This is a genomic window from uncultured Arcobacter sp., assembly GCF_937982575.1.
Lineage (GTDB): Bacteria > Campylobacterota > Campylobacteria > Campylobacterales > Arcobacteraceae > Arcobacter.
In genome coordinates this window covers 1-57671 of the sequence record NZ_CALJLR010000006.1, presented here as the reverse complement: position 1 = coordinate 57671, position 57671 = coordinate 1, and the positions used below count along the sequence as shown (strand labels likewise).

55 protein-coding genes and 8 tRNA genes (1 of these 63 running past the window's edge) are annotated in these 57671 nt (G+C 29.5%); 10 read left to right on the top strand and 53 right to left on the bottom strand.

Going from position 1 to position 57671, the window contains the following annotated elements; translation table 11 throughout:
* Positions 1–113, bottom strand: the 5' end (the start) of a protein-coding gene (locus tag Q0617_RS05390; RefSeq protein ID WP_298751306.1) for a YbfB/YjiJ family MFS transporter. Its footprint begins 1072 nt before the window's first position; 113 of the gene's 1185 nt are visible here — the first part of the coding sequence; it begins with the start codon at positions 111–113; its stop codon lies off the left edge, out of view.
* Positions 114–203: 90 nt separating this feature from the next.
* Here Q0617_RS05390 and Q0617_RS05385 point away from each other — a divergent pair, with 90 nt between their 5' ends.
* Positions 204–1031: a LysR substrate-binding domain-containing protein gene (locus tag Q0617_RS05385; protein ID WP_298751303.1), complete on the top strand. Its 828-nt coding sequence runs from the start codon at positions 204–206 to the stop codon at positions 1029–1031.
* Between the two features lie 21 nt (positions 1032–1052).
* Here the strand turns inward: Q0617_RS05385 and Q0617_RS05380 are convergent, their stop codons facing one another.
* Positions 1053–2165 (bottom strand): glycosyltransferase, encoded by a 1113-nt coding sequence (locus tag Q0617_RS05380; protein WP_298751301.1) that lies wholly within the window; start codon positions 2163–2165, stop codon positions 1053–1055.
* Between the two features lie 137 nt (positions 2166–2302).
* On the opposite strand from Q0617_RS05380, the gene Q0617_RS05375 reads away from it, so the two are divergent.
* Positions 2303–2677 carry a hotdog domain-containing protein gene (locus Q0617_RS05375; RefSeq protein ID WP_298751299.1) on the top strand — a complete coding sequence of 125 codons (375 nt, stop codon included), beginning with the start codon at positions 2303–2305 and terminating at the stop codon, positions 2675–2677.
* A 6-nt stretch (positions 2678–2683) separates the two neighbouring features.
* On the opposite strand, the gene Q0617_RS05370 is transcribed toward Q0617_RS05375, so the two are convergent.
* From Q0617_RS05370 to Q0617_RS05335, 8 genes are all read right to left on the bottom strand, one after another.
* Positions 2684–3118, bottom strand: a complete 435-nt coding sequence (locus Q0617_RS05370) for a hypothetical protein (protein WP_298751297.1) — start codon at positions 3116–3118, stop codon at positions 2684–2686.
* Between the two features lie 84 nt (positions 3119–3202).
* Positions 3203–5314 (bottom strand): Tex-like N-terminal domain-containing protein, encoded by a 2112-nt coding sequence (locus Q0617_RS05365; RefSeq protein WP_298751295.1) that lies wholly within the window; start codon positions 5312–5314, stop codon positions 3203–3205.
* Positions 5307–6041 carry a phytanoyl-CoA dioxygenase family protein gene (locus Q0617_RS05360; protein ID WP_298751293.1) on the bottom strand — a complete coding sequence of 245 codons (735 nt, stop codon included), beginning with the start codon at positions 6039–6041 and terminating at the stop codon, positions 5307–5309. The genes Q0617_RS05365 and Q0617_RS05360 overlap by 8 nt, the downstream gene beginning before the upstream one ends.
* Positions 6042–6050: 9 nt before the next feature.
* Positions 6051–6923, bottom strand: a complete 873-nt coding sequence (gene sucD, locus Q0617_RS05355; RefSeq protein WP_298751290.1) for a succinate--CoA ligase subunit alpha — start codon at positions 6921–6923, stop codon at positions 6051–6053.
* The gene (sucC, locus tag Q0617_RS05350) at positions 6923–8095 is read right to left on the bottom strand and encodes an ADP-forming succinate--CoA ligase subunit beta (protein WP_298751289.1); all 1173 of its coding nucleotides are present in this window, start codon (positions 8093–8095) and stop codon (positions 6923–6925) included. The genes sucD and sucC overlap by 1 nt, the downstream gene beginning before the upstream one ends.
* 117 nt (positions 8096–8212) lie before the next feature.
* On the bottom strand, positions 8213–10675 hold the full coding sequence (locus tag Q0617_RS05345) for a PAS domain-containing protein (protein WP_298751287.1): 2463 nt from the start codon (positions 10673–10675) through the stop codon (positions 8213–8215).
* A gap of 4 nt (positions 10676–10679) precedes the next feature.
* Complete coding sequence (locus Q0617_RS05340; RefSeq protein ID WP_298751285.1) at positions 10680–11462, bottom strand: ABC transporter substrate-binding protein; 783 nt, start codon at positions 11460–11462, stop codon at positions 10680–10682.
* Between the two features lies 1 nt (position 11463).
* The gene (locus Q0617_RS05335) at positions 11464–13401 is read right to left on the bottom strand and encodes a cache domain-containing protein (RefSeq protein ID WP_298751283.1); all 1938 of its coding nucleotides are present in this window, start codon (positions 13399–13401) and stop codon (positions 11464–11466) included.
* Between the two features lie 157 nt (positions 13402–13558).
* On the opposite strand from Q0617_RS05335, the gene Q0617_RS05330 reads away from it, so the two are divergent.
* From Q0617_RS05330 to Q0617_RS05320, 3 genes are read left to right on the top strand one after another with little or no spacing between them, the layout of a single operon-like run.
* Complete coding sequence (locus Q0617_RS05330; protein WP_298751281.1) at positions 13559–14002, top strand: hypothetical protein; 444 nt, start codon at positions 13559–13561, stop codon at positions 14000–14002.
* A complete protein-coding gene (locus tag Q0617_RS05325; RefSeq protein ID WP_298751279.1) occupies positions 13974–14474 on the top strand; it encodes a flavodoxin in 501 nt (166 codons plus the stop codon). Before Q0617_RS05330 ends, Q0617_RS05325 begins: the two co-directional genes overlap by 29 nt.
* A gap of 9 nt (positions 14475–14483) precedes the next feature.
* On the top strand, positions 14484–14606 hold the full coding sequence (locus Q0617_RS05320) for a hypothetical protein (protein ID WP_298751277.1): 123 nt from the start codon (positions 14484–14486) through the stop codon (positions 14604–14606).
* A 4-nt stretch (positions 14607–14610) separates the two neighbouring features.
* On the opposite strand, the gene Q0617_RS05315 is transcribed toward Q0617_RS05320, so the two are convergent.
* From Q0617_RS05315 to Q0617_RS05275, 9 genes are all read right to left on the bottom strand, one after another.
* On the bottom strand, positions 14611–14838 hold the full coding sequence (locus tag Q0617_RS05315; protein WP_298751274.1) for a hypothetical protein: 228 nt from the start codon (positions 14836–14838) through the stop codon (positions 14611–14613).
* Between the two features lie 178 nt (positions 14839–15016).
* Complete coding sequence (locus Q0617_RS05310) at positions 15017–17116, bottom strand: heavy metal translocating P-type ATPase (RefSeq protein ID WP_298751272.1); 2100 nt, start codon at positions 17114–17116, stop codon at positions 15017–15019.
* A 5-nt stretch (positions 17117–17121) separates the two neighbouring features.
* Complete coding sequence (locus tag Q0617_RS05305; protein ID WP_298751270.1) at positions 17122–17457, bottom strand: YtxH domain-containing protein; 336 nt, start codon at positions 17455–17457, stop codon at positions 17122–17124.
* Complete coding sequence (locus Q0617_RS05300) at positions 17450–17821, bottom strand: hypothetical protein (protein ID WP_298751268.1); 372 nt, start codon at positions 17819–17821, stop codon at positions 17450–17452. Before Q0617_RS05300 ends, Q0617_RS05305 begins: the two co-directional genes overlap by 8 nt.
* Positions 17809–18045 (bottom strand): hypothetical protein, encoded by a 237-nt coding sequence (locus tag Q0617_RS05295; protein WP_298751266.1) that lies wholly within the window; start codon positions 18043–18045, stop codon positions 17809–17811. The genes Q0617_RS05300 and Q0617_RS05295 overlap by 13 nt, the downstream gene beginning before the upstream one ends.
* Before the next feature lie 3 nt (positions 18046–18048).
* On the bottom strand, positions 18049–18726 hold the full coding sequence (locus Q0617_RS05290) for a DUF2202 domain-containing protein (RefSeq protein ID WP_298751264.1): 678 nt from the start codon (positions 18724–18726) through the stop codon (positions 18049–18051).
* The gene (locus tag Q0617_RS05285) at positions 18727–19041 is read right to left on the bottom strand and encodes an HMA2 domain-containing protein (protein ID WP_298751262.1); all 315 of its coding nucleotides are present in this window, start codon (positions 19039–19041) and stop codon (positions 18727–18729) included. It abuts the gene before it with no gap.
* An 82-nt stretch (positions 19042–19123) separates the two neighbouring features.
* Positions 19124–19576, bottom strand: coding sequence for a transcriptional repressor (locus Q0617_RS05280; RefSeq protein WP_298751258.1), 453 nt, complete (start codon positions 19574–19576; stop codon positions 19124–19126).
* Positions 19569–19718: a hypothetical protein gene (locus Q0617_RS05275; RefSeq protein WP_298751256.1), complete on the bottom strand. Its 150-nt coding sequence runs from the start codon at positions 19716–19718 to the stop codon at positions 19569–19571. Before Q0617_RS05275 ends, Q0617_RS05280 begins: the two co-directional genes overlap by 8 nt.
* Positions 19719–19849: 131 nt before the next feature.
* Here Q0617_RS05275 and Q0617_RS05270 point away from each other — a divergent pair, with 131 nt between their 5' ends.
* The gene (locus tag Q0617_RS05270) at positions 19850–20239 is read left to right on the top strand and encodes a hypothetical protein (RefSeq protein ID WP_298751255.1); all 390 of its coding nucleotides are present in this window, start codon (positions 19850–19852) and stop codon (positions 20237–20239) included.
* On the opposite strand, the gene Q0617_RS05265 is transcribed toward Q0617_RS05270, so the two are convergent.
* From Q0617_RS05265 to Q0617_RS05120, 30 genes are all read right to left on the bottom strand, one after another.
* The gene (locus Q0617_RS05265) at positions 20234–20590 is read right to left on the bottom strand and encodes a S24 family peptidase (RefSeq protein WP_298751253.1); all 357 of its coding nucleotides are present in this window, start codon (positions 20588–20590) and stop codon (positions 20234–20236) included. The genes Q0617_RS05270 and Q0617_RS05265 overlap by 6 nt on opposite strands.
* A complete protein-coding gene (locus tag Q0617_RS05260) occupies positions 20590–22053 on the bottom strand; it encodes a GGDEF domain-containing protein (protein WP_298751251.1) in 1464 nt (487 codons plus the stop codon). The genes Q0617_RS05265 and Q0617_RS05260 overlap by 1 nt, the downstream gene beginning before the upstream one ends.
* Positions 22054–22173: 120 nt before the next feature.
* A tRNA-Ser gene (locus Q0617_RS05255) sits at positions 22174–22262 on the bottom strand.
* A 32-nt stretch (positions 22263–22294) separates the two neighbouring features.
* A tRNA-Thr gene (locus Q0617_RS05250) sits at positions 22295–22371 on the bottom strand.
* Between the two features lie 12 nt (positions 22372–22383).
* Positions 22384–22460 (bottom strand) — tRNA-Met (locus tag Q0617_RS05245).
* A gap of 15 nt (positions 22461–22475) precedes the next feature.
* Positions 22476–22552 (bottom strand) — tRNA-Met (locus Q0617_RS05240).
* 17 nt (positions 22553–22569) lie between these two features.
* Positions 22570–22645: transfer RNA gene (locus Q0617_RS05235), tRNA-Lys, on the bottom strand.
* A 13-nt stretch (positions 22646–22658) separates the two neighbouring features.
* Positions 22659–22735, bottom strand: a tRNA-Gly gene (locus Q0617_RS05230).
* Between the two features lie 7 nt (positions 22736–22742).
* Positions 22743–22829: transfer RNA gene (locus tag Q0617_RS05225), tRNA-Leu, on the bottom strand.
* 17 nt (positions 22830–22846) lie between these two features.
* A tRNA-Gln gene (locus Q0617_RS05220) sits at positions 22847–22921 on the bottom strand.
* Between the two features lie 95 nt (positions 22922–23016).
* Entirely contained in the window at positions 23017–25032 is a 2016-nt protein-coding gene (locus Q0617_RS05215) for a dynamin family protein (RefSeq protein ID WP_298751249.1), read from the bottom strand.
* Entirely contained in the window at positions 25029–27365 is a 2337-nt protein-coding gene (locus Q0617_RS05210) for a dynamin family protein (RefSeq protein WP_298751247.1), read from the bottom strand. Before Q0617_RS05210 ends, Q0617_RS05215 begins: the two co-directional genes overlap by 4 nt.
* Positions 27366–27520: 155 nt before the next feature.
* Positions 27521–28252 carry a fumarate reductase iron-sulfur subunit gene (locus Q0617_RS05205; protein WP_298751244.1) on the bottom strand — a complete coding sequence of 244 codons (732 nt, stop codon included), beginning with the start codon at positions 28250–28252 and terminating at the stop codon, positions 27521–27523.
* Complete coding sequence (locus Q0617_RS05200) at positions 28252–30237, bottom strand: fumarate reductase flavoprotein subunit (protein ID WP_298751242.1); 1986 nt, start codon at positions 30235–30237, stop codon at positions 28252–28254. The genes Q0617_RS05205 and Q0617_RS05200 overlap by 1 nt, the downstream gene beginning before the upstream one ends.
* Entirely contained in the window at positions 30237–31022 is a 786-nt protein-coding gene (locus tag Q0617_RS05195) for a fumarate reductase cytochrome b subunit (protein ID WP_298751240.1), read from the bottom strand. Before Q0617_RS05195 ends, Q0617_RS05200 begins: the two co-directional genes overlap by 1 nt.
* Before the next feature lie 241 nt (positions 31023–31263).
* Positions 31264–32766, bottom strand: coding sequence for an NADH-quinone oxidoreductase subunit N (locus Q0617_RS05190; RefSeq protein WP_298751239.1), 1503 nt, complete (start codon positions 32764–32766; stop codon positions 31264–31266).
* Positions 32766–34247, bottom strand: coding sequence for an NADH-quinone oxidoreductase subunit M (locus Q0617_RS05185; RefSeq protein ID WP_298751237.1), 1482 nt, complete (start codon positions 34245–34247; stop codon positions 32766–32768). The genes Q0617_RS05190 and Q0617_RS05185 overlap by 1 nt, the downstream gene beginning before the upstream one ends.
* A gap of 1 nt (position 34248) precedes the next feature.
* Positions 34249–36138 carry an NADH-quinone oxidoreductase subunit L gene (gene nuoL / locus Q0617_RS05180; protein ID WP_298751235.1) on the bottom strand — a complete coding sequence of 630 codons (1890 nt, stop codon included), beginning with the start codon at positions 36136–36138 and terminating at the stop codon, positions 34249–34251.
* Positions 36138–36449, bottom strand: coding sequence for an NADH-quinone oxidoreductase subunit NuoK (gene nuoK / locus Q0617_RS05175; RefSeq protein WP_298751233.1), 312 nt, complete (start codon positions 36447–36449; stop codon positions 36138–36140). The genes nuoL and nuoK overlap by 1 nt, the downstream gene beginning before the upstream one ends.
* Positions 36446–36961 (bottom strand): NADH-quinone oxidoreductase subunit J, encoded by a 516-nt coding sequence (locus Q0617_RS05170; RefSeq protein WP_298751231.1) that lies wholly within the window; start codon positions 36959–36961, stop codon positions 36446–36448. Before Q0617_RS05170 ends, nuoK begins: the two co-directional genes overlap by 4 nt.
* Positions 36954–37466: an NADH-quinone oxidoreductase subunit I gene (locus Q0617_RS05165; protein WP_298751229.1), complete on the bottom strand. Its 513-nt coding sequence runs from the start codon at positions 37464–37466 to the stop codon at positions 36954–36956. Before Q0617_RS05165 ends, Q0617_RS05170 begins: the two co-directional genes overlap by 8 nt.
* 1 nt (position 37467) lies before the next feature.
* Positions 37468–38751: a complex I subunit 1 family protein gene (locus Q0617_RS05160; RefSeq protein WP_298751226.1), complete on the bottom strand. Its 1284-nt coding sequence runs from the start codon at positions 38749–38751 to the stop codon at positions 37468–37470.
* Positions 38748–40184, bottom strand: a complete 1437-nt coding sequence (locus Q0617_RS05155) for a 2Fe-2S iron-sulfur cluster-binding protein (protein WP_298751224.1) — start codon at positions 40182–40184, stop codon at positions 38748–38750. Before Q0617_RS05155 ends, Q0617_RS05160 begins: the two co-directional genes overlap by 4 nt.
* A 34-nt stretch (positions 40185–40218) precedes the next feature.
* A complete protein-coding gene (locus Q0617_RS05150) occupies positions 40219–41505 on the bottom strand; it encodes a citrate synthase (RefSeq protein WP_298751222.1) in 1287 nt (428 codons plus the stop codon).
* Between the two features lie 17 nt (positions 41506–41522).
* Positions 41523–42785 carry an NADH-quinone oxidoreductase subunit NuoF gene (nuoF, locus tag Q0617_RS05145; protein ID WP_366517900.1) on the bottom strand — a complete coding sequence of 421 codons (1263 nt, stop codon included), beginning with the start codon at positions 42783–42785 and terminating at the stop codon, positions 41523–41525.
* A 14-nt stretch (positions 42786–42799) separates the two neighbouring features.
* Positions 42800–43276 (bottom strand): NAD(P)H-dependent oxidoreductase subunit E, encoded by a 477-nt coding sequence (locus Q0617_RS05140; RefSeq protein ID WP_298751218.1) that lies wholly within the window; start codon positions 43274–43276, stop codon positions 42800–42802.
* Positions 43276–44910 (bottom strand): NADH-quinone oxidoreductase subunit D, encoded by a 1635-nt coding sequence (locus Q0617_RS05135; protein ID WP_298751216.1) that lies wholly within the window; start codon positions 44908–44910, stop codon positions 43276–43278. Before Q0617_RS05135 ends, Q0617_RS05140 begins: the two co-directional genes overlap by 1 nt.
* Positions 44903–45418 (bottom strand): NADH-quinone oxidoreductase subunit NuoB, encoded by a 516-nt coding sequence (nuoB, locus tag Q0617_RS05130; RefSeq protein ID WP_298751214.1) that lies wholly within the window; start codon positions 45416–45418, stop codon positions 44903–44905. Before nuoB ends, Q0617_RS05135 begins: the two co-directional genes overlap by 8 nt.
* A complete protein-coding gene (locus tag Q0617_RS05125; RefSeq protein WP_298751211.1) occupies positions 45409–45771 on the bottom strand; it encodes an NADH-quinone oxidoreductase subunit A in 363 nt (120 codons plus the stop codon). The genes nuoB and Q0617_RS05125 overlap by 10 nt, the downstream gene beginning before the upstream one ends.
* A 134-nt stretch (positions 45772–45905) precedes the next feature.
* Positions 45906–47054: a PatB family C-S lyase gene (locus tag Q0617_RS05120; RefSeq protein WP_298751209.1), complete on the bottom strand. Its 1149-nt coding sequence runs from the start codon at positions 47052–47054 to the stop codon at positions 45906–45908.
* A gap of 85 nt (positions 47055–47139) precedes the next feature.
* Between Q0617_RS05120 and Q0617_RS05115 the strand changes: the two genes are divergently transcribed.
* A complete protein-coding gene (locus tag Q0617_RS05115) occupies positions 47140–48951 on the top strand; it encodes a menaquinone biosynthesis decarboxylase (RefSeq protein ID WP_298751207.1) in 1812 nt (603 codons plus the stop codon).
* Positions 48952–48961: 10 nt separating this feature from the next.
* Here the strand turns inward: Q0617_RS05115 and Q0617_RS05110 are convergent, their stop codons facing one another.
* The 4 genes from Q0617_RS05110 to Q0617_RS05095 form a co-directional block, all read right to left on the bottom strand.
* Positions 48962–51220, bottom strand: coding sequence for a diguanylate cyclase (locus Q0617_RS05110; protein ID WP_298751205.1), 2259 nt, complete (start codon positions 51218–51220; stop codon positions 48962–48964).
* Positions 51221–51289: 69 nt separating this feature from the next.
* Positions 51290–52276: an ABC transporter ATP-binding protein gene (locus tag Q0617_RS05105; RefSeq protein ID WP_298751203.1), complete on the bottom strand. Its 987-nt coding sequence runs from the start codon at positions 52274–52276 to the stop codon at positions 51290–51292.
* 11 nt (positions 52277–52287) lie between these two features.
* Positions 52288–53865: an iron ABC transporter permease gene (locus Q0617_RS05100; RefSeq protein WP_298751200.1), complete on the bottom strand. Its 1578-nt coding sequence runs from the start codon at positions 53863–53865 to the stop codon at positions 52288–52290.
* 20 nt (positions 53866–53885) lie between these two features.
* Positions 53886–54893 (bottom strand): Fe(3+) ABC transporter substrate-binding protein, encoded by a 1008-nt coding sequence (locus Q0617_RS05095; RefSeq protein WP_298751198.1) that lies wholly within the window; start codon positions 54891–54893, stop codon positions 53886–53888.
* 275 nt (positions 54894–55168) lie between these two features.
* On the opposite strand from Q0617_RS05095, the gene Q0617_RS05090 reads away from it, so the two are divergent.
* From Q0617_RS05090 to Q0617_RS05080, 3 genes are read left to right on the top strand one after another with little or no spacing between them, the layout of a single operon-like run.
* Positions 55169–55738 (top strand): aminodeoxychorismate/anthranilate synthase component II, encoded by a 570-nt coding sequence (locus tag Q0617_RS05090; protein WP_298751195.1) that lies wholly within the window; start codon positions 55169–55171, stop codon positions 55736–55738.
* Positions 55735–56937 (top strand): glycosyltransferase family 39 protein, encoded by a 1203-nt coding sequence (locus tag Q0617_RS05085; protein ID WP_298751193.1) that lies wholly within the window; start codon positions 55735–55737, stop codon positions 56935–56937. Before Q0617_RS05090 ends, Q0617_RS05085 begins: the two co-directional genes overlap by 4 nt.
* Complete coding sequence (locus Q0617_RS05080; RefSeq protein ID WP_298751191.1) at positions 56915–57553, top strand: type II secretion system protein; 639 nt, start codon at positions 56915–56917, stop codon at positions 57551–57553. Before Q0617_RS05085 ends, Q0617_RS05080 begins: the two co-directional genes overlap by 23 nt.
* Positions 57554–57671: the final 118 nt, after the last annotated feature.

Below are 57671 nucleotides of genomic sequence, written 5' to 3'. Positions count from 1 at the left end.
AGAAGTGAAGTAAATACAAACCTAGCAACTCCTACTCCAATAATAAGTGCAAGAATTCCAGCTAATATAATAGAGGCATTTGAATCTTTGTCTAGTAAGTTTATATTTTTCAAAGTTAATCCAATTGTTTTTTGACATAATATCACTATAAATGATATTATGTCAAATATCTAATCATGATTAGTGATATAAGGAATAGTGATATGGATTTTAATCTTTTAAAAATATTCTTGGAAGTAAGTAAACAAAAAAGTATATCAAAGGCTGCAAACACTTTAAAGTTTGCTCAATCAAATGTAACCTCAAGAATAAAACAACTTGAAAAGGATTTGGGTTATAAACTCTTTCATAGGGTACCTAAAGGTGTTATTTTGACAAATGAAGGGGATAGATTATTACCCCATGCCCTTGAAATAGTAAATAAAGTTGAATTGGCAACTTTGGATATGAAAAATATGGTAAATCAAGAGCAACTAATAGTTGCTTCAACTGAATCAAATGCAGTTACACGAATAGTTGATTTTTTACTAAAACTCCATAAAGACTACTCAAATATGCAGTTAGAACTTATAACAAACACTACAAAAGATGTAACAAAGATGCTTTTAGATTATCAAGTTGATATTGCCTTTATAAGTGGAGTACCAAAACATGATGAACTTTTAGTTCTTAATAAAGTTGATGAAAAATTAGTTATAGTTGAACCTAAAGATAGCTTTGTACCAGAGGTGTTTTTGAGCTTTAAAAAGGGCTGTGCATACAATGAATTTGGACAGAATTATCTGTTTGAAACTACAGGAATTGAACACAAAAAATTAGAGTTTGGAAGTTATGAAACTATACTTGGCTGTGTAAAAGCTGGAATGGGAAAATCAATACTGCCAATTAGTATTGTAAAAAGACTAAGATATGAAGATGAACTTAAGATTACTAATTTGCCAAATGAGATAGCAAATATGCCCACTTGTTTAGTATGTAGAAAAGATTATATTCCTAAGATTGCCTCTTATTTAAAAAGTGTGAAGTTATAAAAATATGCAAAATGCATATTTTTATAAGACATTTAGTTGGTGTGCTAAATCATCAGCTATTCTTTTATAATTTCTTATATCTAAAAGCCTATGTTGTCCATTATCACCTACAAGTGCTACTTCATCTTTTGAAAGTTTGATTATCTCATCAAGTTTTTCTTTAATAGAATCTTTGTCAAAATCACAAAGCCAAGCTGTTTTGTTATCATCAAAGATTGATTGATTGTTGTCATTTTTTGACATTAGACAAGGAACTGCAGAGGCATAATAATCCATAATTTTAACAGGAGTAGAAGTGTTAAATAGGGTAATATCAGGTAGGATTGATAAACCAATATCAGCTTTTGCAATAAGCTTTAATAACTCCTCTTTTGTTGTTGCATTGTATAGTTCAATGTTTTCTCTTAAGTTAGGATATTTAGCCAATAAATCTTGTGCATACTCAGGATCTTTTGTAGAAATCATAATCTTAAAGCTTCCACTTGAAAGAAGAGCAAAAGCATCTAAAACTGTTTCAAACTCTCTTAGTTTATCTAACGTTCCAGCATAAAAAAATCTTTTTTCTTCACCTTCATGTTGAATATTATCATGTAAAACTTCTGGGTCAATAGCCGATGGAATAACAAATGTTCTTGTTTTTACATCTTTTAAATAGTTGTCTCTCATTTTTCTAGTTGTTGGAAGAAAAATATCACATTCATTTATTAAAGAGGTTTCTTGGTGGAGTTGGATTTTGTTTGATATTATATCAAAATAGCTTTTTTTGTTGTTTGCTTCATCAATTTGAAGTTTGGCAATTCTTTTTGGAAAAGATAATCTAAATGCCACTTTAAAGCCATAGATATTTTTTCTTTTGATTACCTCTTTTAAGATTTTTGTATCATTTCTAACTGCTACATATTCGTAGTCTTTTAGATTAATGCCATTGCTTTCTAAAACTTCTAAAACATTTAGTTTATCAGCTAGTGGAATGATGATTTTATTTTCATCTTTTTTTTCAAGAGTTCCTTTAAACTTAGAGAAGTAGATGATATCTATATCATAATGTTTGGTTAAATATTTTTCAAATAAAGGGCCAATAAAACTATTATCGCTATACTCATTCTGGTCAGTTATATATAAAAATTTCTGCATGAATAACTCCTTTTTATTTTGGAGTATACTTTTTTTGTATAGCATTTAAAAAGCATTTTGAAATATGTAGGGGTTTTACTCTTTGTTTAATCAAGATTTTATAAAAAATAGTTAAAAATAAGAAAAAAGGTTTTGAATTGGAATATACTACTCAACGTATGGTAATGTACCCACACTTAAGTTCTGCAGGAATCTTAAGTGGAGGAATGGCTCTTTCATGGATTGACGCGGATGCTACTGTTTTTGCTGCAAATTTGCTTGATACTAGTAGAATCGCAACTGCAAAAGTATCAGAAGTTGTGTTTAATAGTGCAGCAAATATTGGTGATATTCTTATTACTGGCGTAGAATTAGTACGTGTTGGTAAAACTTCAATAACTGTAAAATGTGAACTAAGAAACAAAACTACAAACAAAGTAATTGTTCAAGTTGAAGAGGTAGTTTTAGTGACAATTGATTTTAATAAAAAACCAACTCCACATAAACTTTATAAACAAAGCACAGCTCAATAGCTGTGCTTATACTACAAACATCAATTTAGCCAATATAACAATTGCAATTGAAAGGATCAGTGCATATAGATGAAATCTTTGCATAAAAGCTACGGATTCTTTTTTTGTAAGTTTACAATACATAGTATATATAACACCAAGAACGATTAAAAGTACAAGTAGTAATTTAAGTAAAAGTATCCATTGTAAAGAAGTGTTAAATACCCCTAACTCGCTATTGATATATTTTGTAAACATATATCCACCACTTGCTATTAGGATTAAAACAATTGGAGGATATATTTTAAGACCACGACTTACTATTGCATTTATAGTATTTGTGTATGTCTCTTCGCCTAATTTATTTTTTATGACAGGGAAAATAACAACATCTGCAAAAATAAAACCAATGAATATGATTGCGCATAATAGATGAATAATTTGAACTAATGTATATTCCATAATAAATACCTTGAGTTAATTTTTGATAATTGTAATCAATATTAAGGTATTTATCATTGATTGTGGTCAAGTTGTTTGAGATTTTTACTGTTTTAAACTAAGTCCTACTTTGTTTTTCTCTAAATCAATAGATATGATTTTTATCTTTTTAAGTTGTTGGTTTATACTTAGTATTTCACTTGGGTGTGAAACTCTTTTTTCACTCATTTGTGAGATGTGTATCATGCCATCATTTTTAAGCCCAATATCTACAAAAGCTCCAAAATCCGTGATATTTCGTACTATTCCTGAGACAAAAAAACCTTCTTTTAAATCTTCGATTGTTTTTATATCATCTGAAAACTCTATTTCATCAAATTCACTTCTTACATCATAGCCTGGTTTTTGTAACTCATTTATAATATCTTCTAAAAGAAGTTTTGAGGTGTTTAGTTCTTTTGAGATAGTCTCTATATCACTTGTTTTTATATCTTCTACTTTGTATTTTTTCTCTAAAGTGTTTACAAGTGCGTAGTTTTCTGGATGAATTGCAGTGTTATCCAAAATAGAGCTTCCATTTTTTATTCTTAAAAATCCCACCCCTTGTTCATAGGCTTTTGCTCCTATTCCTTTTACATCAAGTAGTTCTTTTTTTGATTTAAATTTTTTGATTTTTTCTCTGTGAGCTATGATGTTTTTTGCCATAGTTTCACTAAAACCTGAGACAAAAGATAGAAGCTTATATGAAGCAGAGTTTATATCAACTCCTACTTTATTTACTAAGTCTATTGTTACATTTTCTAGTTTTGAAGCTAAGTCTTTTTGGTTTACATCGTGTTGATATTGTCCAATACCAAGTGACTTTGGGTCTATTTTAACTAAGGCTGCCATTGGGTCTCGAAGCCTACTTGCTATTGAAATAGCACCTCTGATTGTAACATCAAGTTGGGGATACTCTTCATTGGCTATTTTAGAAGCAGAATAAACACTTGCACCTATTTCACTTACAACTGCAAACTTCACATCTAAAGAGTTCTCTTTTATAAAGTTTGATACAAAGGTTGCAGTTTCATTTGAAGCTGTTCCATTTCCTATGGCTATAGAGTTTACATTATGTTTTTTTATTAAAGATAATAATGTTTTAGCAGAGTTTACAAAATCCTCTTTTGGTTTTGTGGGATATATAACTGCGCTATCTAAAAAAAGTCCATCATCACTTATAACAGCTACTTTACAACCAGTTCTAAATCCAGGGTCTAGTCCTAAAATAGTTTGATTTACAAGTGGAGGAGTTAAAAGTAACTCTTTTAGATTTTTACCAAAAAGATTTATGGCTTCATATGAAGCTTTTTCTTTTAAAATAGTTATGGCTTCCCTTTTTAAACTAGGAAGAAGAAGTCTTTTAAGTCCATCTTTATAGGCTTCAAATACGAGTTCACTTGAACTATTTGCCCATGTTGGGATTTTGTATTTTTTTATATTTTCACAAATAAAGTCTTCATCAACTTCTATTTTAAAAGTTAGCTCTTTTTCATTTGTAGCTCTATTTATAGCTAAAAATCTATATGATTTTATATATTTTATTTTTTCATTTACTTCTGATAAGTTTTTATATAGACCATTTTTATCAAATGTTTTTGTGGGCTTTGTTTGTAGTGTCCCATGATTTAAAATATTGTTTCTAACTACTTCTTTTGATTTAAAATCATCTGCATATCTTTGGGCAATGATATCACTTGCACCTTTTAGTGCATCATTTACACTTGTAAATTCTTTATTTAAAAAACTCTTTGCTTTTTCTTCACACTCTTTTTTACTATATTTTAAACACTGTATGAAGTTCGCTAAGGGCTCTAAGCCATTTTCTATAGCAATTGTAGTTCTTGATGATTTTTTGTCTTTAAAGGGTGTGTATATATCTTCTAAGCCTTGAAGTGTTGTGGCACTATTTATATTTGCTTTGATTTTTTCATCTAAGAAGTTTTTCTCTTGTAGAAGATTTAAAATCTCTTCTTTTCTTTTTAAGAGTTTTAGTGAGTAGTTATAAATCTCTTCAAATACTCTTAGCTCTTCATCACTTGCATTTGAGGTTTGCTCTTTTCTATATCTTGCAATAAAAGGAATAGTACAACCCTCATCAAGAAGTTGTAAAATATTTTTGATAACGCTTTTAGAAAAAGAGGTTTTCTCTTCTAAAAGTATTATTAGTTTATCCAAGAAGTACTTCTTCTACATCACTTCTTGTGTTTTTTAGAGGTTTGTTACTACTAGCTCTTGTTGTATATACAAAAGAGATTTTTGCTTTGTCTGTTATGTTTTTTCCTGCATGGTGCAAAGTTTTACAATGAAACAGAACTATATCTCCTCTTTTAAGATTTGTATGAACTCTATTTTTGATTATCTCTACATTTTTAGGGTGCTCATCTAAGAAGTTAGATTTTTCATCAAATTGCTCTTTTTCAAGACTTAGTTTATGACTTCCTGGAATAAATTCTAAAAGACCATTTTCTATAAACTCATCATCAAGACTAAGCCAAATAGAGATTAAATCATTGTTTTCAAAGTGCCAATATCTTCTATCTTGGTGCCATGAAGTTCTAGAAGAGTCTTTTGGCATCTTTGTCATGATAGAGTTGTGATGAGCTAAAGTTAAAACAACTTCTTCATTAAATAGTTGTTTTAGCATTGGAAGAGTCTCTTCATAAGTCATCCACTCTTTAAATACATCTTCCCTTTGATAAACCTGTCTTAGCCGTCTTACTGTATTTGTTTCATCATTAGCTTCTAAGTACTCAGATTCTGTTTCTAGTGGAGTGATTTTTCTATCAAGATGGTATTGTGCTTTTTCTAAGATTTTTTCACATAAATCATGTGGTGCAAAATCTTTGATAAGTAAAAAGCCATCTTGATTAAATTGTTCAATTTGTTCTTGTGATAATTTCATTTATTCTTCTTATTTAGGATGGACTTCTTTTAAAGCAGCACCAATAGCTGTAATAGTTCTAACTGTTCTAACACCTGCTTTTTCTAAAGCTAAGTATTTCTCTTCAGCTGTTCCTTTACCTCCATCAATAATAGCACCTGCATGACCCATTCTTTTGCCCTTTGGAGCTGTAACTCCTGCAATATAACAAACTACAGGTTTAGTGATATTTGATTTTATATATTCAGCAGCAGCTTCTTCTTTTGCCCCACCAATTTCACCAATCATTACGATGGCTTTTGTATGAGGGTCTTCTTCAAACATCTTTAAAATATCTATAAAATCACTTCCTGGAACTGGATCTCCACCAATACCTACACAAGTACTTTGACCAAAACCTGCAAGAGTTGATTGATTTACTGCTTCATAAGTCAATGTTCCAGAACGAGATACAATACCAACACTTCCTGCCATATGAATGCTTTCAGGCATAATTCCCATCTTACATTGGTCTGGTGTTATTATTCCTGGACAATTTGGACCAATAAGTCTTGAACCATTTAAATCAACAACAGCTTTTATATCTAGCATATCAATTGTAGGAATACCTTCTGTTATACATACGATTGTTTCTATACCATTTTCACTAGCTTCAATAATAGCATCTTTACAAAAAGGTGCAGGAACATAGATAATTGAAGCATTTGCTCCTGTTAATCTTTTAGCACACTCAACTGTATTGTAAATAGGAATATCAAGATGTCTTTGTCCACGTTTTCCAGGAACTACACCTGAAACTACATTTGTACCGTATGCAAGAGCTCTTTGTGTATGAAAGCTAGCTTGTGCACCTGTTAAACCTTGAACTAATACTTTTGTGTTTTTATCAATTAAAATAGCCATTATTTAGCTCCTTTATTTGATAGTTCAATGATTTTTTGAGTAGCCTTATCCAAGTCTGCCTCTTCATAAACTGTAACATTTGAATTTTTTATCAATTCAAGTCCTTCTTTTGCATTTGTACCTTCAAGTCTTACTACGATTGGAATACTAATTTCCATCTTTTTAACTGCTCCAATGATACCTGATGCTATAACATCACATCTTACAATTCCACCAAAAATATTGACTAATATACCAGTTACTTTTGTATCTGAAAGAATAATTTCAAAGGCTTCTACCACTCTTTTTTCATTGACACTTCCGCCAACATCAAGGAAGTTTGCAGGTTCTCCTCCATGGGTTTTAATCAAATCCATAGTTGCCATTGCTAAACCTGCACCATTTACCATACAAGCAATATTTCCATCTAAACTTACATAATTTAAGTCTAGTTTTTCAGCTTTTAATTCTCTCTCATCTTCTTGTGAATCATCTCTGATTTCATTCATTTTAGCTTGTCTATATAAGGCTGAGTTATCAACTACAACTTTACCATCTAAGCAGATTAGTTTATTGTCTTTTGTTACAACTAAAGGATTTATTTCAACCAATGATAAATCTTTTTGCTCAAACATTTTATACATATTTTTCATCAAGTCTATCATTTGGATACTTAGCTCTTTGTCAAAACCTAAGTCTTCACAAATCTGTCTAGATTGGGCTGGCATAATTCCAACAATTGGATTAATAGGATTTCTTAGTATTTTTTCAGGAAATTTATCTGCAACTTCCTCAATATCCATTCCACCTTCACTAGATGTAATTATCATAATTCTTTGACTTGTTCTATCAACTATAAAAGCTAAATATATTTCATCTTTTATATCACAAGGCTCTTCAATATATATAGAGTTTACAGGTTGACCTTGCGCAGTTGTTTGGTGAGTTATTAGAGTACTTCCAAGTAATCTTCTAACCTCTTCGTTGGCTTCTTGTTTTGAATTAACTAAAACAACTCCTCCAACTTTTCCTCTTCCCCCAGCATGAACTTGTGCTTTTATAACCCATCTATCTTTTCCAACGTTTCTCAAAATATCGTCAAGTTGTGAAGGATGTGTTAAAAGTTTTCCTTTTGTAGTAGGAATATCATATTTTCTATACAAGTTTTTAGCTTGATATTCATGTAGATTCATAATTTCTCCGGATTTTATTCACAGTAAATTTTCTTACTTCTAATTGCACATTTATATCTAAATAGACATAGAAAGTCGCTTAATAATAAAACTGTAAGGGATATAAAAATGTAAGTTTTATTTACTTAAAGGAATAGTGATTTTAAACATTGCACCGCTATATTCTTTTGATTGATAAGTATAGTTAGTGTTTGTACAAGAAATTGTACCTTCCATGTGGTTTTTTATAATTTCTTCACTCATATAAAGTCCAATACCAGTACCTTGACTTTTATGTTTTGTAGTAAAATATGGTTCAAATACTCTATTTATAATCTCTTCATTTATTCCACCTGCATTATCTTTTATTAAAATAATCGCATCTGCATTTTCTACAAAAGCATCAATAAAAATCATCTTCTTTTCAATATTTTTATCTTCTAAAGCATCTTTTGAATTACTAATAATATTCATAATAACTTGAAGTAACTCATTCTCAATACCTAAAACTTCAATGTTTTCTAAATTTTCTATGATATCAATATCTCTATTTTTAAGTTTTGAGCTTAATAAATCTAAAGCTTTTTTGATAGTGCTTTCTATTTGTATATTTGCTTTTATATTATCAGTTTTTAGGAAATTTCTAAAATCATCAATTGTTTTAGATAGATATTGGGCAGATTTATTTATTAAAACTAAATTTTTGATTTCATCTTCTGGGTTATTATTTATATTTAACTCTTTTTGAAGTTGCATACCTGTAACTGCTGAAGATATTATAGATAGAGGTTGTCTCCATTGGTGGGCGATATTCTCTATCATTTCACCCATTGCAGCTAGTTTTGATTGTTGGTAAAGTATTTGTTCTTGTTCTTTTAGTGCTTTTTCTTGTTGTTTTTGTTTTGTTATATCAGAAAATATACCTATGAAGTTTTTGATTTCTTGATTTTCATCATAAACAGTATTGATAGTCAATCTTTCATTATATAGGGAATTATCTTTTCTTTTATTGATTAATTCTCCTTCCCAAAAACCTTTTGTTAAAATTGAATTCCACATATTTGTATAGAATTTTTTATCATGAATTCCAGAGTTAAGAATTTTTGGGTTTTGTTCTACTATTTCTTCAAGATTATATCCAGTAGAGTTTGCAAAGGATTTATTTACAGTTATTATTTTTCCACTTTTGTCCGTGATTACAATTCCATCATGGGCATTTTGAAAAACTATATATGCGTGTTGTAGCTTTTCTTCTTTTTCTATTTTTTGAGTTACATCAATAGCTAAGGCAACAAGTTCTATAGTTTCTGATAATTCTATTGAAGTTAATTTAAAGTCAAAAACCTTGATTTGATTCTTATTATTTTTTGGATATAAGATTTTTTCTAGTTTTTTGTTTTTTTCATATGACAAAATCTCTTTTTCAAGCCACTTCTTATCTTCTATATTCCAACAAGGCAGTTCCCAGATTTTTTTATTGAATATCTCATCTTTATTCATATTTAAAAAGTGTAGTACTAGATTATTTATCTCACTTATTCTTCCATCAGATTTTAGTGTTATTGCTAAAAATATATCTTGTTCAAATAGAATTTGAAATCTTCTTTTGTCTGCTAACTGATTTTTTTGAAATGCAATTTCACGCTCTTTTTCTAAATTATTTTTATATATCAAGGCAAGCACAAGTATTACACATAGAGAGATTAATGTTGAGATGATAAGTATTATATTTTTTCTTTTTTTCTCCCATTCAACAAGTGTTTTTTTAAAATCCAATTGTATATCAATGTTTAGTGGATAAATATTTGTAGGATGGTAAGCACTCATATATTTTATATTATCTACTATTTCAATACCTGAGGCTTTATCTTTTTTGATTGATTCATCAAAGAGTAGAGTACTTTTTATTTTACTTCCTATTTTATTAGGGGTTTTTGATGAAAAAAGTAAAATACCATCTAGTCTGTATAGATTGAAATTTAAGGCATGGTTTTTAAGAATTTGTTGATTTTTATTTAGAAAATATGAGGTGTTTATATTTATCAATACAAAATAGCTCTTCTCTTTTATATCTATCATTTTTAATATGGGTAAAAAAGATGATTCATTTCCTTTTAAAGATTGAGATTTTGTTACATCTGTTGCATTAATTAAGTCTCTTCCTAGCCATGGATTTCCAAATCTTAATATAGATTTATTGAATAGAGGTTTTGGGTAAAAATCATTATCATTTAAAGTAAGGTTTGTATTTAAATAGTTTGAACTATAGATAACATTTTTATCTTTGTTTAAAATATTAATAGAACGAATATATGGAGTACTTTTTAATATATTGTTAAATTGCATTTTTAGACGGGTTTCATCATTATTTATTTTCAAAGAGTCTTTTAAGTTTGATATTATGAACTCTACACTGTCAAAGGTTTGTGAAACTTGAGCTGATAAGGTATTTGCTTCAATTTGTGCAATTTTAAGGTGGGTCTTTATAGCCTCATCTTTTAATATAGATAAGGATGAAACTATACTCCAAATAACAATCCCAATCATTGAAATAGCAATAATAAGTATTTTGGTAAAGCCTTTTATATTCTGTTTATTCATACTTTTAATTTAATTTAGCTATTGCTTCCAGTCCATTATTTTTTGATAGTTTTAATAATCTACCATCTTTTTTAATATCGCTGATAAATTTTTCAACTCTTTCATAAAATTTGTCATTTCCATATGCCATTGCCCAAGCATAAGGAGTTTTGTAATATTCCTTTTGTGGAATAATAAGTTTAGCCCAATCAGTTTTTGCTAACATTCTTTTTCCAAAAGGATAATCTGTCATAAATGCATCAGCTCTTCCTGATAAAACTTCTTGTTCTCTTGCTTTAAAGCCATTTACTACTAAAAGTTCTGCATTTTCTAACTTCTCTTTCATAATTGGTTCATGATATGTGCCTTTTGCAACGGCAAGGATATTTCCTTTTTTATCTAGATCATCCCAAGTTTGAATTTTATTATTTGATTTTGTAGTAATTGCATATATATCACTAGATAAGTGAGGTGTAGTAAATCTTATTTTTTCTCTTCTTGATGGGGTGTTTCCAATAGCAAACATAGCTATATCACACTTATTTTCATCTATATCTTTGATTAGTGTTGCAAAAGAGCTTTGTACATACTCTAAATCAACTTTTAAATCTTTTGCTAGCTCTTTTGCTAAATCACTATCTATTCCTGCAAGTTCTTGAGTTCTTGGGTCTAAATATGATATTCCATAATATCCTGGCCAAATGCAAACTTTAAGTCTATTTTCTTTCATTATTGTTTCAAGTTTGTCCCCATGCATACTACTTACAAGTGTAAGTAATACAAAAATACTCCCTAAAAATCTCTTCATATTAATGTTCCTTATGCAAGTTTATATTATCTAGTGGGAGTGAAATTCTAAATACAGCTCCGTAGTACTCACAGTTTTGGTGTGAAAATGTACTATTATATGCTTTAATGTCACCTTTCATATTTTTATTAATAATCTCTCTACTCATAAATAAACCAATACCCGTACCTTGCTTTTTGTGTTTAGTTGTAAAGTATGGTTCAAAAATTCTATCTAGTATATCAGGCGGTACTCCTTGTGCATTATCTTTTATTTCAATAATTACATTCTCTTTTAATATTTGTGTATTTATAAGAATTAGTTTTTTAGAATTTTTATCTTTTTTTACAAGTTCATCCCTTGAATTATTTAATATATTTATTAGCACTTGGATAAGTTCATTTTGAAAATTAGTTATTTTTACATCTTCTATATCTTCTATGATTTCTATATCATGATTTTTAAATTGTGCACTTACTAAAGAAATAGACTTTTTAAGAACATCTTTGATACTAAAGGTTGCTTTTTCCTTATTGACTTTGAAGAAATTTCTAAAATCATCTATAGTTGAAGATAAAAACTGAGCTGCAGCATTTATATCCTCAAGACTTTTTACTAAGAATTTATCATCAAGCATATTTAGCTCTTTTTGAAGTTTTAGTCCAGTAGAGGTTGTAGAAATAGCTGATAGTGGCTGTCTCCATTGGTGGGCAATATTTCCAATCATTTCACCCATTGCAGCCATTTTTGATTGATATGCCAACATGTTTTGTTGTTTGTTATTAGTTTTTATATGATGTTCTATATCTTTTGTGTATTTCTCAAATATATTTTGTAAAACTTTAGAAAAATAGATTGAAAAAAGAAGTAAGATAAAAACAAGTAATACCTCTATTTGGATTGTTTGAACTAGACGTTCTTTGAAATCTTGGTCAAGATATTCTTTTCTATCTTGGATAGACTTTTCCATATCATCTTGGTAAAAACCTGTTCCTATCATCCATGACCAATCATTTAAACCTTTCACATAACTAGTTTTATTGATAGGTTTTTCGATTCCTGGTTTTTTATTTTGAGTGTAGGTATAGTATCCTTGCCCATTTTTTGATATGTTTATTAAATCTGCGATTACTTTTTTAATCTCTTTTGTATCATTGTTTGTTACTGCATTTTGACCAATAAACTCTTTTCTTATGTGACTTAAGTAGATTGAATCATAATTTATAATAAAAATATAACCACTTTTACCAAATCTTATATCTCGGATATGTTTTAAAATTCTATTTTGCACATCTTCTTCAAAATCTTCTACATACTCTCCTGTTCCTATAAACCAATCAAAGGGTTCAAAGTTTTTCACAAGTCCTATTTTTCTTTTTTGAACATCAGGATTTAGGGGATTATACCAATGCCACTGACAAAAACTTTCATCTTTTGTTTTTAAAACCTCAATCATTTGTCTAACAATTGGTACGCCTTTTGCATCTTCATGATTCCAAAAACTTTTTCCTTCAAGTTCTTTGTTATATGGTAAAAGATGATTGATACCTTTTTTATCATAGATAAAATAATAGCCTCTACCTTCATTGAACCTAATATCTCTAAGAGCTTCTATGATTAATTTTTTCACAAATTTGGGATCTTTATCTTTGTTATTTCTGTAGATTGATTGTGCAATTGCATGGGCATTTTGAATTGCAAGACTTAAAGAGTCTTTTAAATTTTCTTCAGTGGATTTTCTCTCATTTTGAATATAAGTATAGACTTCATTTACACGATCTTTGATTAACTCTTTATTTCTATCTAAATATTCATTTTGTATTTTTACTTTTTCTTTTTGAAAAGTATTATTTTTTTCTATGAATTGTATAGTTAATACAATCATTGAGACAATTAGAATAAAAACTGATGGCGTATATTTTATAATCTTTAAGATTTTTTTTTCATTTTCAAATATCATTCATTCTCTTCTTTAAAGCTAAAAGATTTTACCCAAATTATTATTAATTTTATAAGTATAGCAAACTTTAAGAATTATATTGATATCTATTATCAAAATAAGCCTCTTTTAAGAGTTGTTTATATATGATACTGATTATCAATATAAAGGTTTAGATATGAGTTTCAATGAATGTGAAAATTTAGTAAGTACTATTTTAAATACAAGAAGTGTAGAAGAAAACTTTTTTGAGTACGTATATAAAAAAATATCAAGAAATACTAAAAATAGATTTGTAGAAAAAAATGAACAGAGCATTGATATTATATTATCAAATCACCCTTCAATAAAAGTAGTTCCTGTGTTTACAAATATGAATAAGAATAAATTATCAATTGACAATGAAGTTAAAATTGCTTGTGATGTGGTTCTTAATAGTGAATTTAAATATGTATATTTTGTTTATCCTAAGAATAAAGAGTTCAATAAACACATTCAGGTAAAAATTCCAATATTGGAAGATACCTGTAATGATTATGTGATAAAACTAATCCCATATTCATTAAATGATATTTTAAAAAAAAGGAGTTGCAGTGACAACAGCAATATTTTATGCAAGTAGTACGGGAAATACTTCTAACATAGCAAATATTATTGCAGGTGAACTAGCCATAGATGAAATATATGACATCGCAGATATAAGTTTAGAAAAAATAAATGAGTATAGCAATGTAATACTTGGAGTTTCAACTTGGGGAGATGGTGATTTGCAAGATGACTGGGATGATAATTTTGAAGAGTTAAAAAAAGTAGATTTTTCATCTAAAACAGTTGCTTTTTTTGGCTTAGGAGATCAAGATGGGTATCCTGATACATATTTAGATGCAATGGGCATACTTTACGAACAAATAAAAAGTATGGGTGCAAAAATTATTGGTGAGTGGGAGATTGATGAGTCATACAGTTTTGATGAATCAAAAGCTCTTATTGACAATAGATTTGTTGGCTTAGCCTTAGATGAGGATACACAAGATACTCTAACAAACAAAAGAGTAAAAGAGTGGACCACTTTATTAAAGAAAAATTTTAATTAGGAGAAAATAATGGAAAATAAAGAGATAGATATAGAAAGGTTATTAAGAAAAATTCAAATATTAAAAGAAGAGGTGGGACTAACTCACAAAAAGATAAAAAAAGGTAGAGTTTTAAGAAAGCCTAAGGAGTAAATCCTTAAGCTTTTTGCAAAGATATAGGTTTTTTTGGTTTGTTTTTTGGTTGATATAACATATGATGCCACAATGCAAATCCACAAAAGGCAACACCAGCTACTACATGAACTTTTTTGGCAACTTTATTTTTCATAAACATAGAAGTTACAACAGTAGCCCCTAAAGTTGCTGTCATTCCAATTTTGGCTGCTTCTTTTTGAATCTCTAAATCAATTGGTAGTTCTTTCATTTCTTTTTTTCCTTTTATCTATTACTTTAGCAGTTTTGTGTACAGTTTTTACTGTTAAAACTGCTGTTAAAGCTGTTGCAAGTGGTAATAAAAATGGCATATTAATCCTTTTGATAATAATTATCAATATTTTATCTAAAAAAACTTAAATAAAAATAATAACTATTATCAATTACTACTACTTAACACCCCTTATTGAATTAAGCAATAATCCAATGGTTGTTCCATTATGTAAAACAGCTGTTACAATTGGAGAAAATAGACCAAATGTAGCACCTGCAAGTATACAAGAGTTGATTCCAACTGTTGCATTGAAATTGTTATTAATCAAATTCATTGTTTTATTAGCATACTCTTTTGCTTCTACAACGCAGGCAATATCATCTTTTAAAAGACTAATGTCAGCAGTTGCTTTTGCAATATCGGCACCTCTACTCATAGATATTCCAACATGTGCAGATATAAGTGCAGGTGCATCATTTATTCCATCACCTATAAATGCCACTTTTTTACCTTCACTCATAAGCTCTTTTACTATTTTTGCTTTGTCTTGAGGAAGTAATTCAGCTCTTACTTCATCAATACCAATCTCATCGGCAATTAGTTTTGCTTTTTCTTTTGTATCACCTGTTAGCATAATGATGTTTTTTACACCAAGATTTTTAAGTTTTGCAATTGATTCTTTTGTATTTTCTCTTAATTCATCGGATAGTCCAATAGTTCCTAAAAGTTTCCCATCGTATCCAATATAAAGTAGGGTTTTACCATTTTTAAGTGAATTGTTAATTTTATCTTTGTGTTCAGAAAAATCAATTTTTTCATCATCTTCCACAAAGTGTCTACTTCCTATTACTACTGATTTTCCTTTTACTTCTGTTTTAACTCCATGTGCAACTATGAACTCAACTTCTTCATGGTGCATATGTACAAAACCTCTCTCTTTTGCTGCTTTTACAACGGCTTCTGCAACAGGGTGGAAATAGTGCTCTTCTGTTGAAGCAGTTAGATTAAGGACTTCTTCTTCTGTCCAATCATCACTATACGATTCTACTGAGATTACTTCAAGCTCTCCACAAGTTAAAGTTCCAGTTTTGTCAAATACAAAGGTATCTGCATTGCTAAGTGCTTCAATAGATTTTGCACCTTTTATCATAATTCCATTATGCCCAGCTTTTGAAATAGTTGATTTAAAGGCAACTGGGGTTGCCAGTTTTAAGGCACAAGAGTAGTCAGCTTGTAAAATAGAAGCTACTCTTTCAAAATCTTTTGCGAAGATATATGAAACTCCTGCTAGTCCTAGTGTTACAGGTACTAGCTTGTTTGCTAGTTTATTTGCTTTTAGTTGAACAGATGATTTTTCATTTAGTGAATTTTCTATGTAGTGACGGATTCTTTGAGTAGCCGTATTTGAGCCCACATGTTCAGCCCAAATCCTAAATCTTCCTTCTTCTATGATAGTTCCAGAGATAACTCTATCTCCTCTATACTTTACAATTGGTTCTGCTTCTCCTGTCATAGATACTTGATTTACACTACCTGTACCTTCTAAGATATGTCCATCAACTGGTATTGTATTTCCAATACCAACTACCACGATATCTCCAACTTCAACCTCAGAACTTTTGATTAAGATTTCAGTTGTTTTTCCATCTACTACTTTTTCAACCCAAGCTTCTTCCACATTTGGTTTGGCTAACTCTTTTAATAAATCATCACTTTTATGAACAGTCGTCTCTTCAATATATTCGCCAAGTTCAAGCATTACATTTGTAGAGTTTGCAGCAAGATAATCTTTTCTATAAATAGAAATAGCAACGGCAGCACTCTCTAAAACTTTTGAAGTTAAGCCTTGGGATAAAAGTTCTTTAGACCCATCAATTAATAAAGGTATTGAAGCAGCAGTTGTTATACCAGCCTTTAACATATTATTTCTAACAAGTCTTTCAGAGATTAAAGCACTTGAGGCATTAAGCATTCCTTTTATTGAAGGTTCTTCCTCACTGACGCAAGAAACACAAACTGCTTCATTTTCACAATTACTTAGTAACTCATCTAGGGTTAGCTTAGTTAAGATTTCTTCTAGTTTTTCTGTAATATCTTTTTGTATTTCAAATATGATTGAAAAGGCTTTTTTATTTATTCGTACATCAATTACATAATCAATTCTTTTAAGATGATTTTTTAAAATATTTTCATCTATGAATTTTTCTTTAAGTAAAAAATATTTATATCTAACTCTTGTAGATGTTTGATGTACTTTAATAAAGTTATTTTTCATTAATGCTATTCTTTATTTGCTTGTATTTGAGCTTTTACATCTTCATATCGCTCTTTTAACTCTTCTATACCAGCTTGGAAAAGTTCACTTCCTTTTCCAAATGCCTTAAATGCATTTTCTTGTGCAGTTTTATTTGTAAGTAAGTAGGTAACTGCTGCACCAATAAGTGCACCTTTTACAAAGTCACCCGTATTAAAACCACCTGCAGAGTTGTTTTGTTGTGAAGTATTTGCTGCGGGATTAAAGTTTTGATTTATATATGGGTTTTGATTAATATTTGCATTTACTTTTGCATTATTTGGTCGTGTATTTTCAATATTTATATCGTATTGATTATTCATTTGTTTCCTCTTCTAAAAGATAGTTTTCATTTGTTAGATATTTTTGATCAAGTTTTTCTTCAATCATTTCAACAGCATAAATCCCCATAGCTCCAATTGAAAGAGCAGTAACAGCTTTTAGTAAACCACCTTTTTCTCCTAAGTAATTAGCAGTTGCAATTGCTGCACCTGTTGCAATTGCACCTTGAGAAGTTTTTTTAATAGTATCTTTAATAGCTGCTTTTTTTTCTATTTCTTGGGTTTTTACTTTTTTATAGTTTATAGCTCCTGAAACTACAGCAGAGGCAATTGCTCCACTTATTACATGTCCTAATACATTTCTAGGAGTTCCTGTATCTATTGTAAGGTCATTTATTCCTCGCATTTTTCTTCCTTGCTTTTTGCTGTTTTTGTTTTAGTCTCTTTTTTTGAACATATATTTTCTTTTATTTCATCCATGTTCTTTTTTGTTTTTTCAAAAGTTTCATTTGCAAATTCTTTTGATTTATCAACAAATTTATCTGTGTTGCTTTTTATTTTTTCTGATTTATTATAAGCAATTACTGCACCAGCTCCAATTACTAATCCTGCTATAAATGGTAAAGGCATTTTCTACTCCTTGTTTTGTTTGTTTGAAATATAACTATTCATAAGTGCTATAATTGCACCACCAAAAACGGCTCCACTTGTCATTGATAAATTCAATTTAGAAAATATTTTTGTAATAGAGTCTTCATCTATATTTCCTGACATAATATCATCTAATATACCTTGGTATTCACCTAACTTTTCCATCATATCTTCTTGATTAAAAGTCTGGTTTTCACTGCTATTATAATGCATAAGTACACAGTTTCTAAATGCTGGAAGATGATTATTGTAAGATGCAGCTTGAAGTTGATAAAGCACATTTTTAATATCATCTTGTGTCACATGACTTAACAAATTATTATACATAGCGATATTATTAATTTCTGCGGCAACTCCCATTTCACAGCACTCTATTAAGGTATTTGGAATTTCAATTTTAGAATACCAATCATTTGTAGGTATTTCAACCCCATATTTTTCCATTAGTTTTATAAGTACTCCATAATGGATGGCTTCTGCCTCTTTAATATTTACAAAAGGTTGTACTAATCCAAAATACTCAATTATCTTAGTATATGTTTCATAAGCTTTAAACTCATCATAAACAGCAATTCTAAGAATTTGTGTAGTTATGGGAATTTCACTATTAATATCTACTCTTGCAGATGTTAATAGTTCTTGATCAAGGTTTGTTTCCAATTATATAACCTCCTTTGCTAATTTATTTATTAAAATAGATATTTCATCAATATTTCTATTATTAACTAAATCTTCCCAAATAGTTGGACTAAACACATTTGGATCATATGTAATTGTTACAGATGCAATTATTTTATTAATCTTGATATTTGTTATTCCATCTATTTTTTTTGGTAAATTTTCAATATCTTCTAAGGATAAGTTTCCTTCTATATTTTTAATTTCTGGATTTACTCTTACTCTAAGTCTTCCAGGAGTATGTGCAATTATTGTAAAAAAACTAGCTATATTAACAATATCTTGTGTAGTAATCAAATTATTTCCTTTGTTTATATTTTATAGATTTTGTCTTAATAATTACTTATTATAAATTTGTAATCATTATCAATAAATAATATTATGTTTGACATTTTTGACAGTATCCATATATTGTCATAACCTGATTAGTTAAAGTAAAAGCATGAGTATTTGCTATTTTTAATTGTATATTATCTATTGAGTTGTCTTTAAACTCAATTATTGAATGACAAACTGTACATATTAAATGTCCGTGGGGTAAGTTTGAGTTCAATTCATAACACTTTGCACTCTCTAAAACTTCAAGAGAAGAAATAATATTGAGTTTTTCTAAAAGTTTTAAAGCTTTGTAAACAGTTGTTGTTGATATGTTTATATTGTATTTTAGTAGTAGTTCAGCCTCAATTTCATCAGCTGTCAGATGTTTTTTTGAATAATATAGTACTTTTAAAATGTAATCTTTTTGAATAGTATTTTTTAAATTCAAATTTGTAATATGTTGTCTAAAATTTTTTAATGCAATATCAAAGCTAGTAACTTCTTTTTTATGCATTAATAAAATCTTTTATAAAGAGCATACAAACAGTAAGTAGAAGTGTAGACCAATAGACTATCCATAGATTGTTATGAATCTTTACACTTTTTTGATGAAGAGATTTCTTTTCATCATTTTGATTACAAGATATATTTTTCATATATTAACCTTAATTATGATTATCAAAATTATACATTTTAAAAACTTAAGTATATATTAATGATACTTATTATCATTATAATAAAGTATTAAGTTTTTAATTCATATAATCAAAAAAATGAAAGGATTTGCATGTTAAATTTGACATTATTTACTTCACTTGCAAAAAGTGCTCTTGTAGGAGCTGTGGCTTCTAAAGTAGTAGATACACTTATTTCTACAAAAATTAACAATAAAATGGAACAAAATAGGTGGATAAGAAATACAAAATTAGAACTGTTTTCAAAATTAACTGAAGATATATTATCGCTTGAATCATCAAATATAGATAAACAAATAAGAGAGATAAATAAAACATCAGCAAAAATTATTCTTTTAGTCAAGGATAAAAAGTTAACAGATAAGTTAGAACATTATATTAATTCAATAATCAAAATTAAAGCAAGTGAAAAGTCACTTCAAGGATTGGCATTTATAAATAAAGATATGATAATTTATTTACAAAGAAATATTAGATTATAAATTTGTAAAAGTAAGTAAGACTTTTGCTACTATATGAATCTCTTCTTTTTTATAAATAAGATGGGAAAAAGCGGGATTGATGGAAAAGAAGGTATCCTTTTCTATATTATATCTTTTAATCCACATTTTATTATTGTAATAAACTAAATATATCCCATCATTTTTTAAAGTTTTATTTGATAAGTCAGCAACTACAATTGCCCTATCATTTATAAGAGGTTCCATTGATTTGCCATCTACTAAAATGGCAAAAAGTGATTTCTCATTATATGGGTGTTTTATTAGATTCTTTGAAAATTGTAATTTTTCTATTGTTTTATTAAATACATCACTATATTCTAACTCTATCATTATGATTTCTTGTTTTTGTAATTATCTGCAATTTTTGAATCATATTTTACAATTGTATTTCTTCCATTCTCTTTTGCTTGATATAAAGCTAAATCAGATTTTTCTAGGAGTTCGTCTACTGTATTTTCACTTATTAGTTGAACAATACCCATACTTACAGTAAATTGTACAGTTTTATCTTCATATTTAAGGCTTGTACTTTCAACTTTTTTTCTTATTTTTTCAGATACTATCAAAGTATCTTCAATAGTGGTATTTTGAAGAAGTATTGAAAACTCTTCTCCTCCTATACGCCCAAAAAGATCACTTTTTCTCATAAATAAATCTACTATTTTAGTAAACTCTATTAAGACCATATCTCCCACTTTATGTCCATAGGTATCATTGATAGCTTTAAATTTATCTAAATCTAGTGAAATAATACACAACTTTGTATTATTACGTTTTGATATTTCAAAGTACTTTTTACTTATATCAAAAAAATGTCTTCTATTAAATATATTTGTCAAATAATCTATTCTTGCTAATTTTTTTAATTCTTCATTGGCTTCTTCTAATTTTGTAGTACGTATATCTAACTCTTGTTTTAGTCCTTTTTCGGTAATTAGCCATTTTTTTCTAATACCATAAAATATAATTAATGACATAATTCCCATTATAATAAGGGTTACAATAACTACCAAATAAAAAATTTGTTCATAAGAGAACTCAAAATTTTTCTCTTTTTCAAACCATTTTTTATATATTACGGCATATCTTCTATTCTCTTTTATCTTTGATATTGATTGATTAATTTTATCTACTAATTCAATATTATGAGATATAACCCCCATAGACCTTTTTATCTCAAAAAGATTTTCACTCAATGGTATAATTTTGTCATCTAAGTTTAGTTTTCTTAATGAATAATTAGTTAAAGGTCTTGGATAACAAATCCCATCAACTTCACCTGAAAGTAGTGCATAAAATGCATCAAATCTATTGTCAAATACTTTTGTTTTAATTTGAGGGTATCTTTTCATTACACTTACCCCAACATTTTTATTAACAACAGCTACAGTTTTATTATAAAAATCATTAATTTGTTTTAACTTTTTAGCAGTAGCTCTTTTGTATATAGTTATCTCAAAAGTATTTGTAGGATCAGAAAAGAGTAAAGATTTTTTTCTATTTTTTGTAGCACTTATATCCGGTATTATATCAACTTTACCACTATCAACTAAGGGCCAAAAATCATTCCAATTTTCAACAATTATATACGTATATTTTATACCTATATCTTTTGCTATTTCTTCAAAAATATCAACTGCAAATCCACTTGGTTTTTGTTTGTTATTAACAGAATAATATGGCATCCAGTTTTTAAATACAGCAACATTATAAATTTTGTCTTTTTGAATATTTGCAAATAATATAGTAGAAAAAGTTATTGTTATTAAAAATATTCTTAAAAAACAATTCAACATTTATCCTTAATATGAAATTTTTATGGAAATATAGCATAAATTAATTTATATTACTATTTATTTTTATTAAGTTAATTTTTATTATTAAGTTAAGTTCTATTTGTATATAGAAAATAGTGGCAGAGAGCAAGGGATTCGAACCCTCGGAGGCGTGAACCTCGCCGGTTTTCAAAACCGGTCCATTCGACCAACTCTGGCAACTCTCTATTTTTGTTATTAGGTGTGTAATTTGTATTAATGGAGCTGGTGAAGGGAGTTGAACCCCCGACCTGCTGATTACAAATCAGCTGCTCTAGCCAACTGAGCTACACCAGCGTGTGTTAGAAATGGTGTCAAGAGGGAGACTTGAACTCCCGACCTCCGGCTTATGAGACCAGCGCTCTAGCCAGCTGAGCTACCTTGACACTATGGCTAAATTTTGGTTGCGGAAGCAGGATTTGAACCTACGACCTTCGGGTTATGAGCCCGACGAGCTACCGGACTGCTCTATTCCGCGGTATAAAATAATTGTAATGGTGACCCGTAATGGATTCGAACCATTGGCCACCTCCTTAAAAGGGAGATGCTCTACCAGCTGAGCTAACGGGTCATTACATATAAAGTGGAGCGGGAGACGAGACTCGAACTCGCGACAATCTGCTTGGAAGGCAGAAGCTCTAGCCAACTGAGCTACTCCCGCTCTTTTATGGTGCGAATGGTGAGAATCGAACTCACACTCCGAAACCGGAATGGGATTTTAAGTCCCACGCGTCTACCTATTCCGCCACACTCGCACATAAAAAAAACATAATGGATGGGGTAGCAGGATTCGAACCTGCGAATATCGGCACCAAAAGCCGAGGCCTTACCGCTTGGCGATACCCCAATCAAAATGGACTGAAATAATATAAAAAAAACTCTATATTGTCAATAGTATTTTGCTTAAACTTATCTAAATTCTGAAATTTAAGTCTAAATCTATTAAATTTCCTCTTTTATCTCTTTCAAATCTTCTATTTTGCTTATATATTCACCTTTTTTTGACTCAACAAATTCGATTCTTTGTTTATTTATTTCCAAATATTGCTCTTTTGAGTATTTGATAATCTTAAATAAGTAGTTTCTTTTTGAGGTTAAAAAGTCTTCGATTTTTTCAAATCCAAAGTTTGCTTTTAATTTTGTAAGAATCTCATCTTCTCTTGGATGATACACTGAAAATTTTGTTGGTTCTTTTTCGTATAAAAGTACTGATTCTGCAATTTGTTGTTCAAAGTGAGCAATAGTTGCTTGTGTTGTTTGAATATAACTATATGAAAGCGCACCATTAAAGTAAGCAAACTTTTTTCGTAAGGCTGATATATTTTCTAAGATTGCTCTATGGTAAGATATTAATACATTTTCATAAACTTTTGCAGCAAAGTGTCTTGTTGTAGAAAACTCAGCATCAGATGCTACATCTCTATTTTTCTTGATTAGTTCATATGGTTCTTGCCATCTGTGAACATTGCTTTTTATGATTCTATAAACATCTCTAAAAGATTCATCTGCATTTAGTTCTATTTGTTTTAGGTTTTTAATAGACTTTTTAAACATCTTATCTATAGTTTGGTCATCATAGAATAGATTTTTGTAGACATTGTCACTATCTATCCAATAGGTGTTATATTCTATTTTTGCATAGTTTTCTTTATTTAAAAAGCCAGTTTTATTTTCATATCTATGGGTTTTTACTGTTTTTATATTTTTATATGTTTCATGTGCCATTTTTTCCATAATAGTTTCAAGTGAATTATAGATATTAAATAACTCTTTTGAGTATTTTTTGTGTATTGCATCTAAGGCATTTAAGATTTCATTCTCTGATGAGCTTAGTATCTCTATAAGGCTATCATATACACTAAGTATATTTTGATATTCACTTACTAAAATGTCACAAATACCCAAAAGGTCCCTTTTAATTGCGAACTCTTTTGATTCAAGGGCTTGTGGTCTAATGGTATTGTTTATAAAATCAATTACTAATTGAATATTTGATTCATCAAGAAGTTTTGCATTATCTTTTGAATCTTCCAAATTTATTTTTGATAATGTATTTTTGTACTCTTTAAATTTGTTTTCAAAGAATTCTAATGATTCAACATCATTATTTTTTAAATCACTTTTAAACTCAGATATAAATTTTTCATACTCATCTTGAATAAGAACATCTTTATGATGAGCTCTTGATTCAAGTGCCATTTTTGCAGAGATTGGAGTTACTTGAGAAAAATACTTTGAGAACTTTTTTCTTACATAATTAGTAGTTGTTTCAATTTGTTCTTGGGTAAATTTATCTTTTTGATTAAGTACACAAAGAGATTTATTTTTAAATTGCTCCATATACTCTTCAAGAACTTCTGCTTCTGATTGTTTACCAGCATTATCTATAAGTGTTAGCCAAATAATACCACCAACATCCCTTAGAACTTTTCTTGTAGTATCTGTATCACTTTGGCTTTGGGAATTAAGACCTGGAGTATCTACAAAAGAGATATCTTTTAGTATGTCCATTGGAGCATAGAGTGTAAGATATTTGATATCTTTCATATCATCTTTACGCTGATCTGTAAAATCAGAGATTGCATCAATAGGAGCAAACTCTTGAGCACCTGAATAATAAGTGATTTTAAGTTTATACTCTTCTCCATAATTTAAAAAGTTTACTTTTGAAGTTACGGGAGTGATTCCCGTTGGTAAAATATTTTTAGAGAGTAGGGCATTTAAAAATGTTGATTTTCCTGAAGAAAACTGCCCTGTAATTGCTACTTCCATAGGGTATCTTGCCCGTCTTAGTTGTTTATCTAATATTGACCTTAGTTGAAAAGATGGTAAAAACTTGTCATCTAAAAGTCTTGCTCTTACTTTCTTGATATCACCTACTAAACCAGTTTCAAAAACTTCCTCTTTTTCAAAGAATTTGTCAGCATACTCTTTTACAAAACTATTTAAGATACTCATGATTTAAGTTCCTTGTTTATAGATTCAAGTTTTTTAACTTTTTTGTGAATTTCAATTGTTAATTCATCTTTTTTTGAATCATTTTCTTCAAAAGAAGAGATTCTATCTTCTAAGGTTTTTTCATCTTTTATGAGTTTTTTCTCAAAAACTTTTAATGGTTCTGAAATTTGTTTAAAGAAGTTATCTATTAATATTTTAGAAACATTCTCTGCTTTTTGTTTTATGTTTTTTTCTATTGGATCAAACTCATCTTTTATATATGTTTGAATAGCTCTATCTAGTTCTGATAGTTTACTCTCTTTACTTTTTGCAACTTCATTTATTATTTTGTTTATTAAAACTTCATTTGAGGAGGTTAAAAACCCTTTTTTAAAGTCATTTTGAAAAAATCCTCTTGCATCAAAACTCTCATTTTTATGTCCTATAGAAAATCCCATTTCTTGGTACTTTTGTCCAAAAACTTCACCAATACTTTGAGACTTTTTGATAAATTTATATCTATAATCTCTAATTACATCAACGATTCCATCTTTTATTGCAGTTTCAACAATAGCTTTTATTCTTTTTGATTCTGGACGTTTTTTTGTCTTCTCAAAAGAGTATTTTACATCTGAAAAAACTCTTTGTCTGATTATTCCTTGTAGGTCTAATAGTTCATTTTCTAAAAATGTTTCTAGGGTAAGAATATAACTTTTTGCATCATTTTTATAAACAGCTATATCTTCTTCCATAGCTTCAAAGATAGATTCATTTGTGGATTTTTTCTTAGCAAACTCTTTTAAGTCAGCTTGTAGTTCCTCTTTTGATTTACTTAATAAAATCAAGTCATAGTTGAAAGATTTAATCTCTTTTTCTACTGTTTTTCTAAGTTGTGTTTTTACACCTTTTATTATTAAGTCAGTTTTTGAAGAGTTTTTTCCAAACAATGTCTCACTTAAATAGTCTTCAATCTCTAAAATACCAGTATCTTCTATTTTAAATCCTGCATCAAGGGCTTCTTTTTCTCTTCCTGTTCTATGTAACAGTGCCATTTTTCCAGAGATTGGTATAAACTTTATATTTCTAAGTATAAAATCAAGTTGACTATCTTTGTTTTGAGCTTTTAGTTGAGCTTCAATTGAAGATTTTGTGTAGTTAATTACCTCTTCTAACTGCTCTTTTGAAACCGTATCTGCTCTTGTAATTACTATTAGTAGTTTAGTTACATTTTGATAAAGCAGGGCATCTATGATGAACTCTACATCTTTTAAAGTAGCACTTTGAGATACATTCATTAAATGAATCATTAAATCACATTGACTTAAGTACTCTTTTGTTATCTCTTCCCTTTGAATAACGGGGTCATCTAGTCCTGGAGTATCAACTATCTCTATTCCATCTTCTAAAAACTTTAAATCAGATTTCAATTCTACATATTTAACTAAATTACACTTTTTACCACTAGCTTCTGCTGAAGTATAAGCTGCAAGATTTTTAATATCAACTTTCTCATTATATGATTCTTCTTGAATATACTTTTCTAAATCATCTCCAAAGATTTTTTTAGTCTCTTTTATAAACTCTTTTATTGAATCCAATTGATTAGAGGCTTGTTCTATTCTATCCCACTCTTGTTTGTTCCAGTAAAATACTTTTGCTTCTGGAATACCATGCTTTACTATTGTCAGATTTGCAGTCTCTGGAACAACTGCACTTCCAAGGATTTCTTCTCCCATAAGAGCATTTAACATTGTGGATTTACCAGCATTCATAACACCTGTAATTCCAATGGAGAATTTCTGGTTTTCTAGGTACTCTTTTGTACTAGTTAGCTCTTCTTTGTACTCTTGAGATTTAAAAATAGTTTGTAACTCTTGAAGTAACTCTTCAAAATCAACTTTTAACTCTTTAAATGATTTTGATTCATCTATTTGGATTATCTCTTCTTTTGACTCTTCATCACAAAGACCTAGTTCATTTGGGTCAAAAAGAGAAATCAATTTATTGAAATTTGATGTCTCTAAGATTTGTTCATTTTTAAGGTATTCTAGGCTTTCATGTAGTTTTTCAATTTGACAGTTTGTAGTATCTTTTTCTATGGAATCAATTAGACAAAATTGGAGTTGGTTTAGATCATCTAAACTTTTTACTTCTTTGTTTGTGATATTTGTAATTAACTTTTTAAAGCTATCTAAAGATATATATTTTTCATAGTTTTTTCTTGTTGGTGCAAGAACTAAAGCTGCTATTTCAAAGAATTCATCTCTATTTTTATAGTGTTCTGTTCCAAATGTGGTTTTTTGCTCACAATGTTTTCCATGATATAGTAAAAAGTAATCGTTGACTAGTGACATCTATTCTCCTACAAAGGTTTTTTTGTACACCTAAAAGTTAATTTAAAATATTAAACTAATTTAAAATATCCCTAAAATACAAAAAGTTAATTACCCATTGGGTAATTAACTTTTTATATCTTTTATTTATACAAGAGAAAAAATCTCTTGTATATTTATTTTAATGCTACTAGTCTTCTTCTTAAGTATGCAATTTTATTTTGTAGTGGTAAATGTTTTGGACAATGGTCTTCACATGCCAATAATGACATACAACCAAAGATACCGTTATCATCACCAACTAATTCATAAAAATCTTCAGCAGTTCTATTATCATGTGGATCTACTTCAAATCTTGCAATTCTGTTTAATCCAACAGGACCTACGAAGTCTGGTCTCATAAGCATTGTTCCACAAGAAGCAACACAAATTCCACACTCAATACATCTATCTAATTCAAATGTTTGATCTGCAATATCTGGATCAATTTTCTCTTCGATTTTTGTAATGTCTGGTTTATGATTAGTATGAATCCATGATTCAACTCTATTAGACATAGCATCCATCCACTTACCAGTATTTACTGATAAATCTTTGATTAGTTCAAATGCAGGCATTGGAAGTAAAGTTATAGTTCCTTCTGGATAGTTAGCAATTAATGTTCTACAAGCAAGTGCAGGTTTACCATTAACAACCATTCCACAACTTCCACAAATACCAGCTCTACATACGAAATCAAAAGATAAGTCTGGGTCATGCTCTTCTCTAATTTTCATAAGTGCAATAAAAAGAGTCATACCTGGTGTCTCTTCTAACTTGTACTCTACATAATGAGGCTTAGAAATTTTGCTTCTTGGATTAAATTTAAGTACTTTTATAGTAACTTCTCTACCTTTGTGGTCACTCATTATTTATCTCCTACTCTTTCATTTTTTTCTTTATAATTCATAGGTAAATCAAATGGCATAAGTGCATGCTGTAGCTCATGTCTATCTTTACCTTCTGCTTGCATTTTTTCAGTTATTTCATCAACTTCTGCTTGTCTTTTTGCAGATAATTCATGCTCAATAATCATACCCTTAGCACCATAACCTCTAAATGCTGGAGGCATTTCCATAGTCATAATATCTAATTCTTCGTATGTGATTTCAGGCTCTAAGGCATCTTTATCTGGCCATGAAGTTAATGTTCTATTTAACCAGTTTGCATCATCTCTTTTTAAGAAGTCTTCTCTATAGTGAGCACCTCTTGATTCAGTTCTGTCTCTTGCACCTTTTGCAACACATAATGCAACTTTTAACATTTTTGGAACTCTATAAGCTTCTTCAAGTTCAGGATTTCCAACTCTCTCTTTAGATTTAACATTGATTTGTTTTGTTTTAGCTAATAAATCTTTTAACTCTTCAACTGCTTCTTCTAAATGTGGACCATCTCTAAAGATACCTACTTTTTGATCCATTAGATTTTGCATTCTATTTTTGATTCTAAATATATCTTCTGTTCCATTATATGCTAAGATTTCATCTAAATATGCATCTTCTTCATCAAGGAATTTTTGAACTGTTTTTGTACCAATTGTTACGTCATTTTCTAAACAGAAATCTGCAAAATAGTTACCAATAATCATACCAGCAACAACTGTTTCAGAAACAGAGTTTCCTCCAAGTCTATTAAATCCATGCATATCCCAACATGAAGCTTCACCACACGCAAACAGACCTTTTAGGTTTTGAGATTCACCAGTTGGTTTTGTTCTAATTCCACCCATAGAGTAATGTTGCATTGGTAAAACTGGAGCCCAACCTTTTGGACCTTCATCAGCAGGGTCAATTCCATTAAAGATTTGACAGATTTCTTGTACATCTCTTAAGTTTTTCTCAATATGCTCACGACCAAGAATAGAGATATCTAACCAAATGTGATCACCATATGGAGAAGGAACACCTTTACCATTTCTAATGTGTTCTATCATTCTTCTTGAAACAACGTCTCTTGAAGCAAGTTCTTTTTTCTCAGGTTCATAATCTGGCATAAATCTATGTCCATCAACATCTCTTAAGATTCCACCATCACCTCTACAACCTTCAGTTAATAAAATACCTGATGGTACGATTGGAGTGGGGTGAAATTGTACAGCTTCCATATTTCCTAAAGTTGCAATACCTGTTTCTAAAGCAATAGCTGCTCCAATACCTTCACAAATAACTGCATTTGTTGTTTGTTTAAATACTCTACCATATCCACCTGTTGCGATACATGTACCTTTTGCAACATAAGCTTCTAATTCTCCAGAAATTAAATCTCTAACGATTGCTCCATAACATCTTCCATCTTCATGGATAATTGATACAGCTTCTTTTCTATCTCTAATATCAACTTCATGTTTTAATGCTTCATTTGCAACACCAAATAACATTGTATGTCCTGTTGCATCCGCTGTATAACAAGTTCTCCATTTTTTAGTTCCACCAAAATCTCTTGATGTAATTAAACCATGTCTATCTGCATCTTCTGTGATAGTTGTTTTTTTAGCATTAATAACTGCTTCTCTTGCACCTTCTCGAACTCTTGTCCAAGGCACACCCCAACCAGCTAATTCTCTAATAGCTTTTGGTGCAGTATTTACGAACATTCTTGCAACTTCTTGGTCACATCCCCAATCCGAACCTTTTACAGTATCTGCAAAGTGTAAATCTTCGTTATCTCCATCACTCATTTTAGAGTTACCTAAACTTGCTTGCATACCACCTTGTGCAGCAGCACTATGAGATCTTTTAACTGGAACAAGTGATAAAACTACTGTACTTAAGCCTTTTTTCTGTGCAGCAACTGCAGCTCTTAGACCTGCTAATCCTCCACCAATAACTAATGCATCACAATAATTAATTTTCATTATGCCACTCTCCCATTATTTATTTTATATTCCATTACTTTTGCACTTGGTACATATCTTTCACCTGCTTTATCAGCATGTTCCATACCAATTTTCATATAAGCAGCTAAAGTTGCAAAACCTAAAATTAAAAAGAAATAAGTTAAAGCTTTTTTATAAGTTTTTAATCTTTTTCTTGAAGCTTTAGGGTCTTTACCGTCAAACCAACCCCATTTTACAGCTAGTCTGTATAATCCAATTGTTCCATGGAATTCAACAGCTAATAACAAAAGAATATATAGTGGCCACATCCATTCAGACCAAACTCTATCTGAACTTGCATATGGACCAATTGCATCTGAATGTGTCATAATAATATAGATATGTACTGAACCTAAGAAGAACATTGCAAAACCAGTAAATGCTTGTATAAACCATAACTTAGTATCTTCATGCCCCATATTGTCAGCATGTGCTTTCATTACTTGATATTGTTTAAAGTTACCAGGTAATTTTCTCATACCCATAGCAGCATGTACAATAAAAATTATAAAAATTACTAATGCTAAAATAGAAACTAATAATGGATTTCCTCCATCAAAAATAAAACTAGCTTCAAAGAATTTTGTAACTGAATACATAAAATCTTTACTAACTAAAATTGAAGAGACCATAAACATATGCCCCCACATAAAAAGTGCTAGAAATAATCCAGTTGCACTTTGAATATAATCAAGCTTTGCTGGAACTCTACTTTTTTTCCCCTCTACAGTCTTTCCTAAATAACCTTCTATTAGGTCACTCATTTGACATCCTTTCTGTTTGATTTAATTGGTTAATATTTAGAACTAAATATTCTCTTGAAAACATCGTAATATTATATCTAAGATAATCTTGAATTGTATATAAAATTGATGTATAAATAATGTCTTTACATTGTACAAAAAATGTACATGTCAATAAAAAAAGCCCACCATGTGGGCTTTTAAAAAAATAGTAGTGTAAAATATTTGTTAAACTAGATAGTAACAAATATTTTAGTAGTGTTTACTTTAGAAACAATGATTCTATTGCTAGTTTAGAAACATCAATAATTGCATCAATATTTGGTGCAGGAAAGAAGAATACTACTGCTGAACCAATACCACCCCATACAACTAAAGCAGCTAAAAGTGCTACAACATATGTTGAAATTCTTTTATCATTAAAGCCTTCAGTTGCACAAGCAGCATTTGTTGGATAGAAGTACATCATTGCTATTAATCTAAAGTAGTAATAAACTGAAATGATTGTTGCAATAATTGCAATAATTGTTAAAGTCGCATACCCTGCATTGATTGCTTCAGTGAACACATAAAATTTACCTATAAATCCAATTGTTGAAGGAATACCTGCAAGTGAGAATAAAAATATTGTCATAGCAGCTGCCAAGAAAGGTCTTTCATGTGCTAAACCTTTAAAGTCTTCATATGTAACTCTAACTTTTGTTTCAGAGATAATATGAGATATAAGTCCAAATGCTCCAATTGCAGTTAAAAGGTACGAAAGCAGGTAAAACATAATTGCATAAGCACTATCAATATTTTGTCCTAAAGCTATAAATGCTAATAAGATATATCCTGTATGAACAATTGAAGATGCTGCAAGCATTCTTTTTATGATTTTTTGAGTAATAGCAATCCATGTTCCATAAGCAAGTGTAAAGATAATAAGTACATATAAAATTGGATCCCAGAAATTTTGGATTGTTGAGAATGTTTGTAAAAATGCTCTTAAAAATAGTGAGAAAATCGCTATTTTAAATGTAGATGCCATATATGCAGTAACTAACATTGGAGCACCTCTATATACATCTAAAACCCAAGACTGGAATGGGAATGCTGCAATTTTAAATAGGAATGTAAATAATAATAGAGTTAAACCAATATAGATTAGATTTAAATCACTTCCGCTATGAGTTGTAATATATGTAGCTATATCATTTAAGTTTGTTGTTCCACTTACACCATAAATTAATACAGCACCTAGTAGGAAAAATGCACCAATAAATGAACCTAAAACTAAATATTTAAAAATCGCTTCAACTCTTTTACCATCTTCACTGTGAAACCCAACTAGGATATATACAGAAAATGATGCAATCTCTAAGGCAATATATGCAGTGATTAGTTCATTTGCATTTGCAAGTAACATCATCCCAAATAGAGCAAACATTAATACTGAAAAGAATTCACCTTTAAAGTATGAGTGTTCATAAAAGTAATGTTCACCAATTAAAACAGTTAACAGTGTACCAAAAATTAATAGTACACCAAAAAAGTTTGAATAAGTATCAAATACTAAGGCATTGTTAAATATATCATTAAAAGGTTTAGCTGAGTGTAAATCACTAAAGTCAGTAATAGCAAAACCTAATGCTATAATTAAAAATATAGACGTAGTAGTAATGAAATGTTTAATTGTAAACTTCTCATACATACTCATAAACATTAATACAAGAGCACCTACAAGTACTATTATATGTGGTACTAGATATAAGAATTCAGTCATTATTTCATCGCTCCAATCTTTAATATATCATTTAAAAAGTGAGTTACTGTTGGCTCAAACTTATCAATGAATGGTTCTGGGTAAATACCCATTAAAAATACTAGGATAACCCATGGAGTTAAACCAATAATTTCTTTGATTTTAAGATCTCTCATAGTTCTTTGTTCACCTTGTCTATCTTGTAAAATAGCTCTTTGGAACATCCATAACATATATGAAGCACCAATGATTACAGTAAGTGCAGAGATATAACCTAAAGTATGATTAAATTGATAAATTCCAAAAATAATTAATAATTCAGAAACGAATCCATTTGTTCCTGGTAACCCTACATTTGCAAATAACATAATTGCAAAAATAAAAGTAAATACAGGAGCAACTTTCGCTATTCCACCAAGGTCACTAATTGTTTTAAATTTTGATTCATCATGTAAAACACCAACAAGTAAAAATAGAGCACCTGTTGCTATTGCATGTGCAATAATTAAATATAGTGCACCATTGATACCATATGAATTTAATGAAAAGATACCAGCAGCTATAAAACTTAAGTGAGATGCTGATGAGTAAGCAAACATTCTTTTAATATCATCTTGCATAAGTGCAGCAATACCAAAATAGATTAAACCAAATAATCCAATAAATACAAACCAAGTTGAATACTCAATATAAATTTCAGGGAAAATTGGAATCATAAATCTAACGATTGCATAAACTCCAAGTTTTGCCATGATAGAAGATAATAAGAAAACGGCACCAGTAGGGGCATTTTTATATGTATCCATGATCCACGTATGTAGTGGGAAAATTGGAATCTTAATACCAAAGGCAATAACAAATGATAAGAACAGATATACTTGCTCGTTATATGATAAAGTTGTGATTTTTGTAAAGTCTGTATATTGAAAAGACCAAAAACCAAACTCATTAAAAAATGTAACACCAAGATATAAAATACCTAAGAACATCAATAATGACCCAGCCATTGTATAAATAGTAACTTTAATAGTTGTAAATACTTTATCTCCAAACCCATTAATACCAATCATCAAGAATACTGGCAATAACATAACTTCCCAGAAGAAGTAGAAAAGGATTACATCTAAAGATAATAATGCACCTGTAACACCTGTTTGTACAAGTAGCATATTTATCCAATAACCTTTTGTTCTACCTTCCCATAATAAAAGGTAAGAAGTAGGAATCAAAATAGCAATAAGCATCAAAATAGTTAAAGAGAAACCATCAACACCAATATAGTAATTAATACCATAAGTTTCAATCCAAGGAACGTTAGTAACGAACTGCATACCTGAACTTGGTTCAAAATTGATATAGATTTTTAATACTAAAGCTAAAATAACTGTAGTAGTTAAAAATGCTATATTTCTAACTGACTCAACATTTGATGATGTAATCATCAAACCAAAGGCAACAACTGCTGGTAAAAATATAATAAATGATAAACTTTCTGCACTCATACTACAATCCTAACGAAATAAATAAATAAATGAAGATTGCACTCATACCTACAAGCATGAATAGACCATAAAATCTTACATTTGCATTTTGAAGTCTTCCAACTACTTTACCAAAGTTAATAAATTGGTTACAACTTCCCATGATGAAGCTATCAATGATTTTTTCATCTACAACTTTATCAATAAAAGTTGATAATTTTTTAGTTGACTGAACAAAAACTTTGTTATAAAATTCATCAACATAGAATTTATTAGCAATAAGTCCTTCTTCACTTTCAGGTTTTGAAACATCAAAGTGTGCATATTTGTTATATGCAGCTCCAATTCCTGATGCTGCAATAATAACTGACAGTGCCATTAACACATACTCTGTTGTATGACTCATATGTAACTCTTTTGAGTTAAGTTGAGCCAACCAAGTATCAACCATATGATGACCACCTAATGCTCCTGGTAAGTTTAAGAAACCAGCGCCAATTGCACCAATTGATAAAATCAAAAGTGGTAGTGTAATTGTTTTTGATGTGTAAACATAGTCTGTTTTGGCATGGTTGTTTGGAGCAACAAATAGAATAAAATACATTCTAAACATATAAAATGCTGTTAAAAATGCTGTGAACATCCCAATTCCCCAAATAATATATTGACCTTCATGAAAAGCTGCACCTAATATTGCATCTTTTGAAAAGAATCCAGAAAATGGAGGAATACCAGAGATTGCAATAACACCAACTAACATACAAAATCCAATTATAGGAGTACTAACTCTGTGCTGTGCCATTTTGAAAATGTTTTGCTCATGGTGTTGAGCCATAATCATACCACCAGCTGCCATGAATAGCATTGCCTTAAAGAATGCATGAGTAAATACGTGGAATAGTCCAGTTGAATAAAAACCTAAACCAACACCTATAAACATATATCCTAATTGTGACATAGTTGAATATGCAAGAATCTTTTTAATATCTTGTTGTTGTGTTGCAATAATTGCAGCTAGAAGTGCTGAAAATGCACCAATATAAGCAATAAATGTACCAATACCTTCTATTCCCTCATAAAGAAAATGAAATCTAGCAACCATATAAACCCCAGCTGTTACCATAGTAGCTGCGTGAATAAGTGCTGAAATTGGCGTAGGACCTGCCATCGCATCTGGAAGCCATGTATATAATGGAATTTGTGCTGATTTACCCATAGCTCCAACAAATAGTAAGAAACCAGAAAGAATAAGCAGTTCAGTTGAGGCATTATCTAAGTTTGCTTCAATTGAACCAAATGATAAGTTACCTTGTCCAATTGCAAAAAATAGTGTAATAACACCTAATATAAAACCAAAATCACCAACTCTATTTACAATAAATGCTTTATTTGCTGCAAGAACATTTTCTTTATCACCATAATAAAATTTAATTAAAAGGTATGAACAAACTCCAACACCTTCCCATCCTATAAATAATATAATTGGGTTGTCTGCTAAAACTAATATTAACATTGATGCTAAGAATAGATTGAAGTAAGCAAAAAATTTACCAAAACCTTCATCCTTATGCATATAACCAACAGCATAAATATGAATTAAAGAACCAACAAAAGTTACAAACATAGCCATAAAAATAGATAAGTTATCACCTAAAAGTTTCATCTCAATTGTTAATTGGTCAACTTCTAACCAAGTAAATATATTTTGATGGTAAATAGTTCCATGTTTAACCATATCTAAAAAGATAATTAAGGTAAAGATAAAACCAATAATAGGAGCGATTGTCCCAGTTAAAGAAAATAGTCTTTGTGGTAAAGCTCTTTTTTTAATATTGTAGAAATAAAATCCACCATTTAATATAGCACCTAATAATGGAGCTAATATTATCCATACTAAAAGATCTGTATGCATTATTTTTCTCCTTGTTTTAGTGCTGTAAATAAATCAGTATCTAATGATTTTTTTGTTCTAAATAATAAAATTATTACTGATAAGAAAATAGCAGCCTCTGCTGCAGCAATTGCTATAACCATTACTGTAATTACTTGAGGATCCATATTGAAATGGTATCTTGCAAAAGTAACTAAAAATAGATTTATTCCATTTAACATTAATTCAATTGACATATAAATTACAAAAATATTTCTTCTTGCAACTACTCCAATTGCACCAATTGAAAAAAGCATCATTGAAACAAATGCATAAGATGTTAGTGATATCATGATTGGGTTCCTCTAGGTTTTTTCTTTTTAGCTAACACAACTGCACCAACTAATGCAACTAAAAGTAGTATTGAAATTAACTCAAATGAGATTAACCAGTTTTGGTATAAAAGCATACCCACTTCTTTTATGCCACCAAAATTAGTCTCTATAATACTCAAGTCTTTTTGCGGTAGAGCAGAAACAGCTTTTAAGATTACTATATTAAGAGGTAACATAACTATTGCACCAATAATAATATTTTTATACTTTTTAGGCTCATGTGGCATATCATGTTCATCGATATTAAGAAACATAAGGATAAATAGTAGAAGTGTCATAATTGCACCTGCATAAACTATTATTTGTACCATGAAAAGGAAAGTTGCACTTAATAGTGCAAATAGACCAGATACTGCTAAAATTGAAATTAATAATCCAAGTGCTGCATACATAGGTTGTTTATGTATTAGCATAGTTACACCACCTGCTATTGCCATAAAACTTAAACCAATAAATAAAATATCAATCATCTGATAAATCCTTTGCTCTTTCGTTATTCATTAAATATTTTTTATCTACTAAGAACTCTTCTCTTGAACTTCCCGTAAAACTAAAAATACCTGTATCCATTCTAATTGCATCACATGGGCAAGCTTCAACACAGTATCCACAATATACACACTCTAAAAGGTCTATTTTAAACTCTTTAGGTCTCTTTTCTGCTTTTCCATCAAATCTCTCTTCTGCGTCAATAAAGATACACTCAGCAGGACATGCAGTTGCACACATATAACATGCAACACATTTTTCTGATTCATCTTCCCACTTAGTAAGTCTATGAACTCCTCTGTATCTCTCATTTGTTGCAACATCAGTTGGATTTTCTTCTGGGTACTGAATTGTTTTCAGATTTGATACATCTTTTAAGTTTTTTGTAAAGTGCCCAAAAGTTGTTTTCATACCACCCATAATAGCTGGTATAAAAAGCTTATCTTTAAAAGTTTGACCTTGTCTTTTTATTATTTTAATACCCATTTTACATTCCTGTCAATACTATAACTGAAGCAGTTATAACAATATTTAATAGTGATAGTGGTAGTAAAATTTTCCATCCTAACATTTGTAGTTGGTCATATCTAAATCTTAATAAAGTCCATCTAACCCACATAAATACAAATACCATCATAAGAAATTTTACTAAGAAAGTTACTACTTGGATTACAGCAACTGCAATACTTGAGCCATTTTCTCCTAAACCTGTAGCTAACAAGGCACCTAAAGCTAAAAATGAAACTATACCAATAGTCCAAAATGCTTTTACTAAGATTCCTGTCTCTTTTGATCTTGAGTCACTTTTATCAGCCCAGTCATTATTCTTTTTAATCCATTTAGTAAATATATAAATCTTGATAGGTAATAAAGCCATAAGTACAATAATTACAATATCAATATTTGCTTTTAATGTTTGTGTATCTAACCAAGGGATTTGATATCCACCAAAGAATAGTGTAACAATAATAGCTGATGCACCAGCCATAGCTGCGAATTCTGATACTTGAAAAAGTCCAAATCTCATCGCACTATATTCCGTATGATAACCTGCAACAATTTCTGACTCACCCTCTGCAATATCAAAAGGAGTTCTATTTGTCTCTGCAAAAGCACAAACAATAAAAATTACAGCTGCAAGAGGTTGCATAAGTAGACCCCATGAAGGAATTATTCCAAAGAAAGTTCCACCTTGAAAATGTACAATCTCATTTAAGTGAATTGAACCATAAGTTAATAACATAGATATAAGTGCTAATGCCATTGATGCTTCATAAGATATAACTTGTGCTGAAGCTCTAATAGCACCTAAAAGTCCATATTTACTTCCTGAAGCATAACCACCTAAGATAATCCCATATACAGATAATCCAGCATATGCTAAGAACCACATAATCCCTAGTTGCATTGGCAAGGCTTGCATTGCATGTGATTGACCATCTATTACAACATTGTCCGCAAAAGGAATAACTGCAAATGTTAGAAAGTAACAAACAAATACTATTGAAGGAGCAATAGTAAACATAAATTTATATTTAATATGCCCTGGAGTAAAGTCTTCTTTAAATACAAGTTTTAACATATCTGCTAAACTTTGGATTAAACCACCTAATCTCATTGGTCCAATATGACATCTATTTGGCCCTGATCTATCTTGAATAAATCCAGCTATTCTTCTTTCCCACCATACAAAAACTGGTGTTAGACCAACTGCTAGTACTACAGCTAAAAGAATATTTACTATAATAACAACTATTGATGCTGTATTCATATATTTCCTTTTTCAATCATACTTTTTATAGTTTCAACTATTGATGATATTGTTTTTGCTTGTTTATCTCTATTTATTCCTGAGGCAACTTTTTGTTTTATTCCATCAACATTTATATAAGTTCCACTTTTTTCATAAAATGATGCAATTGGAATTGCAACATCAGATTTTTCAATAGTTTTTGCATGATTTGAAAAACAAGAGATAACTTTTTTACCTGATAATAAATCTAAGTTATTATCAAAGTAGTTATTATCAAAAACTACTACTAGTGATGCTGCATCAAAATAGTTTTTAAATGAAGCTTCATCTTCATCTATATTTGCTTCTTTAAAAGAGGCTCTATTCGCACTTTTATCATTTTTCTTTAGATAATCATCACCAAATGTTTCATCTATATATTGAGGAGAGTATCCAGAGATATTTGCTTTTGTAGCATCTGCAAAAGCTTTTATATTTTGCATCTCTTCTAAACATAAGTTTGGTCCTATTAGAAATAGTGCATTATTGTTTTTTGCAACTTCTGTATATAAAGAAGCTATTGCATTACTTGTAGTATCTTCTTTTTTGTTAACTAAAGCTGTTTCAAATCTATTTTCTTCTTCATTTTTATAAGATAATCTACCATAATCACACATGAAATAACCATTTACTTCTGCATTATTTCTTGGTCTAAATCTAAATATTTTATCATCTTCATACTTCTCTTTTCTATGGTCAACAAAGATATTACAACCCTTTGAACAACCATTACAAATAGCATTGAATGATTCCATAAACCAAACTCTTTGTTTAAATCTAAAGTCTTTTGAAGTTAAAGCACCAACAGGACATAAGTCAACTACATTCATTGCATATGGGTTACTTAAAGGACGTCCAGGAAAAGTACCAATAACTGAATGGTCAGCTCTACTTATAACTCCTAGTTCGTTTGTTCCCACGATATCTGAGCAAAATCTAACACATCTAGTACAAAGAACACATCTCTCTTGGTCTAACATTACATTAGCACCTAAATCTTCTCTTTTTCTAGCATTGTTTTTTTCTTCAACATTTACTCTAGATTCATAGAAACCTGATTCCATATAAAAATCTTGTAGCTTACATTCACCAGCTTGGTCACAGGTAGGACAGTCAATTGGGTGATTAATAAGCTGTAATTCTAAGATATCTCTTCTTACAGCCATTATGTTATCGCTTGTTGTACTAACTACCATTCCGTCTTTTACAGGAGTATCACAGGCAATTTGAGGTCTCTTTTGTCCAGCGATTTCAACCATACACATTCTACAGTTTCCATCTTTCCCCAATGCTTTGTGATAGCAAAAATGAGGAATATGAATTTCTTCATCTAATAATTTATCAATTAAGAGACTTCCCTTTTCTGCCTCCATCTCCTGATCATTGATTATCAGTTTTACCATTTCGCTCATTTTAATAAATCCTCTTCATAGTTTATTGTATTAATTATTTTCCAGTATATAACTGTCTAGGTCTAGCAATTTTAGCTGTTGGATCTTGTTTTAATTCAGACCATTGTGCTAACCAACCTGGTGTTCTACCAATAACAAAGATTGGTGTAAACATTGCAATTGGAATTCTAAGAGCTGTTAAAATTACCCCTGAATAGAAGTCAATATTTGGATATAAACCTCTTTGTTTAAAGTAATCATCACTTAATGCTGCTTCTTCAACTGCTGCTGCGATATCAAGTAATTTAGAATCAAGGTTTAACTCTTCTCTTAATTTATCTTGTAATCCTTTTAATGCTTCAGCTCTTGGATCTCTATTTTTATAAACTCTATGTCCAAATCCCATTAATCTAAATGGATCATTTTTATCTTTTGCTTTAGCAATATATGAAGGTACATTTTTAACATCACCAATCATTTTTAATTGATCCATAACTTTTTCATTTGCACCACCGTGTGCACTTCCCCATAAGGCAGAAATACCAGAAGCAATTGCAACATATGGGTGAGCTTCAGTAGAACCAACATTTCTAACAGTTGTTGTAGAAGCATTTTGCTCATGATCAGCATGTAAAGTAAAGATTGCATCTAGTGCATCAACTTCAACTTGTCTAATCTCATCACTTTTTCCATTTCCAAGGTTTTTCATTTTACCACCTGGATATGCTCTAAGCATATATAAGAAGTTTTCAGTGAAATATTTATCTACATCTGGATAAATAAGTGGCGTACCAATTGAGTTTCTATATGCCATAGCAGCAATTGTTGGCATTTTTGCTAAGATTCTTCTTCTCATCATTTTGAATTGTTCTTCATCTTCTAAATGTAAGTGATCTTTATAAAATGCAGCTAGAGCCATTGTTGCAGCTCCCATTGTTGCCATTGGATGAGCACCATCTGGTAAAGCATCAAAAAGTCTTATAATACCTTCATTTAAAAATGATCTATGTCTAATCTCTAAATCAAAGTTTTTTGAAGCTTGTTCAGTTGGTAGTTGACCTCTCATAAGAAGATAAGATACATCCATAAAAGAGTGTTTACCAGCTAAGTCAGCAATATCATAACCTCTATATCTTAACTCAGAGTTTTCACCATCAATAAATGTAATTTTAGAATCACAAGATGCAGTAGATGTATACCCAGGGTCATACGTAAACATTCCTGTATCTTTATAAAATGATCTAATATCAACTACACTAGGTCCTCTTGTTCCATCAATAACATTATACTCGTAAGTATTACCATTTCTATTATCTGTCAATGTAAATGTATTCTTTCCCATATTCTCTCCTTATATTTCTAGTTTATTTTTGTTTTTTCGATTAATTCAACGAATTCATGTCTATATTTTTGAACAATACTTTTAATAATATCTTTTACAGCTGGTGCAAAAACACAAACAGTTTTACCGTTCATAGTTTCACAAACATCTAAAATAGTATTTAAATCTTCTTCTTTTCCAAGACCTTCTAATAAATCTCTTAAAATTTTATCAATCCAACCTGTACCCTCTCTACACGGTGTACATTGTCCACAAGATTCGTGATGGTAAAATTCTATTAAATTTTTTGCCACATCAACCATAGAAGTACCTTCTGGAATAATCATCATTCCACCTGTCCCTAGCGTTGAACCAATATCCCACATAGATTCATAATCTAAATATGCTTTTTCAACTTCTTCAGCTGTCAAAATTGGACAAGATGCTCCTCCAGGGATTACAGCTTTTAATTTAAGCCCATCTTGCATTCCTCCACCAATTTGTTCTATTACATCAGTCATTTTACAACCATATTGTAATTCATAAACACCTGGATTTTTAACAGGACCACTCATTGCAAATAGCATAGTTCCTGGAGCCTTTTCAGTTCCATATTTTGTATATGATTCATAACCATTTTCAACAATATTAGGAACAGAAGCAATAGTTTCAACATTGTTTACAGTTGCAGGCATATCATAGAACCACTCACACTCTTTACCATGTGGTTTAAGTCTTGGGTGTCCTCTTTTACCTTCAATTGATTCAATAAGTGCAGATTTTTCTCCACAAATATATGCTCCACCACCTCTATGAACTGTAATATTAACTCTAAAGTCATATTTGTTCATAACTTTATCACCAATAATTCCAGCTTCATAAGCTTCATCAATAGCATTGTTTAGTTGGTCAATAAAAAACTTATACTCACCTCTAATATAAATATATGCATCATGTGCACCAATTGCATAACATGAACAGATAATTCCCTCTATTAAAAGATGTGGGTCATATTGGAAAATTTGTCTATCTTTAAAAGTTCCAGGTTCTGACTCATCACCATTACAGATTAAATATCTTGGTCTTTCATCAACAGGAGGCATAAGTTTCCACTTAGGTCCACAAGCAGCTCCACCACCACCTTTTCCTCTTAATCCACTTTTACAAACTTCTTCTGTTACATCATCAGGAGCCATAGTAAAAAGTTTGTCAATAGAAGAGTATCTTCCATTTTTTAACGCAACTTCTAATTTATGTGAATTTGGAATATCAAAGTTCTTACTTACTATTTTTACAATCATATCATTCGCAGCCATTACTTACACTCCTCAATGATTTTTTTAAGTTTGTCAACAGTTAAGTTTTCGTGATAAGTGTGATTTAGTGCAATCATTGGTGCACCTCCACAAGCTCCTTGACACTCAACTTCACTAAGGTGAAATTTACCATCAGCACTTGTTTGCCCTGGTTCGATTCCTAGTGTATCTTTTATGAATTTTTTAAGATTATTTGCTCCCATTACCATACATGATAATGTTTTACATAACTCTATGTGGTATGTTCCAATTGGTTTTAGATTAAACATTGTATAAAATGTTGCAAATTCATAAACTTCAATAGGTTGTTTACCTACTTTATCAGCTACAAATATCATAGCTTCAGGGCTTACCCATCCCTCTTGTTCTTGAACTAGCCATAATGCTGGTAGCATCATTGCATCTATTTTTGGGTATTTTTTAGCTGTAACTTGGAATTTTTCTTCATTTTCTTTTGTATATTGAAATTTTGCCATTATCTATCAAACTCCCCTGCAATAAAGTTCATTGATGCCATTGTAATAACTGCATCAGCTAACATTGAATTTTCTACAATTTTTGCATATGCTGCAAGTGAATAGAAACTAGGTGGTCTACATTTTACTTTATAAGGTGTTCCTGTTCCATCACTTGTAATGTGGAAACCTAACTCACCATTTCCACCTTCAGTAAATCCATAATATTCACCTTTTGGAACTTTAATACCTTCAAATGTAAGTTTAAATTGATTCATTAAACCTTCAATGTTTCCATAAACATCTTTTTTAGCTGGTAAGAATATTCCTGGAGCTCCTACATTAATAGGACCATCTGGCATCTCTTTCATCGCTTGTTCAATGATTCTAATAGATTGTTTCATCTCTTCAAATCTACACATAAATCTATCATAAACATCACCATGAGAACCAACTACAACATCAAAATCGAAGTTTTCATAACCATAGTAAGGCTTATCTTTTCTTAAGTCAAATGCAACTCCAGCAGCTCTTAAGTTTGGACCTGTAATTCCAGCACTTAAAGCAAAATCTGCATTTATAACACCAACATCTTGTGTTCTATCTTGGAAGATTCTATTTCTTTCAACTAATGATAAAGCATCATCAATTGCTTTTTCTACATCTCTTAAAACTTCATTTAAGTCAGCTTCAAAACCATCATATAAATCAAACTCTAAACCACCAATTCTTGTATAAGAGTTAGTTAATCTAGCACCTGTTAGTTTTGATAAAATATCATAAGCTTTATCTCTTGGAGCAAAAAGATACCAGTAGTTTGTTAAACCACCCATATCAACCATATTTGCTGCATTACAAACAAGGTGGTCAGTTATTCTACTTAATTCTCCAATAACAATTCTTATCATTTTTGCTCTTGGTGTGATATCTATACCTAACATATCTTCAACAGCTTTTGCATATCCAACATTGTTTAATATTGCTGAACAGTAATTAAGTCTATCCGTATATGGAATAACTTGTGAATAGTTATGTGTTTCACATGCTTTTTCAAAACCTCTGTGTAAATAACCAATTTCTGTAACACAGGCAGTGATTGTTTCACCTTCCATTGCAACGAAGTTTCTAATTGTACCATGAGAAGCAGGGTGTGAAGGACCAACATTTAATAACATAAGTTCTTCTAAACTTGTCTCACTATGACCTTTTGATTTTAGTAAAGGAATCATTTCATCCATTAAATCTTCAGTTTCAGTACAAATTTGTCCATCAGTAATATTGTAATCTTTTCTTAATGGATATCCAACAAACTGATGGTGGTTTAGAAGTCTTTTCATATTTGGATGACCAATGAAGTTAATACCATATTGGTCAAAAGTTTCTCGCTCTGCCCAGTTTGCAGCTTCATATAAATCACTAATAGTATCAACATTTAAGTTGTTATCAGCAACATATGCTTTTATAACAATTTGTTTTTTGAAAGTCTTATCTCTTAATATATAGATAAGTGCAAATCTTGAAGGAGTTACATCTGGATATTTCAAGTAATCAATTGCTGTAATATCAAGAAGTAAGTTATAACCTTCTTCATCTTTTAGTTTTTTGATAGTTGACTTAATCTCATTTTGTGAAATTAACATATCTGGTTTAAGCATCAAGGATTCCTTTGAACTCTTTTACTCTATCTACAATAATAGATTCATTTTGAGCTTTTTTCTGTATATTCATAATTGCATCTAGTACAGCTTCAGGTCTTGGTGGACAACCTGAAACATATTCATCAACTGGAATAACTGCATCAATCCCTTGTAAAGTTGTGTAGTTATCATAAAAACCACCAGAACTTGCACATGCTCCCATTGATATAACCCATTTAGGCTCACACATTTGATCATAAATCTTTTTTAATACAGGTGCTTGTTTATATGTAATAGTACCTGCAACAATAAGCAAGTCAGCTTGTCTTGGAGAAAATCTTACAACCTCTGCCCCAAATCTTGATATATCATATTTTGCTGCTGCAACTGACATAAACTCAATCCCACAACATGCTGTACCAAATACCATAGGCCATAAGGAATATGATCTTGCCCAGTTTACTGCTTTGTCAAGTCTTGTTGTGATTATTGAATCACCTAATATTGATTCTGCTCCTAGTCCCATGATAATGCCTTTTTCTTATAGATGTAAATTAAACCTGCAAATAATAATCCCATAAACATAAACATTTCAAATAGTCCTAAGAACCCTAACTCTCTAATATTTACAGCCCATGGAAACATGAAAATTATTTCGACATCAAATAGTACAAATAAAATTGCTACTAAATAGAATTTGATACTAAACCTAAGTTTAGTTCCACCAACTGGGTTACTTACCCCAGATTCATAAACGGTATTTTTTGATTTATCCTCTTTGTTTTGAGGTCCAACAAATTTTGAAAGTATAAATATTGATACAACTACAATACCTATTACAATAAAAATTGTTGCTGACAATAATAGTTCATTTGACATGCTTAATCCATTTCATAATAATATGTAGAATGATTGTACACTAACTTTGTGGCAATTTCTTAAGCATTTGTTACAAAATAAAACCAAAGAGAAAAAAGTGAGAAAAAAGGTAATACTTTATTCTATGAATTTATTTACTTAAAAATACTAATAATTTTATTTAATCCATTTTTAAGTTGTATTTTTGATGTGGCACTATTAAATCTAAAGTAGTTTTTTCCATTTTTTCCAAATGTTAATCCATCATTAAGTGCAATTTTACACTCCTGTAATAGCATCTCTTTTATTTTATTATGAGCTAAGTTATATTCACTAAAATCAAGCCATAATAGGTATGTCGCTTCTGGTCTATGCACTTTTATTTTACTATTTTTATGTAAATACTCTATTGTGAAATCTATATTTGATGAGATGTAGTCTTTTAAGTCGTTTAGCCATACAGTGCCATTTTCATAGGCACTTTGCATCGCAATTAGCCCAAATACATTTACTGAGTTTATAACTCTTTGTTTTATGACTTTATCCAATTTATCTTTTAATTCATTGTTTGAAGTGATACAATATGAAGCATTTAACCCTGCTATATTAAATGTTTTTCCTGAAGAGTTTAGAGTAATTGTACAATTTGATATTTTGTCATTTATTGAAGCAAGTGGTGTAAACTTTTTAAATACTAAGTCGGCATGTATCTCATCACTTATTATAGTAATATTATTTTTAATACATATATTAGCCAACTCTTCTAACTCTTCTTTACTCCAAACTCTTCCAACTGGATTGTGAGGTGAACAAAGTGTTAATATTTTTGTTTTTGGTGTAATGATTGATTTTAAATGTTCTAAATCCATAGTGTAATAACCATCTATTTGTTTTAATGGATTGTATAAAACTTTTCTATTATTAGATTTAATGCATTGAAATAGAGGAAAGTATACGGGAGTTTGTACAATGATTTCATCATCAATATTGCTAAAAGCCTCAACACAAGCTGCATATGCTGGAACAACTCCATTACATAATGATATCCATGACGTATCAATATCCCATGAGTGTTGAGATTTCATCCAGTTTTTTATTGCTTCAAAAATCTCTTTATTTTGTTTCCCATATCCATATACATTATGTGAAGCTCTTTTTTGAATAGCTTCTTGAATAAAAGGAGGTATTTCAAAATCCATGTCTGCCACCCAAAATGGATCCAAGTTGGCATTGCCAAAATAGTGTTCTAAATCATCATACTTAGTGCATGAGCTATTTTTTCTATCAATTATTTTATCAAACATATATAAAACCTCTATTATAAACTATTATTTATTGATAAAATGATATAAGATTTATACTAATTATTTGTTTACTTTAGAGGGAAATATGGAAAAAGCAATAGAGCTACTTAAAAAGAATGATTTATTAAAAGTTATTGATGATGAGTTGGATATATACTTAGAAATACCACACATCGCATATGTAGAGGTTAAAAAAGAGGATTCAAAAGCGATTTTATTTACAAATCCTATTGATAAAAAATCTGGAAAGAAATTTGATATTCCAGTTTTGATGAATGTATTTTGTAATGAAAAAGCAGTAAAACTGTTTATTGGTGATGGAGATAAGATAGGAAGTGAGATAGAAAGCTTACTAAAAATGAAACCACCAACAACATTTAGTGAAAAACTTTCAACTTTTGGAAAACTATTTGCACTAAAAAATACTATTCCTAAAAAAAGTAAAGGAAAAGGTGAGTGCCAACAAGTTATAAAACTAGGAAGTGATGCCAAACTATCTGACTTGCCAGTATTAACAACTTGGGAGCAAGACGGTGGGCCTTTTATTACTATGGGGCAAGTTTATACGACAAGTCTGAATGGTGAACTTAAAAACTTAGGAATGTATAGACTTCAAGTTTATGATGATCATACTTTAGGAATGCATTGGCAAATACACAAAGATAGTAATCATTTTTTCCATGAATATAAAGCTGCAGGTAAAAAAATGCCAGTATCTATTGGAGTTGGCGGTGATCCTATGTATATTTGGTGTGGACAAGCACCTTTGCCAATAGGTATATTTGAACTTATGCTTTATGGTTTTGTAAAAAATAAAAATGCTCAACTTGTAAAATCAATTACAAATGATATTTATGTTCCAAGGGATAATGACTTTATTATAGAAGGTTTTGTAGACCCATCTAAGATGAGAATAGAGGGACCATTTGGAGATCATACTGGTTATTATACCCTTGAAGAAGAGTATCCTTTTATGGAAGTTACAGCAATTACAAGTAAAGCAAAACCAACATTTTTAGCAACAGTTGTTGGTAAACCACCATTAGAAGATAAATATATGGGGCATGCAACTGAAAGAATATTTTTACCTTTACTTAAAACTACAGCTCCTGATTTGATTGATTATTATATGCCTGAAAATGGAGTTTTTCATAATCTTATAATTGCCAAAATCAAAACACTATATCCTGGACATGCAAGTCAAATGATGCATGCGTTTTGGGGAGTAGGGCAAATGAGTTTTGTAAAACATGCGATTTTTGTAAACCATGATGCACCAGAACTTACAAACCATGAAGAGATAACAAAACATATTCTAAATAGAATAGATATAAATGACCTGTTTATCTCAAGGGGTGTAGTTGATGCACTTGACCATTCAAGTCCCAAATTTGCAGTTGGTGGAAAACTAGGTCTTGATTGTACTAGTGATGAAATTAGTGATAGTGGAGTAAAAGTTTTAGGTGATGTTGAGTTATTAACTAAAATGAAAGAGATTTCAAGTGATATTATTAATTTAAAACAATATTTCAAATATACAAAAAATCCAGTTACGATAATAACTGTAAATAAAACTAGGAGTCAAAAATATCTATTTGAAGAGCTTAAACCTCTCTATGAGCACTTAAGAATCTTAATCATAGTAGATGAGGCTAAAAATGATGTGAGCAACCCTTACATGCTTATTTGGAGAGTTTGTAATAATATAGATTCAAATAGAGATATTTTTATAGCAAATGATACTTTAGGTGTTGATGCTACAAATAAGAACTCATATGATAATTTTCAAAGAAGATGGCCTGATGATGTTGATTGTACAAAAAGTGTAATTGATGATTTAAGAGAACGTGGAATATTAGAGTGTTCTGATGAACTTATCTCTAAGTTTCAAATATAAGTTAAAGTAGTCAATCTACTTTAACTGCATTTTTTCCATTTTCTTTTACAAAATACATAGCTTCATCAGCTCTTTTTATAAAACTCTTTTTATCATCATCCTCTTTTAAAGTTGTTACTCCAAAACTACTTGTAATACTGTCTTTTGATTTAAATTTATGTGAAGAAATTATCTCTTTTAGATTTTCAGCAGTTCTTTTTGCATTTTCTGTAGAAGTATCTGGAAGGATTAATAAAAACTCTTCTCCTCCCCATCTTCCAAAGGTATCTGTTGATCTAATATTTTTATTTATTAGTTTAGAAAACTCTTTTAATATATTATCACCTATGGCATGACCTTTTGTATCATTTATTATTTTAAAATCATCAATATCTATAAATATGATAGATAAGGGTGTTTTATATTGTCTTGAAATAGTGATAGAATTTATTAATATCTTAATCATTTTTCTTCTATTATTTAAGTTCGTTAGTTCATCCGTATCTGCTATTTTATGCAGCTCTTTTTCTAACTCTTTTCTTCTTTTCATTTCATTTATTAATTTTATATTATAAAGAACAAAAATAAATAATAGAAGAACTAATACAATTAATATTTTGTAAAATAAAGAGATATTTTCAGTTGTTTCATAATTGAGTATATTATATTTTTCATTGATTTCATTTTTTACTTTTTCATCTATTCTTTGAATAATTTTATTTAAAATAGTTTGTAATACTTTATCTTCTTTATTTAAAATATATTTTAATTCAAATTTCAAACCTGTAACACCTGATATTCTTGTTGAGGTATTATTATTTTCTAAAATATTTAAATTTAATAGTGGTAATAAGTCTATTACGGCATAAACCTTATCATCAGAGAGTAATTTTAAAGCATCACTTGTGGATTCTGTTTTAATTAGCTTAATATTTGGATATTTTTTTTCAAGTTCTTTTAATAGTAAACAATCTTTTCTAATAGCAACTTTTTTATTTTCTAATATACTTGTTGAAGATATATATGTTTTTGATAAATTAGTTGCTATTGCTAAGTCAAAAGTAGCAATTGCTTGAGTGTATAAATAATCACTTGATTTTGGAGTATTTGAGAAGTCAGCTTTAAAATATGCTTGATTTTTATTTAATAAATCTAATGATTCTTCAATATTTGAGTCATTTTTAATTTTTATATCCATATTTGCTTTGCTTTTAAGAGCATCAATATAGTCAAGTTCGATACTAGAAATTCCTAATCCATTGTTAAATGGTGCATTAATTTTAGATAAATATGTGAGAGTATTTCTTTTTAAATAATTCTTTTCAATGGAGCTTAATATTACATCCGAAGGATAAACAATAAAGTTAGATAATTTTTGATTTGCTTGAACATATTTTTGCATAGTATATATGTATTGAATCTCTTCAAGTTTACTCTTTTCTATAAGACCTAACTTATTTTCATCTATTCCAGATAACTTTTTTAAAGAGTTTGCTTCGTAAAAAAGCGCAGAGTAAGTCTTATTTTGAGTATTGTACTTATTCATTATGATTTCAATACTCTCTTCAATATTTAAAAAAGCATATTCCCAGCCCTTTAAAACAGCCTTTTGAAAGTCTTGCACTCTTTTTGGATTGTTCTCTAGTTCAATATTTGAGGTAAATAAAATACCACCATAAAAATCAAAACCATAATCTTTAGGGTTTAAAATATTAAATTTTATATTTCTATTTTTTAGTAAAAAAGGCTCATTTGAGATATATGAACCCATGGCGTCTGTTTTTCCATTAATTAAATCATTTAAATTAAAGCTATGTTGTTGAAAATCAATATGTTCAAGGTTTACACCCCTTGAGGTTATCATTGAATTAATTGCTATTGCTGTTCTTGCATCTGGGGTAAGCATTACTTTTTTATGTAATAAATCCTCAGGTTTTTTTATTGATAAATTAGTTGTTAATAAAATCATAGGAGAGCTTTGAAAAATCGCAGCTAAGGCAACAATACCTTTTCCATTTAGTTTATCAATAATTAAAGAGGACTTTCCAACGGCATAGTTTGCTTTTTGTTCCAAGACTTCATCTATTTGGTCAATACCATATTCAAACTCTTTTATATCTACATCAAGGCCAACTTCATTGAAAAAACCCTTCTCTTTTGCAATATAGTATCCCGCAAATTGGAATTGATTTAGCCAATCAAGTCTTAATGTGATTTTTTCATTTTCTTTAGCATTTAGTGTAAAAATAAATAGATTAATTAATATTAGTTTTAATAACAAGTGTTTCATTTAAAATAATAACATATTTAAAAGTTATTATTCATTAAATATGTAGAAAAGTTATAAAGTTGAAACTTTTTAATTTACACTTATTATTTTTGCTTCATTTATATCTAAAAACAGCTCTTTATTTTTAGATATTTCTTCATCTAAATTGAGTCTTATTTTAATTAGACATTTTGAATCTTTTTCAAAAGATAATATTAACTCTTCATACTCACCACAATAAAGAGTATCTATAATAGTTAACTTGTAATTATTAATATTGTTTGTGATTTTTGTATCATAAATCCTAAGAATATGAGTTTTATTTAAATCTTTGTTTAAATCATCTACAATAAATTTTGGTAAGGTATTAACCTCTCCTAAAAAGTTTGCTATATAAAAACTTTCTGGATTTTTGTATATGTTTTTAGGTGTGTCAAATTGTTCAATTGTTTTATTATGAATTATTCCAATTTTATCAGACATTGAAAGGGCTTCTTTTTGGTCATGTGTTACCAAAATAGCAGATAGTCCTAGCTCTTTAATTAGATTTTTTAGCCATAATTTTGTTTTAGCTCTTAATATGGAGTCAAGGTTAGAAAAAGGCTCATCAAGAAGTAAAACCTTTGGTTCATAGGCAATAACTCTTGCGATTGATACACGCTGTTGTTGACCACCACTTAATTCATGAATTTGTTTATTTTTATGTTCAACTAAATCAAACTGTTTTAGTAGAGTATCAACTCTTCTTTGTTTTTCATTTGTACTTAATTTAAATAGAGCAAACTCAATATTTTCTCTTACATTCAAATGTGGAAATAGCGCATAATCTTGGAAGATATAACCAATATCTTTATTGCAAGTGGTTGAACTATTTATTAAACATGTTTCATTTAGATAAATAGAGCCTTCATATCCATTTTCAAGTGAGGCAATACTTCTTAATATTGTACTTTTCCCACAACCACTAGGTCCTAAGATTGTGACAATTTCTCCTGCTTGTACATCAAATGAGATATTTTTTAATATTTCATTATTTCCAAAAGATATTGAAAAGTCTTTTATACTAATTCCAATCATTAAATTCCTTCTTAATCTTTCATTTTATTTGCTAATATCAAAACTGATATTATTCCAAGAACTACAATAAACATAGCCGGAACACTAGATTCCACAACTTGTGCTTGACCTACTAATTCATGGGATAATACAGCTAAAGTATCAAAATTAAATGGTCTTAATATCATAGTTAAAGGTAACTCTTTTATTACTTCAATAAATACAATAATCAAACTTGCCATAATAGAGTTTTTTATTAGGGGAAGTATCACTTTATAAAAAGTTCTAAAAGAGCCAAGATTCATCGTTTTACACGCATCATCATAGGTTTGAGGTATTTTTGAAAACCCCGATTCATAATTATTTATGGAAATAGCTAAAAACCTAACTACATAACCAAAGATAACAGCCACAACACTTCCTACTAAGAGTATGTCAAGAGTTTGGTTGATAAGTAAAAAGAATGACAGAATCCCAACTGCAACTACAGCCCCTGGAATTGAATACCCTAGTTTAGAAATTTGTGTTAAATAATCAGCTAATTTACTTTTGTGAACTCTTATATTAAAAGTAAAAACAAATGCTAAAAAAGTAATCAAAACAGATGTTGTAACTCCTAAAAAAAGTGTTTGGTAAAAGACAGTTAAAAACTCTTCACTTATTGTTGATTCATATGAAAGATAGAACCAATAACTCATTTGTGTAAAGGGAAGTAAAAAACCTAAGAAAAAAGGAATAAAGCATATTGTAAATGCTAAGACATTTTTGTAGCCTTTTAATTTTTCTTTTGTAATTGGTTTAAAATCTTTTCCAGCACTTCGGTATCTTATGTTTCTTCTTTGATACTTTTCTAAAAAGATTAAAATAAATATAAAAAGCATAAGCATGGATGCAAGTTTTGAAGCATCCTCGACACTTCCTAGTCCAAACCAAGTTCTAAATATACCTGTAACAAAGGTTGAAACTCCATAATAATCCATAACACCAAAATCAGCAACTGCTTCCATAACTGCTAAGATTACACCTGCAACAATGGCCGGTCTTGATATGGGAATAATCACTTTGTAAAATATTTGAAAGTTTGTAAAGCCAAAAGTCTTGGAAGCATCAATAATAGATGATGATTCAGATTTTAAATATGTTTTTGAAATCAAATAAACATATGGATATAAAACCAGTGACATTACTATAATTGCACCTTCTATTGACATAATATCAAAGAAATATACTTCACTTAAATCTTTTCCCATTAAATCTAAGATAAAAGTAGTTACACTTCCTGTTATATCAAACATTCCCCCATAAACATACGAGACTATATATGTAGGAATGGCAAAGGGTAGTATTAGGGCATAATGAAAAAACTTAGAGCCCGTAAAAGTAAAAAGTGAAGTTATATAAGCTGTTGAAAAGCCTATAACTGAAGTTAGTAGTGCAACTCCAAACATAATATATAATGAATTAAAAACATATTCAAATAGTACAGTATCTACAAGATGAGACCAATTATCACTACTTGAAAATATATTTGATAAGAGCAATAAAGCTGGCATTGAAATAAGTAGTGTTAATAAAACACTACTTATTGTTAGTTTATTAAAATAGTTCAATTACTTAAAAAACCTTTCTATTATTTCCATCCGGCTAAGTCGAAGATTTTAACAGCTTTTGCATTGTTTTCACCTAAAGTGTTAATTGAAATAGTATCATCTTCAAAAGTTCCCCATGATTGAACCAATCCTGAAGCTTTTACATCTTTTAATACTGGGTATTCAAAATTTCCTTCTGCAAAAAGTTTTTGAGCATCTGGACTCGCTAAGAATTCTATAAATTTAATAGCATTTTCTTTATTAGGAGAATATTTTGCAACACCAGCACCACTTACATTTACATGTGTTCCACCATTTTCAAATTTTGGAAAAAAGATTTTAACTTTTTTTACAGCATCTGCTTGTGATAAATCTTTATTATCAACCATTTTCCCTACATAGTAAGTATTAACAATTGCAATTTCTCCAATACCATTTGCTATTGCTTTTACTTGATATCTATCATTCCCTTTTGGGTCTTTTGCCATATTAGCAACTATACCTTTCGCCCATTTTAGAGCATATTCTTCTCCATGGTGTGCAATAACGGCTGCTAACAAAGATTGATTGTAAGCATTATTTGAAGATCTAATCATAATTCGACCTTTAAATTTTGGACTTGCTAAATCTTCATATGTTGATAATTCATTTTCTATTCCAGAACCTATTTTATAAACAGTAACTCTTGATCTTTTTGTAAGAGCAAACCATTGGTTATCTTTATCTTTTAGTTTTGCAGGAATATTTTTTTCTAAATATTCTGAATTGATTGACTGTAATAAATCTTTACTTTTAGCTTTATAAAGACCTGCAGCATCAACTGTGATTAAAACATCAGCAGGAGATTTACTTCCCTCAGTTTCTAATCTTTTAACCAATGCATTTGCATCAGCTTTTACAACATTTACTTTTATTCCTGTCTTTTCTTCAAACATTTTAAACAGTTGTTTGTCTGTATCATAGTGTCTATGTGAATAGACATTTACTTCTGCACTTGCAAAGATTGAACTTGCAAGAACTAACATTCCTAATAATAACTTTTTTAACATTTTTTACCTTTCTATATTGATAATTAATATTGATATACTAAAGAAATAAAACTTAATAGCTACTTAATTGTAAGAATGATTATCATTATGTCTTGTTTGTTGATAATAAAATAATTTTACTGTATAATTTTGTAACATTTTTTATTTGATAATAAAGACTAAAAATTGGAACTTGCCAATTAAAAATAAATTAATTTAAAAACAATTTAATAGTGGTTATAATATTTGCCAATAAAATAATCTATTCTAAGTGAATAGTTGAGGATAAATCTTAAATGATACTAATGATTGATAATTATGATTCCTTTACATACAATATTGTGCAATATTGTTTAGAATTGGGAGCTGATTTAAAAGTAATAAGAAATGATGAGTTAAGTGTAGAAGAGATAGAGAAGTTAAACCCAGAAAAAATCATAATCTCTCCAGGTCCTGCAACACCAGATGATGCAGGTGTTTGTTTAGATGTTATCAAATACTTTGCTGATAAAAAACCTATTTTTGGTATTTGTTTAGGTCACCAAAGTATTGCACAAGTATTTGGTGCTAAGGTAGTTAGAGCCAACAATATGATGCATGGTAAAACATCAAAAATAAAAATATCTGAAGATACTGTTTTATTTAATGGTTTACCAAAAGAATTTACACAAACAAGATATCATTCACTTATCGTAGAGAAAGAAAATCTTCCTTCTTGTATAAAAGTTACATCTAGAAGTTTAGATGATGACGAAATAATGTCGCTGGAAATAGAAGGCAAAAAAATCTATGGAGTACAGTTTCATCCAGAGTCAATTATGAGTGAGTATGGATATGAAATGATTAATAACTTTTTAAAAATATGATTACTAAACAAAAACTGTACAACTGTATCTTTGGAGCTATCCTAGCAATATTTTTTGTTGTACTTATTTTTGTTGCCAATACTTTAAGTATTTCATATGATGAAGCCCTAAATGTTTTAGTAAATAAGTCTGTACTTTCTTATATTACAAAAACTACCACCTATATATTTGGTAATAATGATATCTCTATTAGACTTCCTTTTATACTTCTTTATGTATTTAGTGTAATTTTAATCTATTTACTAACAAAAGATTATTTTAAAAAAGAGATAGATAGATTAATAAGTGTACTTATATTTATGTTTTTACCAGGTGTTGTAAGTGCCTCACTACTTATAAATAGTTCTATAGTTGTAATCTTCTGTACCTTGTCTTATCTTTATTATTATAAACTCTATTCAAAACATAATTACTATTTACTGGGATTTTTTTTATTTGTAGATAACTCTTTTGCTATTTTATTTTTAGCTCTATTTTTTTATTCACTTAATAAAAAAGAGAATAGATTATTAATTATCTCATTAGCTTTATTTGGATTATCAATGTATATTTATGGCTTTGATTCAACTGGAAAGCCAAGAAGTTATCTATTAGATACTTTTGGAATATATGCTTCAATATTTTCTCCTTTGATATTTTTATACTTCTTTTATTCCTTATATAGAGTAGGGATAAAAGGAACTCGTTCAATATATTGGTATATTTCAACTACGGCGATGGTGTTTTCTCTTCTTTTATCATTTAGACAAAAAGTATATATTGAAGATTTTGCACCTTATGTAGTAATAGCAATTCCTATCATGTTAAAGTTATTTATGCATTCATTAAGAGTAAGATTACCAGAATTTAGGAAAACACATTACAACATAGTTAAGGTAACTCTATTTTTGCTATTTGTAAATACTTTTTTACTTATATATAATAAGCCTATCTATTTGTTTTTAAACAATCCTCAAAAACATTTTGCTTATGATTATCACTTTGCAAAAGAGGTTGCAGATATTCTAAAAAAGAATAATATAAATAATGTAAAAATTTATGATAAAAAACTTCAAAAAAGATTAGAGTTTTACGGAATTAAAAAAGGAGAAGATTATTTAGTCTCTTTATATAATCCAGCCAACTATGACTATAAATTTACAATTAACTATTTTGAAAAAGAGTTATTAGATATTTATGTGTATAAAATCGAAAAATAAAAAAGCTTTTTTCCTTATTGAGCTTATTTTTATAATTTTACTTATCTCTTTTTTCTCATATATTATACTTCCCAAAAAAATAGAACCAGAGTTTGACACAGCAATTGATAGATTAGTTATATATTTAAATCAAACAAAATTACAAGCTTTAATAGATGATAAATTTTCCTCATCAGATTCTTTATGGCATAAGCAAAGATGGACTTTGAAGTTTTTTAATTGTAGAAAAAGTGTTGGAGGTATTTATTACACTATATATAGTGATACAAATATGACAGGACATCCAAATGCTGACGAAAGTTTAAAAGATCCCTTAAGTAAAAAAAATATTTACTCCTCAAACTCATGTCAAGAGAATAGTTCAAATAGTGAATATGTACTTTTAACTAAAAAATTTGGAATAGAAAATATTAATATATCATGTAATGATACAAGTTCATTAGGACAAATATCTTTTGGTAATGATGGCAATATTTATACAAGACTTAGTAATATAGATAATGATAGCAATGCATATTTACTAGAAAATGATTGTTTAATAGAATTTAAGTCAAAAAATAATGAAACAAAAAATATTAAAATATACGCAAAAACAGGCTTTATAGAAAAACAATAAACAGCAAATCGTAGAACTTTAAAAATTTAAGCCAGAATTAAAGAAAAGCACTTGACAAAGGTAAAAAAACCTATTATAATTCCCGTCCAATTTGAGTGATGGAAGTCACGAAGAGTTG

Bases quoted from the DNA above. Each gene is read 5' to 3' on its own strand.
- Q0617_RS05385 (WP_298751303.1), top strand. From the start codon at position 204: ATGGATTTTAATCTTTTAAAAATATTCTTGGAAGTAAGTAAACAAAAA.
- Q0617_RS05380 (WP_298751301.1), bottom strand. From the start codon at position 2,165: ATGCAGAAATTTTTATATATAACTGACCAGAATGAGTATAGCGATAAT.
- Q0617_RS05370 (WP_298751297.1), bottom strand. From the start codon at position 3,118: ATGGAATATACATTAGTTCAAATTATTCATCTATTATGCGCAATCATA.
- Q0617_RS05360 (WP_298751293.1), bottom strand. From the start codon at position 6,041: ATGAAATTATCACAAGAACAAATTGAACAATTTAATCAAGATGGCTTT.
- sucD (WP_298751290.1), bottom strand. From the start codon at position 6,923: ATGGCTATTTTAATTGATAAAAACACAAAAGTATTAGTTCAAGGTTTA.
- sucC (WP_298751289.1), bottom strand. From the start codon at position 8,095: ATGAATCTACATGAATATCAAGCTAAAAACTTGTATAGAAAATATGAT.
- Q0617_RS05345 (WP_298751287.1), bottom strand. From the start codon at position 10,675: ATGAATAAACAGAATATAAAAGGCTTTACCAAAATACTTATTATTGCT.
- Q0617_RS05340 (WP_298751285.1), bottom strand. From the start codon at position 11,462: ATGAAGAGATTTTTAGGGAGTATTTTTGTATTACTTACACTTGTAAGT.
- Q0617_RS05335 (WP_298751283.1), bottom strand. From the start codon at position 13,401: ATGATATTTGAAAATGAAAAAAAAATCTTAAAGATTATAAAATATACG.
- Q0617_RS05330 (WP_298751281.1), top strand. From the start codon at position 13,559: ATGAGTTTCAATGAATGTGAAAATTTAGTAAGTACTATTTTAAATACA.
- Q0617_RS05320 (WP_298751277.1), top strand. From the start codon at position 14,484: ATGGAAAATAAAGAGATAGATATAGAAAGGTTATTAAGAAAAATTCAA.
- Q0617_RS05315 (WP_298751274.1), bottom strand. From the start codon at position 14,838: ATGAAAGAACTACCAATTGATTTAGAGATTCAAAAAGAAGCAGCCAAA.
- Q0617_RS05310 (WP_298751272.1), bottom strand. From the start codon at position 17,116: ATGAAAAATAACTTTATTAAAGTACATCAAACATCTACAAGAGTTAGA.
- Q0617_RS05305 (WP_298751270.1), bottom strand. From the start codon at position 17,457: ATGAATAATCAATACGATATAAATATTGAAAATACACGACCAAATAAT.
- Q0617_RS05300 (WP_298751268.1), bottom strand. From the start codon at position 17,821: ATGCGAGGAATAAATGACCTTACAATAGATACAGGAACTCCTAGAAAT.
- Q0617_RS05295 (WP_298751266.1), bottom strand. From the start codon at position 18,045: ATGCCTTTACCATTTATAGCAGGATTAGTAATTGGAGCTGGTGCAGTA.
- Q0617_RS05280 (WP_298751258.1), bottom strand. From the start codon at position 19,576: ATGCATAAAAAAGAAGTTACTAGCTTTGATATTGCATTAAAAAATTTT.
- Q0617_RS05275 (WP_298751256.1), bottom strand. From the start codon at position 19,718: ATGAAAAATATATCTTGTAATCAAAATGATGAAAAGAAATCTCTTCAT.
- Q0617_RS05270 (WP_298751255.1), top strand. From the start codon at position 19,850: ATGTTAAATTTGACATTATTTACTTCACTTGCAAAAAGTGCTCTTGTA.
- Q0617_RS05265 (WP_298751253.1), bottom strand. From the start codon at position 20,590: ATGATAGAGTTAGAATATAGTGATGTATTTAATAAAACAATAGAAAAA.
- Q0617_RS05215 (WP_298751249.1), bottom strand. From the start codon at position 25,032: ATGAGTATCTTAAATAGTTTTGTAAAAGAGTATGCTGACAAATTCTTT.
- Q0617_RS05210 (WP_298751247.1), bottom strand. From the start codon at position 27,365: ATGTCACTAGTCAACGATTACTTTTTACTATATCATGGAAAACATTGT.
- Q0617_RS05205 (WP_298751244.1), bottom strand. From the start codon at position 28,252: ATGAGTGACCACAAAGGTAGAGAAGTTACTATAAAAGTACTTAAATTT.
- Q0617_RS05200 (WP_298751242.1), bottom strand. From the start codon at position 30,237: ATGAAAATTAATTATTGTGATGCATTAGTTATTGGTGGAGGATTAGCA.
- Q0617_RS05195 (WP_298751240.1), bottom strand. From the start codon at position 31,022: ATGAGTGACCTAATAGAAGGTTATTTAGGAAAGACTGTAGAGGGGAAA.
- Q0617_RS05190 (WP_298751239.1), bottom strand. From the start codon at position 32,766: ATGACTGAATTCTTATATCTAGTACCACATATAATAGTACTTGTAGGT.
- Q0617_RS05185 (WP_298751237.1), bottom strand. From the start codon at position 34,247: ATGAGTGCAGAAAGTTTATCATTTATTATATTTTTACCAGCAGTTGTT.
- nuoL (WP_298751235.1), bottom strand. From the start codon at position 36,138: ATGCATACAGATCTTTTAGTATGGATAATATTAGCTCCATTATTAGGT.
- nuoK (WP_298751233.1), bottom strand. From the start codon at position 36,449: ATGATATCACTAACATCTTATGCATTTGTTTCAATGATGCTTTTTTCA.
- Q0617_RS05170 (WP_298751231.1), bottom strand. From the start codon at position 36,961: ATGATTGATATTTTATTTATTGGTTTAAGTTTTATGGCAATAGCAGGT.
- Q0617_RS05165 (WP_298751229.1), bottom strand. From the start codon at position 37,466: ATGGGTATTAAAATAATAAAAAGACAAGGTCAAACTTTTAAAGATAAG.
- Q0617_RS05160 (WP_298751226.1), bottom strand. From the start codon at position 38,751: ATGAATACAGCATCAATAGTTGTTATTATAGTAAATATTCTTTTAGCT.
- Q0617_RS05155 (WP_298751224.1), bottom strand. From the start codon at position 40,184: ATGAGCGAAATGGTAAAACTGATAATCAATGATCAGGAGATGGAGGCA.
- Q0617_RS05150 (WP_298751222.1), bottom strand. From the start codon at position 41,505: ATGGGAAAGAATACATTTACATTGACAGATAATAGAAATGGTAATACT.
- nuoF (WP_366517900.1), bottom strand. From the start codon at position 42,785: ATGATTGTAAAAATAGTAAGTAAGAACTTTGATATTCCAAATTCACAT.
- Q0617_RS05140 (WP_298751218.1), bottom strand. From the start codon at position 43,276: ATGGCAAAATTTCAATATACAAAAGAAAATGAAGAAAAATTCCAAGTT.
- Q0617_RS05135 (WP_298751216.1), bottom strand. From the start codon at position 44,910: ATGCTTAAACCAGATATGTTAATTTCACAAAATGAGATTAAGTCAACT.
- nuoB (WP_298751214.1), bottom strand. From the start codon at position 45,418: ATGGGACTAGGAGCAGAATCAATATTAGGTGATTCAATAATCACAACA.
- Q0617_RS05125 (WP_298751211.1), bottom strand. From the start codon at position 45,771: ATGTCAAATGAACTATTATTGTCAGCAACAATTTTTATTGTAATAGGT.
- Q0617_RS05120 (WP_298751209.1), bottom strand. From the start codon at position 47,054: ATGTTTGATAAAATAATTGATAGAAAAAATAGCTCATGCACTAAGTAT.
- Q0617_RS05115 (WP_298751207.1), top strand. From the start codon at position 47,140: ATGGAAAAAGCAATAGAGCTACTTAAAAAGAATGATTTATTAAAAGTT.
- Q0617_RS05110 (WP_298751205.1), bottom strand. From the start codon at position 51,220: ATGAAACACTTGTTATTAAAACTAATATTAATTAATCTATTTATTTTT.
- Q0617_RS05105 (WP_298751203.1), bottom strand. From the start codon at position 52,276: ATGATTGGAATTAGTATAAAAGACTTTTCAATATCTTTTGGAAATAAT.
- Q0617_RS05095 (WP_298751198.1), bottom strand. From the start codon at position 54,893: ATGTTAAAAAAGTTATTATTAGGAATGTTAGTTCTTGCAAGTTCAATC.
- Q0617_RS05090 (WP_298751195.1), top strand. From the start codon at position 55,169: ATGATACTAATGATTGATAATTATGATTCCTTTACATACAATATTGTG.
- Q0617_RS05085 (WP_298751193.1), top strand. From the start codon at position 55,735: ATGATTACTAAACAAAAACTGTACAACTGTATCTTTGGAGCTATCCTA.
- Q0617_RS05080 (WP_298751191.1), top strand. From the start codon at position 56,915: ATGTGTATAAAATCGAAAAATAAAAAAGCTTTTTTCCTTATTGAGCTT.